General features: G+C 31.2%; 53 protein-coding genes and 2 tRNA genes (2 of these 55 cut by a window edge). 25 read left to right on the plus strand and 30 right to left on the minus strand.

Annotation, left to right across the window (positions count from 1 at the left end):
- The 3 genes in view from glyS to BGS40_RS01205 are tightly spaced (each overlapping or abutting the next) and all read left to right on the plus strand, a layout consistent with a single transcriptional unit that may run on beyond the window.
- Positions 1-512 carry the 3' portion of a glycine--tRNA ligase subunit beta gene (gene glyS, locus BGS40_RS01195; RefSeq protein ID WP_087704734.1) on the plus strand. It extends 1483 nt beyond the left edge of the window, so only the last 512 of its 1995 coding nucleotides appear in the window; its start codon lies beyond the left edge, outside the window; it ends in the stop codon at positions 510-512.
- Positions 509-1330: a M23 family metallopeptidase gene (locus BGS40_RS01200; RefSeq protein ID WP_087691880.1), complete on the plus strand. Its 822-nt coding sequence runs from the start codon at positions 509-511 to the stop codon at positions 1328-1330. Before glyS ends, BGS40_RS01200 begins: the two co-directional genes overlap by 4 nt.
- Positions 1327-2277, plus strand: a complete 951-nt coding sequence (locus BGS40_RS01205; protein WP_096738246.1) for an SAM-dependent methyltransferase — start codon at positions 1327-1329, stop codon at positions 2275-2277. Before BGS40_RS01200 ends, BGS40_RS01205 begins: the two co-directional genes overlap by 4 nt.
- On the opposite strand, the gene BGS40_RS01210 is transcribed toward BGS40_RS01205, so the two are convergent.
- Positions 2274-3248: a Ppx/GppA phosphatase family protein gene (locus BGS40_RS01210; protein WP_087704732.1), complete on the minus strand. Its 975-nt coding sequence runs from the start codon at positions 3246-3248 to the stop codon at positions 2274-2276. The two genes, BGS40_RS01205 and BGS40_RS01210, sit on opposite strands and share 4 nt — an antisense overlap.
- Before the next feature lie 55 nt (positions 3249-3303).
- Between BGS40_RS01210 and BGS40_RS01215 the strand changes: the two genes are divergently transcribed.
- Together BGS40_RS01215 and pdxA are read left to right on the plus strand one after the other, a co-directional pair.
- Positions 3304-4077, plus strand: coding sequence for a pyridoxine 5'-phosphate synthase (locus BGS40_RS01215; protein ID WP_057095931.1), 774 nt, complete (start codon positions 3304-3306; stop codon positions 4075-4077).
- The gene (gene pdxA, locus BGS40_RS01220; protein ID WP_087704731.1) at positions 4074-5168 is read left to right on the plus strand and encodes a 4-hydroxythreonine-4-phosphate dehydrogenase; all 1095 of its coding nucleotides are present in this window, start codon (positions 4074-4076) and stop codon (positions 5166-5168) included. The genes BGS40_RS01215 and pdxA overlap by 4 nt, the downstream gene beginning before the upstream one ends.
- On the opposite strand, the gene BGS40_RS01225 is transcribed toward pdxA, so the two are convergent.
- Complete coding sequence (locus BGS40_RS01225) at positions 5158-5760, minus strand: hypothetical protein (RefSeq protein WP_052794870.1); 603 nt, start codon at positions 5758-5760, stop codon at positions 5158-5160. The genes pdxA and BGS40_RS01225 overlap by 11 nt on opposite strands.
- 112 nt (positions 5761-5872) lie before the next feature.
- Here BGS40_RS01225 and BGS40_RS01230 point away from each other — a divergent pair, with 112 nt between their 5' ends.
- The 4 genes from BGS40_RS01230 to BGS40_RS01245 all read left to right on the plus strand — a co-directional run bounded on the left by BGS40_RS01230 (position 5873) and on the right by BGS40_RS01245 (position 9553).
- Positions 5873-7072, plus strand: a complete 1200-nt coding sequence (locus BGS40_RS01230) for an MFS transporter (RefSeq protein WP_096738247.1) — start codon at positions 5873-5875, stop codon at positions 7070-7072.
- Positions 7073-7127: 55 nt separating this feature from the next.
- Entirely contained in the window at positions 7128-7448 is a 321-nt protein-coding gene (ciaC, locus tag BGS40_RS01235) for an invasion antigen CiaC (protein ID WP_002860457.1), read from the plus strand.
- A 183-nt stretch (positions 7449-7631) separates the two neighbouring features.
- A complete protein-coding gene (gene hemE / locus BGS40_RS01240; protein ID WP_087704730.1) occupies positions 7632-8654 on the plus strand; it encodes a uroporphyrinogen decarboxylase in 1023 nt (340 codons plus the stop codon).
- Complete coding sequence (locus BGS40_RS01245; protein ID WP_044779044.1) at positions 8651-9553, plus strand: radical SAM protein; 903 nt, start codon at positions 8651-8653, stop codon at positions 9551-9553. Before hemE ends, BGS40_RS01245 begins: the two co-directional genes overlap by 4 nt.
- Here the strand turns inward: BGS40_RS01245 and BGS40_RS01250 are convergent.
- Genes BGS40_RS01250 through BGS40_RS01260 form a run of 3 tightly spaced genes read right to left on the minus strand, consistent with a single transcriptional unit; the run spans position 9550 to position 13037 of the window.
- Positions 9550-10746 (minus strand): hypothetical protein, encoded by a 1197-nt coding sequence (locus tag BGS40_RS01250; RefSeq protein WP_087704729.1) that lies wholly within the window; start codon positions 10744-10746, stop codon positions 9550-9552. The two genes, BGS40_RS01245 and BGS40_RS01250, sit on opposite strands and share 4 nt — an antisense overlap.
- 1 nt (position 10747) lies before the next feature.
- Complete coding sequence (gene uvrC / locus BGS40_RS01255) at positions 10748-12550, minus strand: excinuclease ABC subunit UvrC (protein ID WP_096738248.1); 1803 nt, start codon at positions 12548-12550, stop codon at positions 10748-10750.
- The gene (locus tag BGS40_RS01260) at positions 12543-13037 is read right to left on the minus strand and encodes a hypothetical protein (protein ID WP_002859309.1); all 495 of its coding nucleotides are present in this window, start codon (positions 13035-13037) and stop codon (positions 12543-12545) included. The genes uvrC and BGS40_RS01260 overlap by 8 nt, the downstream gene beginning before the upstream one ends.
- 138 nt (positions 13038-13175) lie before the next feature.
- On the opposite strand from BGS40_RS01260, the gene guaA reads away from it, so the two are divergent.
- The 7 genes from guaA (at position 13176) to BGS40_RS01295 (ending at position 22942) form a co-directional block, all read left to right on the plus strand.
- Positions 13176-14711 (plus strand): glutamine-hydrolyzing GMP synthase, encoded by a 1536-nt coding sequence (gene guaA, locus BGS40_RS01265; RefSeq protein ID WP_002859310.1) that lies wholly within the window; start codon positions 13176-13178, stop codon positions 14709-14711.
- A gap of 85 nt (positions 14712-14796) precedes the next feature.
- The gene (locus BGS40_RS01270) at positions 14797-16257 is read left to right on the plus strand and encodes a hypothetical protein (RefSeq protein ID WP_052794874.1); all 1461 of its coding nucleotides are present in this window, start codon (positions 14797-14799) and stop codon (positions 16255-16257) included.
- Positions 16258-16496: 239 nt separating this feature from the next.
- On the plus strand, positions 16497-17747 hold the full coding sequence (gene purD / locus BGS40_RS01275) for a phosphoribosylamine--glycine ligase (protein WP_002853212.1): 1251 nt from the start codon (positions 16497-16499) through the stop codon (positions 17745-17747).
- Positions 17744-18196 (plus strand): RDD family protein, encoded by a 453-nt coding sequence (locus BGS40_RS01280; RefSeq protein ID WP_052781669.1) that lies wholly within the window; start codon positions 17744-17746, stop codon positions 18194-18196. Before purD ends, BGS40_RS01280 begins: the two co-directional genes overlap by 4 nt.
- Positions 18186-20234, plus strand: coding sequence for an LPS-assembly protein LptD (locus tag BGS40_RS01285; RefSeq protein ID WP_087699454.1), 2049 nt, complete (start codon positions 18186-18188; stop codon positions 20232-20234). Before BGS40_RS01280 ends, BGS40_RS01285 begins: the two co-directional genes overlap by 11 nt.
- 69 nt (positions 20235-20303) lie before the next feature.
- Positions 20304-22463: a polyribonucleotide nucleotidyltransferase gene (locus BGS40_RS01290; protein WP_096738262.1), complete on the plus strand. Its 2160-nt coding sequence runs from the start codon at positions 20304-20306 to the stop codon at positions 22461-22463.
- Positions 22460-22942 (plus strand): DNA-deoxyinosine glycosylase, encoded by a 483-nt coding sequence (locus tag BGS40_RS01295; RefSeq protein ID WP_002924178.1) that lies wholly within the window; start codon positions 22460-22462, stop codon positions 22940-22942. Before BGS40_RS01290 ends, BGS40_RS01295 begins: the two co-directional genes overlap by 4 nt.
- A gap of 42 nt (positions 22943-22984) precedes the next feature.
- Here BGS40_RS01295 and BGS40_RS01300 read toward each other — a convergent pair whose 3' ends face one another.
- Positions 22985-23647: a DUF4230 domain-containing protein gene (locus tag BGS40_RS01300; RefSeq protein ID WP_002859315.1), complete on the minus strand. Its 663-nt coding sequence runs from the start codon at positions 23645-23647 to the stop codon at positions 22985-22987.
- Positions 23648-23664: 17 nt separating this feature from the next.
- Positions 23665-24849, minus strand: coding sequence for an MFS transporter (locus tag BGS40_RS01305; RefSeq protein ID WP_052782837.1), 1185 nt, complete (start codon positions 24847-24849; stop codon positions 23665-23667).
- A 53-nt stretch (positions 24850-24902) separates the two neighbouring features.
- Between BGS40_RS01305 and BGS40_RS01310 the strand changes: the two genes are divergently transcribed.
- Both BGS40_RS01310 and BGS40_RS01315 read left to right on the plus strand, forming a co-directional pair.
- On the plus strand, positions 24903-25358 hold the full coding sequence (locus BGS40_RS01310; protein WP_002853170.1) for a low molecular weight protein-tyrosine-phosphatase: 456 nt from the start codon (positions 24903-24905) through the stop codon (positions 25356-25358).
- Positions 25359-25609: 251 nt separating this feature from the next.
- Positions 25610-26863 carry a major outer membrane protein gene (locus BGS40_RS01315; RefSeq protein ID WP_096738249.1) on the plus strand — a complete coding sequence of 418 codons (1254 nt, stop codon included), beginning with the start codon at positions 25610-25612 and terminating at the stop codon, positions 26861-26863.
- Positions 26864-26977: 114 nt separating this feature from the next.
- Here BGS40_RS01315 and dnaJ read toward each other — a convergent pair whose 3' ends face one another.
- Positions 26978-28099: a molecular chaperone DnaJ gene (gene dnaJ / locus BGS40_RS01320; RefSeq protein WP_096738250.1), complete on the minus strand. Its 1122-nt coding sequence runs from the start codon at positions 28097-28099 to the stop codon at positions 26978-26980.
- 156 nt (positions 28100-28255) lie between these two features.
- On the opposite strand from dnaJ, the gene BGS40_RS01325 reads away from it, so the two are divergent.
- From BGS40_RS01325 to recR, 3 genes are read left to right on the plus strand one after another with little or no spacing between them, the layout of a single operon-like run.
- Positions 28256-28927 carry a response regulator transcription factor gene (locus BGS40_RS01325; RefSeq protein ID WP_002853168.1) on the plus strand — a complete coding sequence of 224 codons (672 nt, stop codon included), beginning with the start codon at positions 28256-28258 and terminating at the stop codon, positions 28925-28927.
- Positions 28924-30159: an ArsS family sensor histidine kinase gene (locus BGS40_RS01330; protein ID WP_052781663.1), complete on the plus strand. Its 1236-nt coding sequence runs from the start codon at positions 28924-28926 to the stop codon at positions 30157-30159. The genes BGS40_RS01325 and BGS40_RS01330 overlap by 4 nt, the downstream gene beginning before the upstream one ends.
- Positions 30159-30731 (plus strand): recombination mediator RecR, encoded by a 573-nt coding sequence (gene recR, locus BGS40_RS01335; RefSeq protein ID WP_096738251.1) that lies wholly within the window; start codon positions 30159-30161, stop codon positions 30729-30731. The genes BGS40_RS01330 and recR overlap by 1 nt, the downstream gene beginning before the upstream one ends.
- Here recR and BGS40_RS01340 read toward each other — a convergent pair.
- From BGS40_RS01340 to BGS40_RS01420, 17 genes are all read right to left on the minus strand, one after another.
- Positions 30728-31264 (minus strand): HyaD/HybD family hydrogenase maturation endopeptidase, encoded by a 537-nt coding sequence (locus tag BGS40_RS01340; RefSeq protein WP_002869666.1) that lies wholly within the window; start codon positions 31262-31264, stop codon positions 30728-30730. The genes recR and BGS40_RS01340 overlap by 4 nt on opposite strands.
- A complete protein-coding gene (gene cybH, locus BGS40_RS01345; RefSeq protein WP_002855770.1) occupies positions 31261-31953 on the minus strand; it encodes a Ni/Fe-hydrogenase, b-type cytochrome subunit in 693 nt (230 codons plus the stop codon). Before cybH ends, BGS40_RS01340 begins: the two co-directional genes overlap by 4 nt.
- A gap of 10 nt (positions 31954-31963) precedes the next feature.
- A complete protein-coding gene (locus BGS40_RS01350) occupies positions 31964-33679 on the minus strand; it encodes a nickel-dependent hydrogenase large subunit (protein WP_004305674.1) in 1716 nt (571 codons plus the stop codon).
- Positions 33680-33681: 2 nt separating this feature from the next.
- On the minus strand, positions 33682-34821 hold the full coding sequence (locus BGS40_RS01355) for a hydrogenase small subunit (protein ID WP_052781660.1): 1140 nt from the start codon (positions 34819-34821) through the stop codon (positions 33682-33684).
- A 119-nt stretch (positions 34822-34940) separates the two neighbouring features.
- Positions 34941-36782 carry a bifunctional tRNA (5-methylaminomethyl-2-thiouridine)(34)-methyltransferase MnmD/FAD-dependent 5-carboxymethylaminomethyl-2-thiouridine(34) oxidoreductase MnmC gene (gene mnmC, locus BGS40_RS01360; protein WP_070306291.1) on the minus strand — a complete coding sequence of 614 codons (1842 nt, stop codon included), beginning with the start codon at positions 36780-36782 and terminating at the stop codon, positions 34941-34943.
- Positions 36779-38758: an N-acetylmuramoyl-L-alanine amidase gene (locus BGS40_RS01365; RefSeq protein ID WP_096738252.1), complete on the minus strand. Its 1980-nt coding sequence runs from the start codon at positions 38756-38758 to the stop codon at positions 36779-36781. The genes mnmC and BGS40_RS01365 overlap by 4 nt, the downstream gene beginning before the upstream one ends.
- Positions 38758-39849 (minus strand): nitronate monooxygenase, encoded by a 1092-nt coding sequence (locus BGS40_RS01370; RefSeq protein WP_096738253.1) that lies wholly within the window; start codon positions 39847-39849, stop codon positions 38758-38760. The genes BGS40_RS01365 and BGS40_RS01370 overlap by 1 nt, the downstream gene beginning before the upstream one ends.
- The gene (gene tyrS / locus BGS40_RS01375; protein WP_002859323.1) at positions 39846-41051 is read right to left on the minus strand and encodes a tyrosine--tRNA ligase; all 1206 of its coding nucleotides are present in this window, start codon (positions 41049-41051) and stop codon (positions 39846-39848) included. The genes BGS40_RS01370 and tyrS overlap by 4 nt, the downstream gene beginning before the upstream one ends.
- A gap of 11 nt (positions 41052-41062) precedes the next feature.
- Entirely contained in the window at positions 41063-43258 is a 2196-nt protein-coding gene (locus BGS40_RS01380; RefSeq protein WP_052793711.1) for a RelA/SpoT family protein, read from the minus strand.
- The gene (locus tag BGS40_RS01385; RefSeq protein WP_002853464.1) at positions 43242-43466 is read right to left on the minus strand and encodes a DNA-directed RNA polymerase subunit omega; all 225 of its coding nucleotides are present in this window, start codon (positions 43464-43466) and stop codon (positions 43242-43244) included. Before BGS40_RS01385 ends, BGS40_RS01380 begins: the two co-directional genes overlap by 17 nt.
- A 10-nt stretch (positions 43467-43476) precedes the next feature.
- A complete protein-coding gene (pyrH, locus tag BGS40_RS01390; RefSeq protein ID WP_002854049.1) occupies positions 43477-44196 on the minus strand; it encodes a UMP kinase in 720 nt (239 codons plus the stop codon).
- Between the two features lie 51 nt (positions 44197-44247).
- Positions 44248-45441, minus strand: coding sequence for a murein hydrolase activator EnvC family protein (locus BGS40_RS01395; RefSeq protein WP_096738254.1), 1194 nt, complete (start codon positions 45439-45441; stop codon positions 44248-44250).
- Entirely contained in the window at positions 45438-46244 is an 807-nt protein-coding gene (locus BGS40_RS01400; RefSeq protein ID WP_087704720.1) for an FtsX-like permease family protein, read from the minus strand. Before BGS40_RS01400 ends, BGS40_RS01395 begins: the two co-directional genes overlap by 4 nt.
- A complete protein-coding gene (locus BGS40_RS01405; RefSeq protein WP_002856386.1) occupies positions 46231-46896 on the minus strand; it encodes a cell division ATP-binding protein FtsE in 666 nt (221 codons plus the stop codon). Before BGS40_RS01405 ends, BGS40_RS01400 begins: the two co-directional genes overlap by 14 nt.
- A gap of 69 nt (positions 46897-46965) precedes the next feature.
- On the minus strand, positions 46966-48144 hold the full coding sequence (gene trmB, locus BGS40_RS01410) for a tRNA (guanosine(46)-N7)-methyltransferase TrmB (RefSeq protein WP_002858203.1): 1179 nt from the start codon (positions 48142-48144) through the stop codon (positions 46966-46968).
- Positions 48144-49379 (minus strand): fibronectin type III domain-containing protein, encoded by a 1236-nt coding sequence (locus BGS40_RS01415; RefSeq protein WP_087691866.1) that lies wholly within the window; start codon positions 49377-49379, stop codon positions 48144-48146. Before BGS40_RS01415 ends, trmB begins: the two co-directional genes overlap by 1 nt.
- Positions 49324-50292, minus strand: a complete 969-nt coding sequence (locus tag BGS40_RS01420; RefSeq protein ID WP_053870113.1) for an RluA family pseudouridine synthase — start codon at positions 50290-50292, stop codon at positions 49324-49326. The genes BGS40_RS01415 and BGS40_RS01420 overlap by 56 nt, the downstream gene beginning before the upstream one ends.
- Positions 50293-50369: 77 nt before the next feature.
- On the opposite strand from BGS40_RS01420, the gene BGS40_RS01425 reads away from it, so the two are divergent.
- Positions 50370-51470 (plus strand): FtsW/RodA/SpoVE family cell cycle protein, encoded by a 1101-nt coding sequence (locus BGS40_RS01425; protein ID WP_032586745.1) that lies wholly within the window; start codon positions 50370-50372, stop codon positions 51468-51470.
- A gap of 53 nt (positions 51471-51523) precedes the next feature.
- A tRNA-Ile gene (locus BGS40_RS01430) sits at positions 51524-51600 on the plus strand.
- 114 nt (positions 51601-51714) lie between these two features.
- On the opposite strand, the gene BGS40_RS01435 is transcribed toward BGS40_RS01430, so the two are convergent.
- A tRNA-Phe gene (locus BGS40_RS01435) sits at positions 51715-51790 on the minus strand.
- A gap of 139 nt (positions 51791-51929) precedes the next feature.
- Between BGS40_RS01435 and BGS40_RS01440 the strand changes: the two genes are divergently transcribed.
- Together BGS40_RS01440 and BGS40_RS01445 are read left to right on the plus strand one after the other, a co-directional pair.
- Positions 51930-53273 carry a TrkH family potassium uptake protein gene (locus tag BGS40_RS01440; protein WP_057095947.1) on the plus strand — a complete coding sequence of 448 codons (1344 nt, stop codon included), beginning with the start codon at positions 51930-51932 and terminating at the stop codon, positions 53271-53273.
- Positions 53274-53283: 10 nt separating this feature from the next.
- Positions 53284-53934 carry a potassium channel family protein gene (locus tag BGS40_RS01445; RefSeq protein WP_002853664.1) on the plus strand — a complete coding sequence of 217 codons (651 nt, stop codon included), beginning with the start codon at positions 53284-53286 and terminating at the stop codon, positions 53932-53934.
- Here the strand turns inward: BGS40_RS01445 and BGS40_RS01450 are convergent.
- The 4 genes in view from BGS40_RS01450 to gltX are tightly spaced (at most 5 nt apart) and all read right to left on the minus strand, a layout consistent with a single transcriptional unit that may run on beyond the window.
- Entirely contained in the window at positions 53931-54602 is a 672-nt protein-coding gene (locus BGS40_RS01450) for an MqnA/MqnD/SBP family protein (RefSeq protein WP_087704719.1), read from the minus strand. The genes BGS40_RS01445 and BGS40_RS01450 overlap by 4 nt on opposite strands.
- A gap of 5 nt (positions 54603-54607) precedes the next feature.
- On the minus strand, positions 54608-55234 hold the full coding sequence (upp, locus tag BGS40_RS01455; protein WP_096738255.1) for a uracil phosphoribosyltransferase: 627 nt from the start codon (positions 55232-55234) through the stop codon (positions 54608-54610).
- Positions 55231-56466, minus strand: a complete 1236-nt coding sequence (locus BGS40_RS01460) for a malic enzyme-like NAD(P)-binding protein (protein WP_002868535.1) — start codon at positions 56464-56466, stop codon at positions 55231-55233. Before BGS40_RS01460 ends, upp begins: the two co-directional genes overlap by 4 nt.
- A 1-nt stretch (position 56467) precedes the next feature.
- On the minus strand, positions 56468-57671 hold the 3' portion of the coding sequence (gene gltX, locus BGS40_RS01465; protein ID WP_096738256.1) for a glutamate--tRNA ligase. 188 nt of this gene lie beyond the right edge of the window; the window shows 1204 of its 1392 coding nt (coding positions 189-1392); the start codon falls outside the window, past its right edge; it ends in the stop codon at positions 56468-56470.

Consider the following 57671-nt stretch of genomic DNA (forward strand, 5'->3'; position numbering starts at 1 on the left):
TTTTATTAGAAAAACTTTCAAATCATTATAAAAGCTTTGATATGCAAATTTTAAAAGATTTTATTTTTGAAAGACTTTATACTTTTTATACAGTCAATGCTTCTTTTGTAAAAGCGGTTTTAAGCTCACAAAATACAGATCTTATCCATATCAATCAAAGCGTAAATGCTCTTATAAAACTTAGCAAAAAAGATAATTTTAATGAAAATTTTGCAACCTTTAAAAGACTAGCCAATATCGCCACTAAAAATCCTCATAAAGTTGATGAAAGTCTTTTTGTTCAAGAAGCAGAAAGTAAACTTTACAAAGCTTTTCAAGAAAAAACTAAAGCCAACTCTTTACAAGAAAAACTTGAAAATCTTTTTACACTTAAGCCTTTTATTGATGAGTTTTTTAATCAAGTGATGATTAATGCTGAAGATGAAAAACTTAAAAATAATCGCCAAGCTTTGGTTTATGAAATTTATGCGGAGTTTTTAAAAATCGCCGATCTTAAAGAGTTAAGCCTATGAAAGCCTTATGGCTTTTTTTAAGCCTTACTCTTTGGCTTTTTGGAGCTCAAAATTTAGAACTCATCAAAGGTCAAGCTTTATTTTTGGAGCTAGATAAGAAAGATTTTTTATCTTTAAAAAATAATGGTAAAAATATTCCCACTTTTACACATCCTAAAAATCAAGAAAAAGTTCTAGCTATTTTTTCCTTACCTTACAAAAATCCCCCGCAAAATACAAAACTTATCGTATTTTATAAAGATAAAAAAGAAGAAATTTTCATAAAAACTTTAGAAGGTAATTATAAAAGTGAAAAATTGCAAGTTGAAAACAAAAAGATTTTTCCACCAAAAACCATACAAGAACGCATCACTAAAGAATTAAAAGAAGCCAATGCGATTTATAGTTCTTATACTCCAAAAGCTTTATTTAACGGTGCTTTTAATATACCTTTAAATTCTTTTATCACAAGTGATTTTGGCAAAGCAAGAACTTTTAATGAAAAAGTAGCAAGTTATCATAGCGGAACGGACTTTAGAGCTGCCACAGGAACACCTATTTATGCAGCCAATTCAGGTGTAGTAAAAATTGCAAAAGATCGTTATTTCGCAGGAAATTCAGTAGTCATTGATCATGGTTTTGGAATTTATTCACAATACTATCATCTTTCTAAAATCGATGTTAAAGTAGGACAAAAGATAAAAAAAGGTGAACTTATAGGACTTAGTGGGGCTACAGGTAGGGTAAGTGGGCCGCATTTGCATTTTGGAATTTTAGCTGGAGGCAAACAAGTTGATCCTTTGGATTTTGTATCCAAATTTAATGCTATTTTTCAATGAAATTTAGTGACTTTTTCCATGCTTGGCTCCATGAAAGCTATTATAAAAATGCTGTAAGTATAGGAAAAAACGGAGATTTTTTTACTGCTGTAAGCGTAGGAAATCTTTTTGGCACACTTTTAGCCAAGCATTTTTTAAATTTAATAGATAAAAAAATTTTACAACTCCCTTTAGAACTTGTAGAAATAGGCGCTAATGAAGGATATTTAAGTCGTGATTTTTTAACCACTTTGCTTGAATTAAGACCTGAAATTTTTTCTCAAATTTCTTTTTTCGTCATAGAACCGCATGAAAAATTAAGAACTTTACAAAAAAAGACTTTAGAAGGAGTGGAATTTACTCACAAAAATAGTCTTAAAGAATGCCATTTTAAGAACGCTTTTTTCTTTTGCAATGAACTTTTTGATAGTTTTGCTTGCGAACTTATAGATCATGATAAAATGGCATTTGTAGAAAATTTTAAACTTATTTTTAAAAATATGGATGAAAATTTAATCACAAAATGCAAAGCTTTAAATCTTAAAAAAGGTGAACTCAGTTTAGAGCTTGAAAATTTTTTTAAAGATTTAAACCAAACTTGTGAGAGATTTATATTTGCGGGATTTGACTATGGAACTTTAAATCCACAAAGTTTTAGCTTAAGAATCTATCAAAAGCACGAAGTTTTTAGCCCTTTTGAAGTATCTTTAAAAGATTTTTTCGGCAAAAGCGATCTAACTTATAATGTCAATTTTACTCATCTTCAAAAACTCATCAAAGAATATGATTTTAAACCTTTAGCTTTTAAAAAACAAAGTCTTGCTTTAATGAATTTTGGTTTTGAAGATTTATTGGAATACACAAAAAATAAAAACATTAAAACTTACGAAAGTTTTTTATCTCAAGCTAAAATTTTATTTTTTAATTTTGATGAAAAATTTCATTTTTTCGAATTTCAAAAAAACTAAAATTTTATATTTTTCATACTCGCTAAACAAACCCCCTCCCTTAAACCCTCATCAATGACTAGAAGTTTATGTTTATCAAACAAAGCATAAAACAGCAAACAACCTGCACTCAAATAATTTTTTCTCATCGCGCCTACTTCTTTTATAGCCTTTTTTTCTTCCATATGAAAAAGTTTAATAGCATAATTTAAAAAATCCTTATGGTAAAGTTTTTTACCATTTACTCTACTTGCTTCATACTTTTCATAGCTTATATTTTGTTTTAATGCGCTAAGTGTAGTAGGAACTCCGGAATTTAAAACCACCTTTTTAACTCCTAAAGAACGAAGTTCCTTTTTAATCATAGCCACCTCATCAAAAGCCCTAAAAGCTAAATGCTTTAAATAGGGATTTGCAATTAAAAAATGAATTTTAAGTTTTTTATCTTTAATATTTATGATAAATTTAGGATATTTTTTTATTAATTTTTTATAAGAAATACAAGATTTATAATAAGAATGGTAATTTTTTTCATAAAAACTAATAATACCAAAATCAAAACTTTTAAAACTTTTTCCAAAAGAAAGCTCACAAGAAGCCCCTCCTAAATCACAATATGCAAACTCTCCCCAAATTTTAAGCCTTCTTAAACCTGATTGCATACCTAAAACACTGATCTTAGCTTCACTTTTAGCATCTATAAGCTTAAAATCAATCCCAAATTCTTCTTTTAAATGGGCAAAAATTTCATTTGTATTGCTTGCCTTTCTAAAAGCTGCAGTCGCTACAGCTCTCGCTTTGCTTAAATCTTGCTCTTTAGCTAAAATACTCAAAGTATTTTTTAATCTTTGTATGGCTTCTTTAGAAATTTCTCCACTTTGATTTAGATTTTTCGCTGCCCCAATAACAAATTCATATTCTTTTAATTTATTTAATTTTTCATCCATTTGTACTGCTCTTAAAGTATTTGAACCAAGATCTATACCTAACATGACTTTCCTTATTTGATTTTATAGTATAATAGCAAAAAAGTTCTAAAGGAAAAATATGCTTTTAGGTGTAAATATCGATCATATTGCAGTGTTAAGACAAGCTAGAATGGTAAATGATCCTGATCTTTTAGAAGCTGCTTTTATAGTAGCTAGACACGGAGATCAAATCACTTTGCATGTAAGAGAAGATCGCCGTCATGCTCAGGATTTTGACTTGGAAAATATTATAAAATTTTGCAAAAGTCCTGTCAATTTAGAATGTGCTTTAAATGATGAAATTTTAAATTTAGCTCTTAAACTCAAACCCCACCGCGTTACTTTAGTGCCTGAAAAAAGAGAAGAGCTTACTACAGAAGGGGGGCTTTGTTTAAATCATGCTAAATTAAAACAAAGCATAGAAAAACTTCAAAATGCAAACATTGAAGTTTCACTTTTTATTAATCCTAGTTTAGAAGATATAGAAAAATCAAAAATTTTAAAAGCCCAATTCATAGAGCTTCATACAGGACATTATGCGAATTTGCACAACGCACTTTTTAGTAATATCTCTCATACTGCTTTTGCCTTAAAAGAACTCAATCAAGATAAAAAAACCTTGCAAGCTCAATTTGAAAAAGAATTACAAAATTTAGAACTCTGTGCCAAAAAAGGCCTAGAACTTGGCTTAAAAGTAGCCGCGGGACATGGTTTAAATTACAAAAATGTAAAACCCGTAGTAAAAATTAAAGAAATTTGCGAGCTAAATATAGGACAAAGCATTGTAGCAAGATCTGTATTTACAGGACTTCAAAACGCTATTTTGGAAATGAAAGAACTTATTAAAAGATGAAAAAACTAGCCATTAGTATAGGCGATATAAACGGCATAGGACTTGAAATTTTAGTGCGTTCTCATGAAGAACTAAGCAAAATCTGCACACCTTTTTATTTTATCCACGAAAGCTTGCTTGATAAAGCTTCAAAACTTTTAAATTTAAAACTTTTTAATGCAAAAATCGTAGCCTTTAAAGATGGAAAAGACTATGAGTTTAATTTTGTAAAAAAAGAAAATTCTCTTGAAATTTACTCTTTCTACCTTCCTTTAGACTTTAAAGTGGATGAAAATTTTGAAATCAAAGCCGGAGAAATAGATACAAAAAGTGGGCTTTATAGTTTTTTAAGTTTTAAGGCGGCAAGTTATTTTGTCTATGAAAAACACGCCCATGCCTTGCTTACCCTACCTATACACAAAAAAGCTTGGGAAGATGCAGGACTTAAATACAAAGGACACACCGATGCTTTAAGGGATTTTTTTAAAAAAAATGCCATTATGATGTTAGGTTGCAAAGAACTTTTTGTAGGGCTTTTTAGCGAACATATACCTTTAGCTAAAGTGAGTAAAAAAATCACTTTTAAAAATTTAAGTATCTTTTTAAAAGATTTTTACAAAGAAACGCATTTTAAAAAAATGGGGCTTTTAGGTTTTAATCCTCACGCTGGAGATTATGGAGTTATAGGTGGAGAAGAAGAAAAGATCATGGAAAAAGCTATAGCCTTTGTTAATGCCTTTTTATACTCTAAAAAAGATGAAAAATTTTTCAAAAAAGCCTTAAAAGATGGAAATTTACAAAAAGAATTGCTTTTAAATTTTAAAGGCAATGGCGTTTATCTACCCTATCCTTTAGTAGCTGATACAGCTTTTACTAAGGCTGGTTTAAAAAACTGCAATCGTTTAGTGGCTATGTATCACGATCTTGCCCTTGCTCCTTTAAAGGCCTTGTATTTTGATAAAAGCATCAATGTAAGTTTAAATTTACCTATCATACGCGTTAGCGTTGATCATGGCACGGCCTTTGATAAGGCCTATAAAAATGCTAAAATCAACACTAAAAGTTATTTTGAAGCGGCTAAATTTGCAATCAATTTAAATTCTAAAGCTTAAATTTAGCCCTAGAATCAATCAAATCTTCTTTAGCTAAGCTGTCTATCAAATCTTGCAAATCTTTATTGGTATTTAAACTTTGAGTGAGTAAATTTTCATATTTGTCAACTTTATTTTTAAAAATTTGCTCTAAAACTTCTTTAGTCTTTGTATCTTTTTTTGCTCTTTGCATAAGTTCTAATAAAGCCTTAATATAAGCTTCTTGCATGCAATCACTTGCATTGAGTAAAGATAAAATAGGATTTTCCCCTGCTTTTGTATTTTGCATATTTTTTATACAAATTTTTCTTTCTTTAAGCATCTTTTTTGAAATGGCTTTAAAATCTTTTTTCATCTTTTTATCTGCTTTTTTTGAAATATTTTGATATAAACTACTATAGATGTTATCTACTAAAGCAAGTTTTTTATTTTCAAATTCATTACGCACACCAATTTTATTGCATATCATAAGCTCATCATCACTTTTGCCATCATATTTGATTTTAGAGCAATCAAAACTAGGTTTTACTTCATCTTTATAAATAAGCTCATCAAAACTCAAAGCCCCTAAACTCGCCAAACTTAAACCAAGCAATAAAATAATTTTTTTCATTATTTACCTTTAAAATTTTTATTTTATTTTAACAAAAATATTTTGAATTTTTTAAGGAAATTAAGCCTTTATTTTATTATAATGCGTTTTTATTTTTTACAAGGAACTTAAAATGCAAAATTACAAAAAAGCTCTTTTTGCACTAGCTCTTAGTGCTTTTTGTATGGGCGTAACTGAATTTGTTATGGCAGGAGTTTTGGTTGATGTTGAAGCGTATTTTAGCGTAGATGCAAAAACCGCGGGCTATCTTACAACCTTATATGCTATAGGTGTTGTTATAGGTGCTCCTCTTATCACCATACCTTTAAGTCGTTTTCATAGACATACACAACTTTTAATCAATCTTGGAATTTTTGCTTTAGCAAATTTCATCATCTTTTTTAGCCAAAATTTCTATCTTACTGCCTTTGCACGCTTTATAGCAGGAACACAACATGGGGTATTTTTTGTCATTGCCACCTTAGCTGTAAGTACTATAACTCCAGATGATAAAAAATCAAGTGCTCTAGCTATAATGGTCACAGGGCTTACTGTAGCCTTAGTTACTGGAGTGCCGCTTGGAACTTTTATAGGGCATTATTTTGGCTTTAAATTTATCTTTTTACTCATTTTTATCATTACAAGCCTAGCATTTTTTGGAGTATGGCATATGATGCCCAAAAATTTACATCCTAGCCCAACCAGTCTTAAAAATCTAATCCCTGCTTTTTCTCATCAAAATTTGTTAAAAACTTATACTATAACCATTTGTAGTTGTGGGGCTCAATTTGTTCTTTATACTTATTTGCAAAAAATACTTGTAGAAATAAGCGGTTTTAAAGTCCAAGATACAGCTTATATCTTGCTTTTATATGGAATTTGTGCAATTTGTGGGAATTTATGGGGCGGAAAAATAGTAGATAAAAAAGGTGCTATTTTTTCTTTGCGTCTTATTTTAAGCATACAAGTTCTAGTATTTTTAAGTGTATTTCTCACCATGCATTCTAAAATTTTAATCATTTTTAGCGTAGCTTTGATAGGATTTTTTGCCTTTTCAACCATACCTGCACTAAAAATGCTTAGCATTACCAAAGCTAAACGCCATACTTATAAAGTCATAGACAGTACAGTAAGTGTGAATGAAGCAGCTTTTAATGTAGGCATAGCTTTAGCAAGTTTTTTAGGTGGGATTGTTTTAGCAAGATTGGGTATAGAATTTAATGCTTTATTTTCAGCACTTTTTGTAAGCCCTGCTTTGATTTTTGCCTTGCTTTTTGCCAAAGATAAATTAAATTATAAAAAATTTCAAAGAAAAAGTTTTACAAAGGTATAAATTGGAATAGAAATTGCTTGCTTATTTAATGTAAAGTTAAATAAAGGAGGAGAAAATGGTAGTAGATAATACTCAAAAAACATCAAATGCTATCTTTAGCACCACAACTAAAGTTAAAGAAAAAAATACTTCGGCAGATGAATTTCAAGCCACATTAAATGAAGTAAAAAACAAAGAAGAAAAGGAAGATAAAAAAACAAACTCAAGCAAATTTACTAACGAAGATATTGATCTTGGTGCTGTTAGAGAAGATTTTAGATCTTATGCTTGGCAAAAAATGAGAGAAGATCAATACAAAAAAAATGAGGAGACTTTGCTAAATAAGCTTTTTGCTACAATTGACGCAGGAAATGCCACAAACAATACAAAGGCTTAATATACAAATCAATCAAAACTCAAACTACATAAACGAGAATTCCAATAATTCTCGTAAAATTTCTAATAACTCTGGATAAAATGAAAAAATTTATTATTTCCTCTATATGAAGAAAATATAGAAAAATTGACCAATTTAATTTATCAAATTCTGTTATAATTTTGCTAAAAACAAAGGAAAATAATGATTTTTATCGATGCTTGCTTTAAAAAACCTACACCCTACACCCCTATTTGGATGATGCGTCAAGCAGGAAGATATTTGCCAGAATATATGGAAGTAAGAAAACAAGCGGGTGATTTTCTCTCTTTATGCAAAGACTATAAAAAAGCTTCTGAAGTTTCTTTACAGCCTATTGATATTTTAGATGTAGATGCAGCAATCATTTTTTCAGATATTTTAGTTGTTCCTCTCGAAATGGGTATGAATTTACGTTTTGAAAAAGGAGAAGGGCCTGTTTTTGATAATCCTATTTCAACCCTAGAAGACTTAGAAAAACTTGACGATCAAAATGCGCATAAAAAATTAAATTATGTCTATGATGCCTTAAAGCTTACTAGAGAAAAATTATCTCAAAATAAGGCTTTAATAGGATTTTGCGGAAGCCCTTGGACTATAGCTACCTATATGGTAGAAGGAAGTGGAAGTAAAAATTATGCAAAGTGTAAAAAAATGCTTTATCAAAACCCAGAACTTTTACATAAAATTCTAAATAAACTAACTCAAGTTTTAAAACTTTATTTAGAAGAGCAAATTAAAGCAGGTGCCAATGCTATACAAATTTTTGATAGCTGGGCAAGTGCTTTAGAATATGATAAGTTTTTTAAATTCTCTTTTAATTATATGCTTGAAATTTCAAATTTTATTAAAAGCAAATACCCAAATATACCTGTAATTTTATTCCCTAAAGGCATTAGCGGTTATTTGGATAGAATCGATGGTAATTTTGATGTTTTTGGAGTTGATTGGAGCACTCCGCTTGATTTAGCACGTGATAAACTATCGCACAAATACACTCTTCAAGGCAACATGGAACCTTGTAGACTTTATGATAAAAATGCCATCAAAGAAGGAGTCGGAAAAATACTAAAAACCATGCAAAATAAAGCTCATATTTTCAACTTAGGACATGGAATCTTGCCTGATATTCCTGTTGAAAATGCAAAATATTTTATCAAGCTTGTACAAGAAAGTTCAGCTAAATGAAAATACTCTTTGGTCCTGTTAGCTCAAGGCGTTTTGGAAGATCTTTGGGTATAGATTTAAGCCCTAGCAAGAAACAATGCAATTTTGATTGTGTTTATTGCGAGCTTGATCCAAAAAAAGCCCAAGAAAAACAAGATGAAATTATCAGCATAGACAAAATTATCTCTGAAGTTAAAGCTATGCTTGAAAAAAATGTTGAATTTGATTTTCTTACCCTTACTGCCAACGGAGAGCCTAGTCTTTATCCTTATTTAAATGAGCTTATTTTATCTTTACGTAGCATTGCTAAAGATAAAAAATTGCTTATTTTAAGCAATGGTACAGCTGTATTAGATGAAGACAAATTTAATGCTTTGCTAAAACTAGATGTGGTCAAATTTAGCCTAGATAGTGCAGTTGCTAAAACTTTTTATCGTATTGATAGAGCTTTAAAAAACATTGATTTAGAAAAAATGATAGAAAAAATGGCAGATTTTAGGGCTAGGTTTAATGGAGATTTGATTATGGAAATTCTAGTTGTTAAAGATCTTAACGATAACGAAGAAGAATTTAAAGCGCTCAATCAAGCTTTAAAAAAAATCATGCCCTTAAGAGTTGATCTAAGCACCATAGATAGACCTCCTGCTTATGCTGTTAAAAAAGTAAGCGAAGAAAAACTTTTAGAACTTTCTAAACTTATAGATTCTACTCCCGTACTCTTAGCCAAAAGGCATTATGAAGGTGAAAAACTAAGCTTCAATGAAGAAGAATTATTAAAAATGCTTCATTTACGCTCACAAAGCGAAATAGACATTGAAGTGAAATTTGATGAACAATCCAAAACTCTCTTAAATCAACTTATCAAAGAAAAAAAGGTAAAAATTCTCGATTTAGCTGGAGTTAAATTTTATAAAGTTTAAGCCTTTGGCAAATACTTTCTAAGTAAAATTATAAGATCATTTCTACTTACATCACTTAAAACTTCACTCACACAATCAAAATCCCTAACTTTTTCCTTTGAAAAAAAGATGATATGGCTTTGCGGATGCTGTTTTTTATAAGCACTTAGCAAATTTCTCATTTGCTCAAGATCAAATTTAATTAATTCATAATCAAGTAAAATCAAACGATAAGTCTCCTTGCTTAATTCTTGTTTTAATTGACTAAAAGAATTTATACATATATTTTTATCACATTGTTTTTCTATTATATTAAAAAACAAGGTTGCATCAAAATCATTTTGTTTAAAAAGCAATACATTATTTTGATAAGGGGTTTTAAATTTTAAAGCGCAAACCTTATCAAGCTTGTTTTGCAAAATATTTTCAAGATCTTTTTTTTCAAAAGGTAAAGTTAAAAAATACTCATAATGTGTATTTTTATGCCGACCCATCACTATAAAATCATAGTTTTTCTTTACATTTTCATTGAAAATTTTATCCTTGATAAAAATCAAATGAAAGTCATTAACATCAAAACTTAAATTTTTAAAACAAGTGCTTTCTATGCCAAAATACGAAAGTAAATTTGCAAGTAAAAAATTCTCAAGCTCATCATTATTAACTATGGCCACACTTGCTTCAAATTGTAAAACCTTTCCATGAGATGTTCCTATAATGCTTTTATGATGCTCTAAAGCCTCATTTAATTCTAATCTAATTTGATCTTTTTGAGAATTTAAGGCATTTAAAATTAAAGAATTAATTTCTTTATTATACCCTTCATTTAAGCAACGCATTGCATTGGATATATTTCCAAGCTGATATAAATTTTCTTCCAATAAATGCAAATATCTATCTTTTTCATGGGATATTTTAGTTAAATTTTGGCTCGTAGTTTCAAATTTTTCCTTTAACAAATCAAGTGCACTATCAACATCAATCTTTTTTTGAAAATTTAAAAAATCATTTTGCATGCAAAAAATTTTTTGATATATTTTGTTTATATTTCTATTTTGCCTAAAAGCAAAAATAAAAAGTGTTAAAGATAAAACAAAAATGCTAGAAAACATACCTATTTTCAGTTGTTCAGTAACACTATCAAGCTTTGAGATATCAACACTTAAATACGCTAAAATTAGATTAAAAATAAAAATTATCCCTGCTAATATCAAATCAATTTTCCTTTATCTTTTGCGCCGCTTTCCTGCCTACAAGCATTGTAAGATCTTTAAAATCAGCCTTATATATAGATTCAAAATTTCCATAATACGCTAAAAGTTTTTGTATAACCCCTGAATTAAGTCCTAAATTTACAAGCTTAGAACTTTTCAAGTCCTGTTTTTTCTTAGTATTTTGATGAAAACTGATAGCAAAACGGTGTGCTTCATCTCTTAATTTCTGTAAGAATTGTAGTTTTTTATCGTTAATACTTAGACTAAATTCTCCTTTTAAAGAATGAATTTTATCCTTAGCACCCCCTTTAGCTCTATGTGCTTTTGCATCGATTTTTTCTTTTGAAATAGCTAAAATATCGACATTTGCCCCACTACTTACAATGATTTCTTTAGCCAAATCAAGCAAAGCCTTTCCCCCATCTATAAGCCATAAATCAGGAGGAGGTATTTTATCAAAGTCCAAAGCCCTACGCGTTAAAACTTCACGCATTTGATCATAGTCATTTTTATGTTTTAAATGAAATTTTCTATATTTTGACTTATCCCAAGAATTTATTCTATAAGTTACCATAGCTCCAACATTTGCCACGCCTTGCAAATGAGAATTGTCAAAAATTTCTATATCATTTGGTAAATTTTCAAGCTCAAAATAAAACTTTAATTCTTTTTGTATAGTAAAATCATGATTTTTTTGCTCTTTTTCTATATTTAAAAGGGCATTTTGAAAAGCCAAATCACAAATTCTTCTTTTTTCTCCTATTTTAGGGATTTTAATACTGATTTTTTTATCAAACCTTTGGCTTAAAATTTCTTCTAAAAACACTCTATCTTCAAATTCTTCATAAACATAAATAACATTTGAAAGCAAAGGAATATCCATGCTAAAATTTTCTAAAATCAGTTGCTTATAAATTTCATTTTTATCCCATTGTATATCATTTTTTATAGGAGTAATCTTAGAATTTGCACTGATAATTTTTCCATTTTGCACCACAAAACGCAAGGTTGAAAGCATGGAATTTTTAAAAGCTAAAGCAAATACTTCAAAATCTTCTAATTTTGCAATATCTATTTCAACCTTAACTTCCAAATCTTTAATCATTGCAATCTGATCTCTTGCTTTAGCTGCTTCTTCGTAATTTTCATTTTGTGCTAAAACAAGCATTTGTTTTTCTAAGTTTTTAAGCAAAACACTAGGATTTAAAAGTGCGTGTATAGCCTCATCTAAAATTTCAAGGTATTTTTCCCTGCTGATGAGTTTATCACAAGGCGCAAGACAACGAGAAATTTGATAAAAAATACAAGGGGATTTACAACTTGCTTTTTGCTTTAAAGGATAGTATAAATAAAGCGCATCTAAAAGCTCTCTAGCGCCTTTAAAAAAAGGGCCAAAATATTTAATTTTGCTTTTTTTTACTAATTTTCTAGTGATCTCAAAGCGTGGAAATTCTTCTTCAAAATCTACATAAATATAAGGATAAGTTTTATCATCTCTTAGCAAAATATTATATTTTGGATGCAGTTGTTTGATAAAAGAATTTTCTAAAATCAAAGCATCAGCCTCTGAATTAGTAGCAATAAATTCCAAATGCACTGTTTCTTCAATCATTTTTTGAATTCTTAAAGAATTTCTTGGATTTGCATGTAAATTTGGAGTAAAGGCAAAATAAGATTTGACACGATTTTTAAGATTTTTAGCCTTGCCTACATATAAAAGCTTTCCTTCTTGATTGAAGTATTGATAAACGCCAGTACTATTAGGAAGAGTTTTTAACTCATTTTCTAAATTCTCTTTAGTCAAGATTAGAACCTTTTTTTATAAGCTCTCTTAAATCTTCAAATTTTTTAAATAATTTTTTATCTTTAAAGCAATTTTTAAATTCACCCTTAGAAAGCTCCAAATAAGAATTTTTAGAGAGTTTTTCATCATTTTTGTTTTTATTTGCCGCATAAGTGTATTTTTGAGAAAAGATTTTTATATCTTTTATATCAACAAATCCACTTAAAGGATATTTCTGTCCATATGCTTTTATGAGAAATTTAATATAAATTTTGCTATCATCATGATTTAATTCTTGATAAGCTGCTGGATGTAAGGTTATTATATTTAAAATATGATTTTTTACATAAATTTTAGCAATCAAACGTTGCTTAGCAAGCGGAAAAGAACTTAAAAAATCTTTGCAAAAAAATAAGGTTTTTAAAGGCTTATAATGAGGTTTATCCATCAATTCATTAATAACAGCACTAGCATTTTTAGTCATCTTAATATTATTTCTTTTTCCCATAAGATGATTTTAGCATTTCTTTTCTTAATTTTCTTCTGTGCTTGCGGATATAAAGGCAACCCTCAATACACAAGCTATGAACAAAATGGTTCAGTAAAAACCATTAAAAAATACGAACAATTACATAGGTGGTAAATAATGAAAAAAGCAGATATTTTAGTTTTAGACTTTGGCTCTCAATACACTCAGCTTATAGCAAGACGCTTAAGGGAACAAGGAGTTTATGCAGAAATTTTACCTTTTAATGTAAGCTTAGCTGATATTAAGGCGAAAGAACCAAAAGGTATTATTTTAAGTGGAGGTCCAGCAAGTGTATATGCAACTGATGCGTATTTTTGCGATAAAGGTATATTTGACTTAAATCTACCTGTTCTTGGAATTTGTTATGGTATGCAGCTTATGGCACATCATTACAAAGCTACAGTAGCACCTGCAGGACATAAAGAATACGGCAAAGCAAACATAGAAATTAAAAAAGATAACGCTTTGTTTAAAAATCTTCCAAAAAAACAAACCGTTTGGATGAGTCATTCTGATAAAGTAGAAAATTTACCTCAAGGTTTTGAAGTTTTAGCCACAAGTGAAAATAGCCCTTTTTGTGTTTTTGGAAACGAAGATAAGAAATTCTTTGCTCTACAATTTCACCCAGAAGTACAACACAGCGAATTTGGCAAAAATATCTTAAAAAATTTTGCTAAATATGCTTGCAATTGTGAAAGTGTTTGGAATATGGGTTCTTTTGCAAAAACTCAAGCAGAAAAAATCCGCGAAGAAGTAGGCAATGATAAAGTGCTTTGTGCTGTAAGTGGCGGAGTAGATAGTAGCGTAGTTGCTGCACTTTTAGCTAGTGCTATAAAAGAGCAAGTTATAGTAGTTTTTGTAGATAATGGACTTTTAAGAAGTGGAGAAAAAGAACAAGTTGAATTTATGTTTAAAAACACTTTAGGCATCGATCTCATCAGCATTGATGCAAGTGAAATTTTCTTAAGTCGCTTAGCTAATGTCACAGATCCTGAACAAAAAAGAAAAATCATAGGAAATACCTTTATAGAAGTTTTTGAAGAAGAAGCAAAAAAACATAAAGATGTAAAATATCTTGCTCAAGGCACACTTTATACTGATATCATAGAAAGTTCTGTTGTAGGTGCAAGCAAAACCATTAAAAGTCATCATAATGTAGGGGGCTTACCTGAAAAAATGAATCTTAAACTCATAGAGCCTTTAAAAGAAATTTTTAAAGATGAAGTGCGTGCCTTAGGACTTGAGCTTGGACTTAGCAAAGAAGTAGTTTATCGTCATCCTTTCCCTGGGCCAGGTCTTGCTATACGCATTATGGGAGAAGTAAATCGCGCTAGCTTAGAACTATTACGCAAGGCTGATGTAATTTTACTTGAGGAACTTAAAAGTACAGGTTGGTATGATAAAACTTGGCAAGCATTTTGCGTACTTTTAAATGTTAAAAGCGTTGGAGTTATGGGGGATAACCGCACTTATGATAATGCAGTTTGTATACGCGTTGTAGATGCAAGTGATGGTATGACAGCTACCTTCTCGCATTTACCTTACGAAATTTTAGAAAACATAAGTCGCCGTATCATCAATGAAGTAGAAGGTATAAATCGCGTTGTTTATGATATCTCAAGCAAACCACCTGCAACTATAGAATGGGAATAATCCATTTTTTCTAGCTCTTATTTTTAATATAAAATTTTTATAAAAATAAGGCTAGAATTTATTTAAGAAATTTCAAGGAAGAAATATGCATGGAAAAATAGCTATTTATATGGATTCTACAGGACGTGGAACCGTTACAAACTCAGCAAATACCTTTTTTGACTTTAATCGCCAAATTTGGAATGATAAAAAAAGTATGCCAAGTGTTGGTATGCTTGTGGAATTTAGAACTCTTTCTAGCGAAAAAAAAGCAGAAGACGGCAAACTCGTTCAAACAAGTAAAACCATAACAGGTATAAAACCTTCAAAATTTCAAGAATTCAAAGAAGGGGATTTTATCACTGAGCATGATTTTTGGAAAACTGATAATGATGATGAATTAGAAGACTTGCAAAACTCAAGAAGAAGTGCTTATATAACAGAACTCTATAGAACAACAGACTTTGACACTATAGAAAAAATTCCTCTTTCTTTTACTATACCTCAAGCTATACAAAAATATTTTGCCCATGAAATTTTATCCGTAGAAACGCTTCAAGCCAATCTACAAGATGAAAAGGAAATTCCTTGTATACTTGATTATCTTATACTTAAAAGATTTTTATTTAAAGCTTATGATACTTTAATTTTTATGGATAATAGCATAGACCAAACCCAATTTAGCGCATTAAAAAGCATCATGATGCATTTAGAGAATTCGTATAAGCAAATGATAGCTGATCAAAAACCAAATATCACTAAAATTTTTAACGAAACTTTTTTATCTTTGCAGTGTCATTACCAAGCTTTAGTAGCCACCATAGATACAAGAAAAAATCGTCTAGCCTCACTTGAAGCACAAATGAAAACTTTACAATCTGAAATAAATCTTAAAAGCAATGCGACCAATGCAGACCCTGAAAAACTTAAAGCACGACAAGAAAGATTGGCTAAACTACAAAAAGAAGCAGAATACTACAGAACAACACTAAAAAGACTTGATGCTATAAGGGAAGATTTTTATAAGAAAAATTACAATATTTTCGAAAATGCTTTTAAACTTTCACGAGAAAAGCTCTTTAAAAAAATTGTCACAGGTTTAAATCTATGTGCAACCATAATGGATGTCAAAATTTGGCACTTATCTTTAAAATCATCAGGGGTTAAAAATTCTTATTTTACTATGAGTAATATAGAAAATTCTTTCTGTTCTCTTTCTTTTGCAGAACATTACTTAAGTCGCTTAAATAAATCCGCTCTAAATCCTTTTGATCAAAAACTTTTAGTGTATATTCAAAAAATCACAAAAGAACAAAGAAAAAAATTTTTAGTTGTCACATCGGATTTAGATTTATTATGCAAATTAAAAATTGAAAACTTTTCACAAAATCCGTATTATTTAGTAAAATACGCACCTAAAAAAGTAAATTATCAATCTTTAATGCGTGATAACACCTTTGATATAGTCTATATTGATGAAAAACATGTTTGGGAAAATGTTGCCGATATTATTTTACAAGGAAAGCATTTTGACAAATCAGGAAAAACCAAATTTAAACTGATTTAAGACATAGAAATTTAAGCTAAATTAAGTTATAATTTCCTTGCCTAAACAGTTTGTAGTATTTAAAGTGATCCAACACATTTTTATTAACTGCGATTGTGTGATTTACCGTGTTCTGTGGCATCGTTTGAGCTTTGAAAAAAGCGAGAAGTTGCAGCCTTTAAAAATTACCTAGCGGTTTTCTTTGACTTTTTGGGGTCAATCTTTGTTAAACGGCTGTTTGGGTTTAAAAGGAGATATAAATGAAAATAATGATTTTGGGTAGTGGTGCAAGAGAATATTCTATTGCTTTAGCCTTAAGAAGAGTAGACAAAAATTTAGAGTTTTATTTTGCTCCTGGAAATGGCGCTACCGAAAGTCTTGGAACAAATTTAAACCTAAAAGATCCAGTAGTTTTAGCAACCTATGCAAAAGAAAAAGGTTTTGATCTTTGTATAGTAGGAAGTGAAAGTTTTTTAGCTGAAGGGGTTGTAGATATTTTTAAACAACAAGGACTTGCTATTTTTGGGCCAAGTAAAGCTGCTGCAATGCTTGAAACCTCAAAATCTTTTATGAAAAGCTTTCTTAAAAAATACCGTATCAAAACAGCCAAATTTTTAAATACAAATGACATTGAAAAAGCAAAAAATTTTATATATAGTTTAACCCCTCCTATAGTAGTAAAAGCCGATGGACTTTGCGCAGGAAAAGGTGTTATCATAGCTAAAACTCATGAAGAAGCCATAGAAGAAACGGCTAAAATGCTGAGCGGAGAAAGCTTTGGAGATGCTGGAAAACTCGTTGTAATTGAAGAATTTTTAGATGGTTATGAATTAAGCATTTTTGCAGTATGTGATGGCAATGATTTTGTTTTACTTCCTGCAGCACAAGATCACAAAAAATTACTCGATAATGATCAAGGGCCAAATACTGGTGGAATGGGTGCTTACGCTCCTAGCTCTTTGGCAAATGAAAGCTTGCTTAGAAAAGTTCAAAAAGATATTATTTTACCAACTTTAGCAGGTATGAAAAAAGAAGGAGCGGAATTTTGTGGTGTTTTATTTATAGGTGCTATGATCGTTGGAAATAAACCTTACGTATTAGAATTTAACGTTCGCTTTGGCGATCCTGAATGTGAAGTTTTAATGCCTTTAATCGAAGATCCTTTAGAACTTATTTTAGCTGCTACTCAAAGACGCTTAAGACACTCAAAAATCAAAATCAAAAAAGAATTTGCAGTAGGGGTTGTATGCGCAAGTGAAAACTATCCTTACAAAAGTTCACCAAAAAGTGAAATTACTGTAAATAACATTCCTGAAAACTCTCATATTTCTTATGCTGGAGTCAGCCTAGAAGATGGCAAATTAATGGCTGATGGTGGAAGAGTTTTAGTTTGCGTTGGCACAGGAAAAAGTATAGAAGAAGCGCAAAAAAATGCTTATAAACTTTGTGATAATGTAAATTTCAAAGGAAAACAATACAGAAAAGACATCGCTCATCAGGTTCTTAAATGAAAGAAAATTTACAAGACCGCTTAGAGCGTGAAAATCTAAAAATAGCAAGTTTTGGAAAAAGAGTTCTAGCTTTTTTAATCGATGATATGGTTATTTCTTTGATTGTGTTTATCATTTTTTATGATCGTCTAATCCAAGCAAAAGATTTATTTGAAACAACTCAAATTATAGGAAATTTTTACCTTGGCTTCATCTTGCTTCATTTTAGCTATCAAACAATTTTTACTTATCTTTATGGAGCAAGTTTAGGAAAAATATTGTGTAAGATTATCATCTTGGATGAAAATCTTCTTGATAAACCCAATCTCATTCAAAGCTGTATCAGATCTGCCATAAGACAAGTTAGTGCTATGGCTTTTATGCTCGGATTTGCTTGGGCTTTAAGCAATGATTTGCGCAAAACTTGGGAAGATTATTTAGCAAGGACAATAGTAGTTGATGTGGCGTAAATTTTCTCTATTATTAGGAACTAGCATAGCTTTAAATGCAGCACAAGTTGATATTTATGCTCTTGATGCAAAAAAAGAAGGTGATATTCTTACTGCGAACAATGATGTTATTATTTTTTCTGATTTTTATTTCATCACTGCCAATAAAGCAATTTACAATGAAAAAACCGGAGATGTTGAGCTTTTTGGCGATGTTAACATCCTAAGAGGACAAAACGAAAGATCGCATTCTGATTATGCTAAAATCAACCTAAATTCCAATCAAGCCGATTTTAGTAATTTTTTCTTTTCCAATAACAATCTTGAAGTATGGTTTCAAAGCAAAACAAGTCATTTAAACGACAAAGTCTTTGAAAGTAAAATTTCAGCAGTTTCAAGCTGCAATGTTGAAGATCCTGATTGGGAAATTCGTTTTTCAAAAGGCTGGCTTAACCGTGAAACCAACTTTGTTCATCTTTACAATGCAAGATTATATGTTAAAAATACCCCAGTTTTTTACCTACCTTATTTTGGGTTTAGCGCTGATACTCATAGACAAAGCGGGCTTTTAATCCCAAAAATCGTTTTAAAAAGCAGCGAGGGCTTATACTATGAACAACCTATTTATATAGCCACTCAAGAAAATTGGGATTTAGAACTTGATCCACAAATTCGAACAAACCGTGGTTTTGGACTTTATTCGACTTTAAGATTTGTCGATTCTCCAAATTCTATAGGAGAAATGAATTTTGGCGCCTTTCGAGAAAACTCTTCTTATTACCACGATGAAAATTTAAAAAATCAAACCCACTATGGGGTAGAACTAAAATACTCAAGAGATGATTTAATTAAATCTTTACTCAGTGATAATTTTCAAGAAGGCCTATGGATAGATGCAACCTATCTCAACGATGTGGATTATTTAAATTTAGGAAGTAGGGATTATCGAGATCTTAACTCGCTTGTAACCTCAAAAATCAATTATTTTTTAGCCGATGAAAACAATTTTTACGGAGCTTATGCAAGATATTATATCGACACATCTAAACTTAGCAACAATACAACCTTACAAGAATATCCAAGCTTTCAATATCATAGATTTTTAAATAACCTTTTTGATGAACGCCTGCGTTATTCATTTGATGCTTCATTTCATAATTTTTACCGACCTGCTGGTTCTTATGCAAATGAGCTAAATTTAGACTTGCCTATCTCGTATCACAATGCTTTTTTTGGAGACTTTTTACACTTTACTTTTACAGAAAGATTTTATGCTTCTTTTGTAAATTATAGCAACGATCCCGAAAGAAACCATGAGCATTATTTCAGAAACACTCATGATTTTAACCTCTATACCGATCTTTCAAAAGCTTATGAAAATTTCTTTCATACTTTAAATTTGGGTGTAAATTATGTTTTACCAGGAGCAAAATCAGGTGAAATCACGCAAGATTATCTTCAAGATTATGAAAAAGAAGATGAACATATAAGTCTTTATGCTGTACAATATTTCTATAACAACGAAGGACAAAAAAAGCTCAAACACAGAATTTCACTTGATTATCTTAATAAACAAAACGAATTCTATGAACTTGAAAATCTTTTAACTTATTATTTTAATGAAAATATCAATCTTAACAGCGAAGTGCTTTACTCTTATGAGCAAAGTCGCTTTACTAATGTCATCAGTCAAATAGAAGTCAATACAAATTCAAAATTTAACTGGATGTTTTCTCATGCTTATCAAAATGATGAGTATGGAAAATACAGCTTTATTGGCACAAGAGCAAACTATATTGCCACACCTAATTACAATCTATTTGGTGGGATTTGGTTTGATACTCAAAGAGCTCATGCAAACATGTGGGAACTTGGCTATACTTACCAAAGAAAATGTTGGAATTATTCTTTAATGTATAGAGAAAGAATCGATCCACAACTTACAAGCGGTGGTATCACAGCCAAAAATCAAAGCGGAGTTTATTTTATTTTCAACTTCTATCCTTTAGGAGGAGTAAAATATGACTTCTCATTAGCAGAAAGTGAAAACAAAATTTAAAAAGGATGAAATTTGCTAAATATTTTTAAAAATTTTACAAATTTATTGTCTGGCAAAAAAGGAAAAATAATGCAATACAGCATAGAAATTAACAAAAATACAGAAATATTTGATATAGATAAAGTCGCCAAACAAGCTGCTGGTGCTGTTTTAATGAGACAAGGTAGAAGCGTTGTTTTAGCTACGGTTGCAAGAGAAGAAAAACAAGTTGAAGAAGATTTTTTACCTCTAACCGTTCAATACATCGAAAAAGCTTATGCCGCAGGAAAAATCCCTGGTGGTTATGTCAAAAGAGAAACCAAGCCAAGCGATGCAGAAACCTTAACAGCACGCATTATTGATAGAAGCTTACGCCCTCTTTTTCCAAAAGGCTATGCTTATCCGACTCAAATCGTTGTGATGGTTCTCTCAGCTGATCCTAAAGTAGATTTACAAGTAATGAGCTTAAATGCCGCAAGCGTGGCACTTTATCTTAGTGATATACCTATGAAAGCTCCAGTATGTGGTGTGCGTATAGGAAAGATAGATGGAAATTTCATACTCAATCCAAACAATGAAGAGCTTCAAAATAGCACCCTAGATCTCTATGTAGCAGGTGTAAAAGATGAGCTTTTGATGATAGAAATGAGAGCCTTACCTGATCAAAAAGAAAATGAAATCTTTATCGAAGCTCCTTATGCTGATGTTTTAACTCAAACCACTTCACAAAATATGAATGAACTTAGCGAAGATGAAATTTTAGAAGCTCTAAATTTAGCTCAAAAAGCTATATTAAATGGTTCAAATGCTTATGAAGAAGCCTTTAGCAAACACAGAAAAAATTCTCAAATCGAACTAAAAAATGAGATTGAACATCCTGAAATTTTAGCTTTTATAGAAAATAATTTCCAAAAACAAATCAAAGAAGCCATCAACCAAATGGCAAAAAGCGAAAGAGCAAGCGAACTAAATAAAATCGCTAAAGAAATTTCAAATCTTGAAATCGCTAAAGACTGGAGTGAAGAAAGTGTCTTAAATACCTTAGCTAAAGTCAAACGCAAACTTATTCGTGAGCAAATTTTAAATGAAGGCAAAAGAGCTGATGGTAGAAGTTTAAACGAAGTTCGTCCTATTAGTATAGAAACCAACATCTTACCAAACGCTCATGGTTCTTGTCTTTTCACTCGTGGACAAACTCAAGCCCTAGTGGTTGCAACCTTAGGCGGAGAAAACGATGCTCAAATGATAGACTTGCTTACAGAAAAAAATCCTATAAGCGAACGCTTTATGGTAAATTATAATTTTCCAGGTTTTTCAGTAGGCGAAGCAAGTCCTATCAAAGCTCCAGGAAGAAGAGAACTAGGACATGGAAATTTAGCCAAAAGAGCACTTTATCCAAGTGTGGATGAAAACTATCCTTATGTAATCCGCTTAGTCAGTGAAATTTTAGAAAGCAATGGCTCAAGTTCTATGGCAACGGTTTGTGGCGGATCTTTAGCCTTAAAAGCAGCAGGAGTGCCAAGCTTAAAACTTGTTGCAGGAGTAGCCATGGGGCTTATCTTTGAAGATAACAAGTATGCTGTTTTAACAGATATCATGGGACTTGAAGATCATGATGGGGATATGGACTTTAAAGTAGCAGGAAGCAAAGACGGCGTTACTGCTCTTCAAATGGATATAAAACTAGGTGGAATCGATCAAGAAACACTAAAACAAGCTTTATACCAAGCCAAAGAAGGAAGAATTCACATTCTAAATATCATGGAAGAAGCCGCCAAAGAAATCATAGTCAATGAAGAAGTTTTACCTAAACTTGAGCTTTTTAGCGTTGATCCTTCAAAAATCGTTGATATCATAGGACAAGCCGGAAAAACCATCAAAGAAATCGTAGAAAAATTTGGCGTTTCTATAGACTTAGATCGCGAAAAAGGTGAAGTAAAAATAGCAGGTAATCAAAACGAGCAAATCAAAGCCGCAAAAGACTACATCATAAACATCACAAGCTCTCAAAAAGGAACTAAAAAAGGCTCTAAAGACAAAGATATATCAGGCTTTGAACTTGGGCAAGAATTTCAAGGTATTGTTAAAAAAATCGCTCCTTTTGGAGCCTTTGTGGAACTTAAAAATGGTGTTGATGGTTTATTGCATAGTTCAAAAAGCAAGCATCTTAATTTAAGCGAAAACCAAAGCTTAAAAGTTAAAATCAGCGAAATTAAAAACGGAAAAATTTCTGTGGATTTGTGTGAGTGAGTGAATTTCTAACTCATCCTTTTGAGCCTTTTTTTGACAAAGATTCTAAAATCTTAATTTTAGGATCTTTTCCTTCGGTAAAATCAAGACAAGATGGCTTTTATTATCAACACCCAAGAAATCGTTTTTGGCCTATACTAGAAACACTTTTTGATGTAAGATTAGAAAATATCACAGAACAACAAGCCTTTTTAAGAAAAAAACATATCGCTCTTTGGGATGTACTTCAAAGTTGCAAGATAAAAAATTCAGATGATAAAACTATAAGTTATGCAAAAGCCAATGATTTAAGCCCGATCCTTTCTCAAACCAAAATCCAAGCCATTTTTACTACTGGACAAAGTGCTTATAAATTTTTTATTAAATTCCACCCTCGCTTAGAAGCCATAGCCCTACCCTCAACTTCTCCTGCAAATTTAAATTTTTCTTTTGAACAGCTTTTACAAAACTATGAAATAATCAAAAAATTTACAAAATAACAAACTAAGCATTACCCCCCCCCAAGTAAAACAAGAAAAAAGCTAGTTAATATCTAGCTTTTGTGTGTTATCCTTAAATTCAAATTCCACTCTCTTAGCTCCAAAACCTTTAGCAATAGCTTCTAAAGTATCCTTAGCGCTTTTATGAATTTTGCTTTCTAAATTTTGGATAAGATTTAAAGACAAGTCTTTAACCTCATCTTTGGCTTCTTTTATGAGTTTGTTTTTATCACTTTCGCTAAAACTAATCCCCGTACTATTGATAGAATCAGGCAGTAAAAAAGGTAAAAATTTAGCATTTTTTTCATCATAAAATTTCATATCTATGATGCTGTGTTTGTATCTACACTCTGGCATGATGATCTTATAAGCATCGTCCCCTAAAGGCAAAATATCAAAGTTTTTATCCCTTAAATCATACAAGAAAGTGATCTCAAATTCAAAAATCAAAGCAATCTGTCTTTCACTCAAAGACCATCCTAAAAGATTTTTCCAAATTCCATTAAAAGCGCTATCTTTTTTAGTGACAATCTCTTTACTAAAAACTTGAAAAACACTTAATTCTCCTATGGATTTAAGCTGCATGATATCGCTAAAACTTTGCGTGCTTTTTTCTTCTATTTTAGGGCTTTTATACTGCCTAAAAAGCACTACAAACAAAAGTACAAGTAAAATCATCACTAAAACAAATAAAATCATTTCCATTTTAAACCTTTCTAAATTTATAAACCTTGATTTGAAAAGATATATTTTTTCTCAAACGCTAAGAAAATAAAAGCATTAATGATAAAAATCAAACACACAAAAGTAAAAACAAATTCCACACTAAAATGTGAAGCCATAAGCCCTCCGCCAAAAGCTCCACAAAAATTTCCCAAAAATTGACAAGTTTGATTAAAACCAAAAATCACACTTAAATTTTTAGCACTCACACTTTTTTTAAGCAAGGCATTCACACAAGGCAAAAGCCCTCCAAGTCCTACACCTATAAGTAAACGCACGAAAATAAGCGTATAAACATTACTTACTACAGCCTGCAAATAAAAGCAAATTCCACAAAATATCAAAGCTCCAAAAATAATCTTACTAGGCCCTATCTTATCGGCGATTTTTCCAAGTTTTGGTGCGAAAAAAAGATTGCTAATCCCACTTGCAGCCACTACTATACCCGCCCAAAGAGCCAAATTTCCACCTTGATGAATTTGCTCAACATAGATACTTAAAATCGGCATCACTCCAAAAGTACCAAATTGTATCACAAAAGTAGTGATAAAAAGAACGATAATAAGGGTTTTGTTTTCTTTCACTTTTTGAGTATTTTTCTTCGCCTCTTTTTGAATTTTTCTCTCATGGATGAAAAAATAAATCGTCACAAAAGAACAAGCGATCAAAAAAGCCACCATATCAAAAACCGCACTAATACTAAAAAATTCAGCCACAAAGCCACCAAACAAAGGCCCAAGCAAACTTCCACTTATAGAAGCCGTAGAAAGAGTTCCTAAAGCATAAGCGACTTTTTCTTTAGGTGCTATCACAGCGATAAACACAACAGCAGCAGAAGTAAAACCCGAAATTATCCCTGTTAAACCCCGCACAAAAACTACTTCTAAAGCACTATGAGCAAAGCTAAGCCATAAGGTTAAAACCGACATTCCAAAACTTGCACGAAGAAGCATATTTTTATAACCATACTTTGCACCCAAAAAAGCCCACAAAGGTGAAAAAACAGCCATAAAAAGCGGAGTGATCCCAAAAGCAAGCCCTGAGTAAAACGCTATTTCACTCGTATCAACATGTCCTAGTTCTTTGATATAAAAAGGCAAAATCGGAGCGATTTGACTAAGCCCCATACTTGTGGTAAAAACACCAAACCAACACACAAGCAAAGTTCTATTGAAATTTTCCATGGATTTATTGTATGATATTTTTTATAATTTTTAATTAAAACTCAAGGATAGAAATGAAAAAAATACTCTTTATATGCTTAGGCAATATATGCCGTTCGCCTATGGCAGAATTTATCATGAAAGATCTTGTCAAAAAAGCAAATTTAGAAAAAGAATTTTTTATAAGCAGTGCTGGAACTTCAGGAGAACACGATGGAGAAGGTATGCACTATGGCACCAAAAACAAACTTGCTCAACTTAACATAGAACACAAAAACTTCACAAGCAAAAAACTCACTCAAAAGCTTTGCGATGAAAGCGATTTTTTAATCACCATGGACAATTCTAACTTCAAAAATGTTTTAAAAAACTTCACCAACACCCAAAACAAAGTTTTAAAAATCACTGATTTTAGTCCTAGTCTAAACTACGATGAAGTCCCTGATCCTTGGTATAGCGGGAATTTTGATGAAACTTATAAAATTTTATCCCTAGCTTGTAAAAATTTACTTGTTTTTTTATCAAAATAATTTAAAACAACTATATATTACTTCTCGTTTACTTTTTAGGCTTATACTTCTAAACGAACCGAAAAACATTCATAAGAAAAACTCCTTAAAATTACACGCCTAGCTTAAATCCCTTTAGCTAGGCTTTTCTTTAGATGTTTTTATCCTTCGGATTTAAAATTTTTACTATTTTAAGTGCTTCTTAAGAAAAAACTCCAAATTTATGTGCTACAATTACAATGTTTTATTAATTTTTGACAAGGAGAATTCTCATGAAACTAGTTAAACTTAGTTTAGTTGCAGCTCTTGCTGCAGGTGCTTTTTCAGCAGCTAACGCTACTCCACTTGAAGAAGCGATCAAAGATGTTGATGTATCAGGTGTATTAAGATACAGATACGATACAGGTAATTTTGATAAAAATTTCGTTAACAACTCAAATTTAAACAACAACAAACAAGATCACAAATATAGAGCACAAGTTAACTTCAGTGCTGCTATAGCTGATAACTTCAAAGCTTTCATTCAGTTTGACTACAACGCTGTTGATGGTGGCACTGGTGTTGATAACGCAACAAATGCCGAAAAAGGACTTTTTGTTCGTCAATTATACTTAACTTATACAAATGAAGATGTTGCTACAAGTGTAATCGCTGGTAAACAACAATTAAACCTTATCTGGACGGATAACGCTATTGATGGTTTAGTTGGAACAGGTGTTAAAGTAGTAAATAACAGCATCGATGGTTTAACTCTAGCTGCTTTTGCTGTAGATAGCTTCATGACTGCAGAGCAAGGTGCAGATTTATTAGGGCATAATGGAAGCCAATTTAACCCTGATTCAATCGGAAATCTTTACGGTGCTGCTGCTGTAGGTTCTTATGATCTTGCTGGCGGACAATTCAACCCACAATTATGGTTAGCTTATTGGGATCAAGTAGCATTCTTCTATGCTTTAGATGCATCTTATAGCACAACTATCTTTGATGGAATCAACTGGACACTTGAAGGTGCTTACTTAGGAAATAGCGTTGATAGTGATCTTGATAGTACTAGATATGCCAATGGTAATTTCTTTGCATTAAAAGGTGGTATTGAAGTAAATGGTTGGGATGCTAGCCTTGGTGGTTTATATTATGGTGACAAAGAAAAAGCTTCTACTGTTATAATTGATGATCAAGGTAATCTTAGCTCTTTACTTGCAGGTGAGGAAATTTTCTATACTACTGGTTCAAGACTAAATGGTGATACTGGTAGAAATATCTTCGGTTATGTGACTGGTGGATATACTTTCAACGAAACAGTTCGCGTTGGTGCTGACTTCGTATACGGTGGAACAAAAACAGAAGCTGCTAATCATTTAGGTGGTGGTAAAAAACTTGAAGCTGTTGCAAGAGTAGATTACAAATACTCTCCAAAACTTAACTTCTCAGCATTCTATTCTTATGTGAACCTAGATCAAGGTGTAAACACTAATGAAAGTGCTGATCATAGCACTGTAAGACTTCAAGCTCTTTACAAATTCTAAGAAGCTTTCAGGTCTAACTTCAAGGCGGGGTTTTGCTCCGCTTTTTTTTATGCCTGATTTTTAAAACTTAAATTTATATAAAAAATTTTCCCAAGCTAAAAAGCTTTAGGAAAATTAAGACTTAAACCAATTAGCGATTTTTTCAAAAAGTCCTTTTTGCTCTTGATGCATACCATCTTTGATACCAAAACTTTCACTTAGTTTTTCTAAAAGTTCTTTTTGTTCATCGTTTAAAGAAGTTGGAAATTTGATAGAAATTTGAACAATTTGATTTCCTATGCGAGAACTATGAACATCTTTTACCCCTTCTTTTTCAAGAACAAATCTTTGTCCATCTTTAGCACCCTTTGGTAAATTTAAAGTCGCTTCACCGCGTATGGTAGGGACTTTTATACTTTGTCCTAAGATAGCCTGGGTAAAAAACACTGGAAATTCTATATATATATCATCATCATCTCTGATAAAAGTATCGTCTTCAGCAGCGATGACCTTAACATACATATCCCCTCTAGTGCCATTTTTTAAGATATTGCCTTTAGCATTGACACGAAGTTTCATACCTGTATCCACACCTTCTGGGATATTAAGCTCGACACTATCTTTGCTTTCATTATAACCCAAACCTTTACAATCGCTACATTTTTCACTAGCCTTTTCTCCAATTCCTTGACAATCAGGGCAAGTTTGTGCAAAAGTGATAAAACCTTGAGAAACCCCAACCTGTCCTCTACCTTGACACTTTGGACAAGTTTGAAGCTTTCCATCTTTAGCCCCTGTTCCATTACAAGTTTTACAAGAGCATTTATAAGTAAAGTCTATATTTTTCTTACAACCAAAAACCGCTTCTTTAAAACTTAATTTTAAATTAACGATAAAATCTGAAGGGATTTTCTCATCATTTGAACTTTTTCTACGACGCGATGAGCCAAAGCCTTCTCCAAAAAAACTAGAAAATATATCTCCTAAATCCTCAAAACCACCAAAACCTGAGCTACTAGAACCAAATCCACCGCCTTTTAAAGCATCTTTTCCGTATCTATCATAAATAGCTCGCTTTTCATCATTGCTTAAAACCTCATAGGCTTCATTAACAAGCTTGAATTTATCTTCTGCTTCTTTATCACCTTGATTTCTATCAGGATGATATTTTAAAGCCATTTTTCTATAGGCTTTTTTTATGGTTTCTTTATCAGCATTTTGCGTGATTTCAAGAATTTCATAATAACTTATTTCCACATTATTCCTTTAAAAAATTTAAAATTTTACTAGAATTTTAATTTTAAAAATTCAAAAATATAATTTTAGCAAAAATAAAATCAATAATTTATCAAATTTTAAATAAAATTATGTAAAGATTTTAAAGACTACATAAAAATTTACAAGGACACTAGAATGATTAATGTGTTGATGATAGAAGATGATCCTGACTTTGCACAATTATTATCTGAATATTTAGCGCAATTTAATATTAAAATCACAAATTTTGAAAATCCTAAAAGTGCTTTAAATGTGGGTATTCAAGGCTATGATTGTCTGATTTTAGATTTAACTTTACCTGGAATTGATGGTCTTGAAGTTTGTAGAGAAATCCGACAAAAAAGCAATATTCCTATTATCATCTCATCGGCTAGAGGTGACTTAAGCGATAAAGTTGTGGGGCTTCAAATCGGTGCTGATGATTATCTACCAAAGCCTTACGATCCAAAAGAAATGTATGCAAGGATTATGAGTCTTATTCGTCGCACAAAAAGAGTTGAACACACTAATAATGAAAATATTAACTCTGCTTTCAAAATTGATGAAAGAAGACATGAGATCACCTATGAAGATAAGGTTTTAACACTTACTCCTGCTGAATTTGAAATTTTAGAATACCTTATCCAACAACACGGATATAGTGTTTCAAGAGAACAGCTTGTAAGTCGCTGTAAAAATCTAAAAGATAAAGATTCTAAAAGCCTTGATGTTATCATCGGTCGCTTAAGGGTAAAAATAGGAGATAGTTCAAAATCTCCAAAACATATTTTTTCTGTTAGAGGTATAGGATATAAACTGATAGGATGACAAAAAATTATTCTATTCATACCAAACTGATTATTTTATTTGTTGTTACTTTTTTCTTGGTTTGTGTGCTTTTTATCGTTCTTTTAAAAATAGAAGGGAATGCCTATAATGAAGAAGAAAGTTTAAAACAAGAAAATCTTATAAAAAATTTACTCATCTCCTATGAAAACACTTCAGGTGTTGAAATAGGAGCTTATCTTGGAAACAGCGGTTTTAACGCTATACAAAATCCCAATCTTGTAAAAGCTATAAGAAATAATGGACAATCACTTTTTAAAGCAGGCGGAGAGCTTTGTACTCTTTCTTCTTTAAAATATCATAGCAATCTTTATTTTGATGTTCAATGTAAAGATTTTGATGGCTTGTATGAAGAAAATACTAGTGATAGGGTTTATAATCTTTTATTGATAGGATTTTTCTCTTTTTCTTTGTTGGTTGTTTTTATGTATTTTTCTGTATTAAAATCCTTAGAACCTTTAAAAAAATTAAGAAGACAAGTTGCCGAAGTTGCAAATGGGGAACAACCTGATTTTCTAGACTATCAAGAAGATGAAGTAGGCAAGATCGCCTTTGAATTTCAAAAAGCTTTTAAGAAAAACCAAGAATTAATCCAATCAAGACAACTTTTCCTAAGAACAATCATGCATGAGTTAAAAACCCCTATAGGAAAAGGGAGAATCATTTCTGAAATGATCAAAGAAGACAGACAAAAAGAAAGACTTATCGCTATATTTTTACGCATGGATTCTTTGATCAATGAATTTGCCAAAATCGAAAATTTATTTTCAAAAAACTACAACTTACACTTTAAACCTAGTCGTTTTAGCGCTATACTTGAAGAAGCTAAAGAACACCTTATGATAGATGATTTTAATAAAGTTGTAAAAGTCGATATAAGATATGACGCTTTAATCAATGTTGATATGGAAATTTTCTCTGTAATTTTAAAAAATCTTATCGATAATGCCTTAAAATACTCAAACAATGGCACTTGTGAGCTTTTTTGTTGTAAAGAATGTTTTACCATTAAAAATCCAGGCAAACCTTTAGCAGAGCCTATAGAGCATTATCTTGAAGCTTTTACAAGAGAAAAACACAATCAAGTCAAAGGTATGGGACTAGGACTTTATATAGTTTCAGAGGTATGCAAACTGCATAATTTTGATTTGATTTATTTTTATGATGATGGAAAACATTGCTTTAAAATTTTCTTTGGAGATAAAGAAAAATAATGGTAAAAGGCCTAGAAAAATTCAATGAACTTGTTGAAAGTTTTGCAAATTTACCTACCATAGGAAAAAAAACCGCCATAAGGCTTGCTTATCACCTTTGCATAAATAATCAAATCGATGGTATGAAACTCGCACACAATATAGAAAATGCTATCCGCTTTATAAAACCTTGTGATCAATGCGGTGCTTTAAGCGAAAATGAGCTTTGCGAAATTTGTAGCGATGAAGAAAGAAATAAAAACATTTTATGTATAGTTGAAAGCCCAAAAGATATACTAACACTCGAAGAGAGTCAAAGTTACAATGGGGTATATTTTGTTTTAGATGAGTTAAATGAAGAAAAACTCGAAAAACTAAAGCAAATCATACTTAAGCTAAATATCTCTGAGCTCATTTTTGCATTGACACATAGCATTAATTCTGATGCAACCATCTTTTTTATAGAGGATAAATTTAAAGGCTTAAACCTAACTTTTAGTAAAATCGCTCAAGGAATTCCAAGTGGTGTAAATTTAGAAAATGTGGATTTAATCTCTTTAAATAAAGCTATGAATTTTAGAACAAAAATTTAGTAATTTTTATAAGAAATATCGGCTAATTCTTGCAAAGAAAAATCCGCAATCTTTTCATAAGTAAAACCTTCCTTGCTTAAAAAGTCAAGTAAAGTTTTTTCCATGATTTTAGCTCCTTGTATAAGCTCATCTGAGAGCTTAAAACTCATCGCTTCAATACGCTTTGGCACACAAGCTAAGATATGTGTTTTAGGCAAATCTCCTGCAAGTTCCATGTATTGTAAGGTTTGAAGCATTTCTATTTCATGGGCACTTCCACTCCAGCTAATTTTATTAGGCATAGCATCATAAGGAAAGAAAAATACATCTCCTATACTCGCACCTTGCGCTTCTATACAATCTAAAACGATAAGTCTATCGTATCGAGCGATGATATAGCTAAGCTGCAAAGCCAAAGTTCCACCATCAACAAAATCTAAAGTAAATTCAGAATGAGTGAATTTGTAGTTTTTTTCAAGTTGTTTGCAAAGATGAACGCCTAAGCCTTCATCCGCAAACATGATATTGCCTATTCCAAGGACTAAGAATTTCAATGCTTTTCTTCTTTTACAAATTTATATCCACTAATAATAGCATCCATAGCACCATCTTTACCTTTTACTGCGTTAAAAATCGCCATGTAAATATGTACTGGCACAAAAATCATAATCACCCACATCAAAATTCTATGATAAGTTCTTACATCGGCCAAACCGCCCATTGCAGCTTCAAGCGGTCTTAAAATATGATATAAAAGCCCACCTAAGCCCTCATGGTAAGTATGAGTATAAAGAATAAGCCCTGTAAGAATGATACCTAACATCACAAGATAAAAGAAAAAATAAGTTACAAATTGCAAAGGATTATAAACCCCTTTTAAATGCGGATGTTTTCCTAAGAAAATGTAAAATTTTACTTGTTCTATCCATAATTTGATATTAAAAATATCCCATACACTTCTGCGTTCTTTTGCGCTTACCTTATCGCAGAAAAACAAATATACTTTAAAAATAATACAAGCGATTAAAACAAAACCCACCGCTTGATGTACTAAGCGGTATTTTGCTTGCATAAAATTTACGGGTTCACCGTTACTAATAGGGCTTTGGAACACATAGGAAAGATAATACCCTGTGCCAATAAGAATCACTATAGCAATAGCTCTTACCCAGTGCGTTAAACGCAAACCTATGCTAAATTCATATTCAGCTTTTCTTTGCAATTTTTCTTCTTTGTTTTGCATGAAAGCCTCCTTATAAATTGACATTCACTTTATATTCACTTAGATTATTGCCCTTAGTATCCATTACATGCACCGCACAAGCAATACAAGGATCATAAGAGTGAATTTTTCTAATGATTTCAAGTGGTTGTTTTACATCAGCGATTTTAAGTCCTATCAAACATTGCTCATAACTTCCACCTACGCCATTTGCGTCTTTTGGACTTGCATTCCAAGTAGAAGGCACCACAGCTTGCCAATTTTCAATAACACCATTTTTAATTCTACACCAATGGCTTAATGTTCCGCGTGGCACATGCCCCATATAGCGTCCTTTGTATTCTTTAGAATTATCGATCACATAAGGAGCACAAGTACTCTGGTCTACTTTTAAATTTTCAACTAAATTATTAAACGCTTTTAAAGCATTATTTGCAACGATTTTTGCTTCAATACAACGAGCAGCTGTTCTTCCAAGTGTGCTAAATACAGCATTTAAAGGAAGTCCTGTTTCTTTTAAGAACTCATCTACCACAGGAACAACATTTTGATTACCTTTAGCATAATTTACAACGATATTTGCTAAAGGTCCTACTTGCATAGGATTTCCTTCATAGCGTGGAGCTTTAATCCAGCTATATTTACCCTTAGTATCAAACACTTTAGAATGGACATTATTTCCATGATGATCTACGCTTTCTCCATCTACAAGTCCTGTATAATTTGGATTTGTTTTGCCATCATAAGGATGTAAAGGTTCATTGTCTGCATACCAAGAATGAGTTGCCTCTTCAGTAATCTTATCTTCTTCTACTTCATAAACCTTGCTTAAATCTCCATTTTTAATAATACCACTTTCAAAAAGCCATTCATCTCTTCCGATTTGGAATTCTTTAAAGGTATAAAGATTATTTACCCCTATATCATTTAAAACACTTGCTTCATGTGCATAAGCTTTTCCTGCCATCACAAGATCAGGATAATACGCACGATTAACAAAGTCTTGCACTTCTTGGAATTTAACCATATATTCACCCATTCTTGCAGGATCGAGTAAATCCATAACGCAAGTTACACCACCAACGGTTAAGCTTTGTGGATGTGGATTTTTAGCTCCAAAAATCGCCATACATTGAGCAATGATTCTTTGAATTCTTAAACATTCTAGATAGTGAGAAAGAACGATTAAATTTTGCTCAGGACTTAAACGATAAGTTGGATGACCATAGTACGCATTAGCAAAAGGTCCTAAATTTCCTTTATCTACAAAAGTTTTCAGTCTTTGTTGCACTTCAAGAAGTTTATCTGCACCTGTTGCATAAGGATTTGGAGTGTATTTAAAAGCTTCATCACTTGCTTTTTTAACATCAGCACTTAAAGCACTTACCACATCAGCCCAATCAAGCCCATGAAGTTGATAAAAATGCACAATATGATCGTGTAAAAATAAAGCCGCATTCATTAAAGTTCTTGTTAAAAGCGCATTTAAAGGCGGAGTAATACCTAAAGCATTTTCAACAGCAACTATACCTGCTTTATAATGTGAAAAAGTACAAACTCCGCAAATTCTTTGCGTCATAAAACCCGCATCTCTTGGATCACGACCTTTTACTATGGTTTCAATACCACGCCACAAAGTAGAGCCTGCATAAGCTTCTTTTACCACATTGTTATCATCAACAACAACTTCAACTCTTAAATGCCCTTCAATTCTTGTAATAGGATCTACGATTATTTTTTGACTCATTTTTATTCCTTATCTTTTTGCATGGAAGATATAACTGCGTGTGCTGCTATAGCAACGCCTGTGAGTGTAAGCACACCTATACCAATTTTATCTGAAACACTATCCGCACCCAAACCAAAAACAGTATCAAATTTACGACTAGCCATAGGCTCTTCAAAAGGTCCCATAGTATCCCAAAAATTAGGCTCAGAACAACCTATACAACCATGCCCTGCTTGAATAGGCCAAGAAGTGTGCTGGTTAAATCTCTCTCTTGAGCAGTTATTAAAAGTATAAGGTCCTTTGCAACCTACTTTATAAAGACAAAAACCTTGTTTTGCTCCTTCATCTCCAAAAGCATGTACAAATTCACCCGCATCAAAATGTCCGCGTCTTTCACAAAGATCATGAATTCTTAAACCATAAGCCCATTTTGGTCTATTATACACATCAAGTGCTGGTAACTCACCAAATAATAAATAATGAAGTACATTACCCACTATATTTTTTTCACTTGGAGGACAGCCTGGAACATTGATCACAGTTTTACTTGTTACTTTGCTTAAAGGCTGCGCGTTGCTAGGATTTGGTCTTGCGGCTTGGATTCCTCCAAAGCTAGAACAGGTTCCTATAGCAAAAATCGCCAAAGCATTTTCACTTGCCATTTTTGAAAGCTCATAGCCTGTTTTTCCATGTGCACCTATGGTTAAAAAATGCTCCGTATCACCCATAGGGATACCGCCTTCAACCATTAAAATATATTTATTTTTATGTTTTTGAATAGCACTTTCTAAATTTTCTTCAGCTTGCCAACCTGCTGCAGCCATCACTGTTTCGTGATATTCTAAAGAAATATAATCAAAAATCAAACTATCAATCGTTGGAGTATCACTTCTTAACAAACTCTCACTACAGCCTGTACACTCAGCCATATGAAGCCACACAACAGGAAGCCTATCAGCAAGCTCAGCAGCTTTTGCCACCATAGGAGTAAAACTCGCTGGCAAAGCCAAAAATGCCGTCATAGCACCTGCCCATTTCATAAAATCCCTTCTAGAAAAACCTGACTTTTCTAATGCCTTTGCAATGCTATCATTATCTTTCAAAGAAGGAAGCTTTTCAAGAGTCGATAAACGCGACTCTATTTGATGATAATCAATCATTATATTTCCTTTGTAACATGAAATTTATTCTCTATAATAATAAAATAAAGGAAGTTAAAATAAAGTTAAAAACTTACTATCATAAGCAAATATTAGCATCACTCTTAATTAAAGCTTAATCATAAGCCTTTTTTAAGTTTGCGAATCAAAAATCTTGCAGGGTGAATAGCGTGGATGTATTTTTTTTCTAAACACAAGGGTTCATTATTTATCAATGCACACAAATACCTTGCCGCTAAAACACTTGTACTAAAACCCCTTGACCCATGAGCAAAATTAAAATACAAATTACAAGACATTTTAGCTGGTTTTTGCTCCTTATTTTTTGTCCATAATAAAGCTTTATATTCTTCTTTATAAAACGCTTCATCATAAGCATTTCCAACTATCATAAAGCGATCACTCGAATAAGATCTAAAACCTACTTTAGAACCTATGATTTCTAATTTTGTATTTTTATCCATAAAATCGGCTATATTTTCTATATTTTGTTTATCATCTTCTTCTTTTGATTCTAAACTTGCATTAAGCCTATCATAACTTGCACCAATTACTTGCAAATCATCTTTTACAGGGCAAATATAAGCCTTAGAAGATAAAGGAAATGGGGTATCTAAAAAAGGTTTTAGATGTGTAACTTGACCTCTTACTTTGCTTAATTTCATCTCATCATAAAAAACAAAGTCTTTTGCATCTGCACCCATGGCATAAATCAAAACCGCATAATCACTTTTAACAACATCATTTTTAAATTTTAAACTGAAACACCCATTTTCAAATTTATAAGCTTGAAATTCATGATTAAAATATATACAAGCTTTGCTTTTTTCAAAAAGATTTTTAACCAATTTTTTTGGAAAAATCACTCCACCCTCTTCTAAAAAAGCTTGATTTTTTGAAATTTTAAACAAAACATTTTCTCTTTGCGTGTCAAATCTTTCTTGCATTAAATCATTATGTGCAAACTCCACCACACCCTTAAATTCTAAATCTAAAATTTGTCTATAAAAACGACTTGCCTCTATAAAAGAAAGCTCTGAAAACTCCCCTAAATTTACCTTAGGCTTTAAGATTAAAGAGCTTAAAATTCCACTTTCATTTCCACTTGCACCCTTGCCTAATTCTAAATGTTTTTCAAAAATATCTATTTCAAAACCTCTTAAACTAAGCTCATAAGCTAAAACAGCGCTTGATATACCTGCACCAATAATAGCTACTTTTTTATTTTTTAAAGATGAAAATGTTCTTGAAAAATACGCTTCTTTGTCTTTAAACTCAAGCTCATTTTCCAAATAAGCTTTAATCATTTCTCTTTTTCTAAAACCTTTGGTTTTTTCTACTCTAAAGCCATATTTTTTTAAATTTTTTTGCAAAAAACTTGCCGAAGAAAAGGTGCAAATTTGTGTATTTTTTTTAGAAAGCCTTGCCACCTCAAAGATTAAATTTTCATCAAACATTTGCGAGTTTTTATTTGGAGAAAATCCATCTAAATACCAAACATCAGCTTTAAAATCCAATTCTTTTAAAACAGCTATATCTTCAAAAACAAGATCTAAAAAACAATCTTCAAAATAAAAACGATAAATTCCCTCTTTAGCCTTAGGATAAAATTTTAAAAATTGTTCTAAAAGCTCTTTAAACTCTTCATAAAATCCTAGTTTTTGATAAATTTCTCTTAATTGTTCTTTTTCGATATAAAAAGCTTCTATACTGATATAAAAAAGTTTTTTAGGACGCTTAGAAGGAGTGGTTTCTAAAAAGCGTTTCAAAGTAAGAAAAAAATTTAAACCTATACCAAAACCACTCTCTGCGATAATGAAATTTTCTTGATTTTTCCATTCAAAAGAATGAGTGTAAACAAATTTGCTTTCATTTAAGCCATCTTTGGAATTAAAATAAAAATCATCAAAATCCAAAGAAAAAGGAGTATTATCCTTAAAAATTAGCTTAGCTTTTTTCATCGGTTATTATAAAAATAACTCTCAACTCCATCGGCAATACCCTTAACCAATAAATCTTGAAAAGCTTTATTGGCGATTCTTTTGCCTTCATTTGGATGTGTAATATAGCCAATTTCAATCAAAATTGCAGGCATTTGCGCACCTACTAAAACCCAAAAAGGCGCTTCTCTTACACCGCCATCTACAATTTTATACTTTTTGCGTGTTTGAGTGAGTATATTTTTTTGTACATCAATGGCTAGTTTATTTGAAGCAACGATTTTTTCACGATTTAAGAAATTTAAAATACTTTGTTTTGAGAAATAATTAATCTCTTCAAAATCCCCTTGATTTTCTTTTTCTGCTGCCTTTTTACTTCTTTCACTTCTTGCAGGACTTAAAAAGAAAGTTTCCACGCCTTCGCTACTTTTGGCTTTTGTGGCATTTGGTGCTGCGTTAGCATGTATAGAAATAAACAAATCCGCTCTTTTATCATTGGCATATTTGGTTCTATCACGAAGATTGATAAATTTATCCGAACTTCTAGTATAAAGCACTTTATAACCGCGTTTTTTAAGTTCATTTCCAAGTTTTAAAGCCGTACTTAAAACTATATCTTTTTCTTTTAAACTTCCTTTTTTATCACTTAAAGCACCGCTATCTTTTCCACCATGCCCCGCATCGATAACCACAAGCTTTCCTGATTTGTAATTTGTATTTAAAGTTTTACTAGAACTTTGAGTTGCTTTTTTGTTTGCATTTTGATTTGTAGTTTGTATATAAAAACCTAAAGTGAGATTATTATTATCCAACTCCTTGAAAAGTTTAAATTCTTTAGGAGCACTCAAAACCACACGAACGGTTTTTGGATTGTATTGAGTAACTGTAATCACATTTTGTCCAAAAGTAAAGCTTTTTCTATTACCTTCTAACACACCCTTAAAACTTACAACATATCGGAATTTTTGATCTTTGGTATCAAATACTGCTATTTCTTTTTCATCTAAATCATCGCTTAAATTTAACACCACAGCATTAGAAATTTTATCCACATCTAAAACATATAAAGGTTCTTGATTTTCTTTTTCATTATTGGTTTTTTTATCTTGTTTTTTTGTTTCTAAAACTTTGGTTTTAATTTCTGTTTTTTGATCTTGCTTTTTCTCTGAAATTTTACTAACTTGCTCAGTCTTTTTTTGGCTAGTAGTTTCTTTTGAAAAAATTATTTTTTCTTCTTTAAAAGATATATCAATAGGAATTTTTTCTTTAGCATAAACCACTATGCGTATGGTTTTGGGATTAAATTGTGAAATCACTAAACGATAGTCATCAAATTTAAACTCTTTTTTACCCCCTTCTAAAACCCCATCAAAATCACTAATAAAACGATAGTTTCCTTTTTCGTCTAAAACAAAACTTTTTAATTGATCCTTATCCAAATCTGCATTTAGTTCAAACTCTACACCTTGGTTTGTTTTACTTGACTTTAAAACATAAATTTTATCATCGCTTTTTGCTTTAGAAACGATACTGCTCTTTGGTGCTTGCGAAGTTTTAGAATTTGTTTTTTCTGTATTTTTTATTTGTTCGTTAGATGATTTTTTTTCATTTTTTTGAACTGTTTTTATAGGTTCAAAAGTTGATTTTTCAGTGTCTTGAGAAATATTTTGAACCTTAATATCTTTAATAACAGCCTTTCTTAAAGCATTAATACTTGCTTCACTTATACCACTTTCTTTTAACTCATTAGCATATGACTTGTCATCTAAATTTAAAGTATTTGAACTGATGATCAATCTTTTTAAAATTTCAATTTTAGTTTTTTCATCTTCATTAATAACACTTTGTATATAAAGGCTTTTGAGCTGATGGTGAAATTTTACTTGCACTTCACTTTTAGAACCGATAAAATTTTTATCAAAATTTGCAAGTTCATTTTCATAAGCTCCAAAAAGAGTTGTGAAAGCAAATACTAAAAATACAAAAATTTTAGCCATTATTCACCATTAACCAATTTTTCCATAAGTTGTTTAACACTGATAAGCTTATCTAAACGATATCCATTTGCACCTGTAAAGAAAAGTCCTGTTTCTTTTTTGCCTGACCACGCATCAAAAAGCCTATCTGCTATACAATACCCTACTTTAGTCGCCTCTTTTCCACGTCCACAAGGCGCTACACAATTGCTTATACAATTAATCTTTGGACCCATTCTTTTATCTACCAAATTTAAAAGATTGGTTCTAACTCCACGAGCAGGATAGCCCACAGGAGATTTAATAAGCTCTATATCTTCTTCTTTAGAAGCTAGCAAAACGCTTTTAAACTCTTCACTCGCATCACATTCAAAAGTTCCTATGAAACGCGTTCCCATTTGAACACCACTAGCCCCTAAAGAAATAGCATTTTCTATATCTTTTTTATCCCAAATTCCACCTGCAGCAATCACGGGAAAAGACCCCCAATTTTTAGCCTCTTCTACCACAGGAGCAATTAATTTTTCTAGCTGATAATTCGGATCTAAGCACTGCTCATAAGTAAAACCTTGATGACCTCCACTTTTTGGCCCTTCTAAAACCACTGCATCAGGCAAGCGATTGTAACGGCTTTGCCATCTTTTGCAAATAATTTTTAAAGCCTTTGCAGATGAAATGATAGGCACTAAAGCCACATCAGGAAAATCTGCAGTAAATTCAGGTAAATTTGTAGGAAGTCCAGCACCTGAAACAATCACATTAAAACCAACCTCACAAGCATCGCGTGCTATTCTTGCATAATCATTACTTGCACATAAGATATTACACCCCAAAGGTGCATCGCCACAAACTTTTCTTGCATTATTAATCAAAGCTTGCAAACCCTTGCGTGAGTAAAAATTTTCACTTCCATAAGGCTTAGCGTTTAATTCTTTACTTGCATACTTTCTTTCTTCATAATATCCTGTTCCCACAGAAGAAATAATCCCAAGACCACCATTTAAAGAAACTGAAGAAGCTAATCTATCCCAGCTTATGCCTAGTCCCATTCCCCCTTGAAAAATGGGATATTTTATAGTATGTTTTCCTATTTGTAAGGGTTGTAAATTCATTCTTTTACCTTTAATTTTGCAAATTTTCTTTTACCTATTTGTAAGATGTATTCTCCTTGTTCTAAATACATTTGCTCGTCGCTAACTTTTTGAGAATTTACACTTACTGCATTAGCACTGATGCTTCTTCTTGCCGCAGAAGTAGAACTTTCCAAACCACATTCAACCAAAGCCTTAGCAAGCCAAATTTTTCCTTGTATTTCAAACTCAGCCATATCACTTGGCAAAGCATTTTGAGAATGAATTCTATCAAATTCAGACTTAGCATTATTAGCCTCTTCTTTGGAGTGAAAACGCTCTGTAATCTCTAAAGCTAAATTTTCTTTAGCTTTTTTAGGATGTAAATTGCTTTGTTCTATATCTTTTTTTATTTGCGCAATTTCTTCTAGACTTTTTTGACTTAAAAGTTCATAATATCTAAACATCAATTCATCACTAATACTTAAAATTTTAGCATACATATCATTAGCTTTTTCTGTAACACCAATGTAATTATTTAAACTCTTACTCATTTTGTTTACACCGTCTAAACCTTCGAGTAAAGGCATCATAATCACAGCTTGTTCTTTTCCTATGTTATAAACTCTTTGAAGCTGTCTTCCCATCAAAAGATTAAATTTTTGATCCGTTCCACCCATTTCAATATCGCTTTTTAAAGCCACACTATCATATCCTTGAAGTAAAGGATACAAAAACTCGCAAATCGAAATAGGACTTTGCTCTTTAAATCTCTTGGTAAAATCGTCACGCTCAAGCATTCTAGCTACACTAAAAGTTGAAGTAAGCTCTACTATACCCGCGGCTCCAAGTTCATTAAGCCAAGTAGAATTAAACTTAATCTGTGTTTTTTCTTTATCCAAAACCTTAAAAACCTGCGTTTCATAAGTTTTAGCATTGATTAAAACTTGCTCTTTATCCAGCTTTTTACGCGTTGCACTTTTTCCACTTGGATCGCCAATTTGTCCTGTAAAATCTCCAATCAAAAACTGCACAATAGCTCCATGTTTTTGCAAAAAAGCCATTTTTGTTAAAACCACGCTATGACCTAAATGTAAATCAGGCGCTGTAGGATCAAACCCCGCCTTTATAAAGAAATTTTCACCCTTTTCATAATAATTTTTAATTAATTTTTCTATTCTTTCTTCATCAATAAGCTCTGCACAACCACGCTTAACTTCTGCTAATATTTTTTTTATATCCATAATAAACCTTTTTAACCTTCTTTATAAGCATCATTTAAAGATGTAAAATCTAAAATCTTGCAACGAGATTTTAACCTATCCTTGACACTATCTGGATTAATATTATCAGGAATTTCCATTGTAATCTCAAAATAATCTACCGCCGAATTTAAATCACTTGATAAATTAATTGTTAATAGATTTATCTGCATTTTAGCTAAAAATGCCAAAAATTCCGCTAAAACACCTTTTTTATTTTCCAAAGAAAAAATCAATTTATAAGATTTAGGGATGTTAGAATCCCATTTTATAAATACCATATCTTGATTATTATCTATCATTTTATCAGCTCTATCGCAAAGCTTATGATGGACAATAGCGTTACCACTTTTAACAAAAGCTAAAACAGCATCACCTCTTTTTGGATGGCAGCAAAAATCAAAATCCACATTAGCAATTTTATGGTTACAATATAGAGTAAAATTTCCTATTTTTTGTTCTTTAATCTCATATTTATCAAACCAATATGACTTCTTGGCGTATTTTTTAAGACCATTAACTATATCTTTCAAATAAGCACTATCTGTTGCTACTTGTCTAATACGTCTGGCTAAATTTTCTTTTTCTATCCAAATTTCAATTCTGTTTTTATCAACTCCAAAAATAAAACTTAACATATTAATAGAGCTTGCTAAATTAATCTCTCTGATTTTTTGCTTGCAAAATTCCCTTATACTTGCTTTTGCTTTTCCTGTTTTAACACTATCTATCCAAGAACAGCGATAAAATTTATCATTGCTAGTAACCACTCGCACAATATCGCCATTTTTAAGCTCGGTTAACAAAGGTACTTTAATACGATTTACATAAGCACTTTTTGCATGAAGTCCTACTTTGGTATGCACTTCATAAGCAAAATCAAGAACCGTTGCACCACGAGGCAAAGTGAAAATTTCTCCCTTAGGAGAATAAACTGCGACATCTTCAACATAAAGACTATCTTTAGCATATTCATAAAGCTCAATAGCATTATAATCTTCTGCATTTTCAAGATTGTTTATACTTTGCATTGAAATATCTGTAAGCCAATCAAGACGAGGCGCAACCACGCTGCCATCTTCTTTATATTTCCAATGAGCTGCTATACCAAATTCCGCAATTTTATGCATATCAAAAGTTCGAATTTGTGCCTCTATAATACTTTTAGCATCAAAAAGTGTGGTATGTATAGTTTGATAACCATTTTGTTTAGGCAAGGCTATATAATCCTTAAAACGCGAAACCAAGGGATTAAAATGTGTATGTAAAATTCCCAAAGCTAAGTAACAATCACTTACTTTTTCAACCAAAATTCTTACCCCAAGTAAATCAAGAACTTCTTCAATACCAATACCTTTTCTTTGCATTTTAAGATAAATAGAATAGCTATGTTTAATGCGTTTTTGAATTTCAAAACTACCTTGTCTAAAACCATTGCTCAAAAATAAAAGTTCGATTTTGGAAATAAATTCATTTAAACCTAGTTGCATTTCTTGATTATTAGAGTTGATATAATTGTCAATAAGCTTATACTCATCTGGCATAAGATATTTAAAACTAAGATCTTCCAAATAATTTTTTATGCTTGAAATACCAAGTCTATGGGCTATTGGAGCATATACAACTAAAGTTTCTTCGCTGATTCTTTTTTGCTTATCCTCTCTTAGAATATCAAGAGTAAGCATATTATGCAGCCTATCACATAACTTCACAATCAAAACCCCAACATCTTCAATGCTTGCTAAAAGCATATTTCTGAAAGTCAAGGCTGATTTAGTTAAACTTTTTTTAGATTTTGATGAAATGAGATTATCTTCTCTAATTTCTATAATTTTAGTAAGCCCTAAAACAAGTTTTAAAACCTCGGAACCAAACTGCTCTCTAAGTTCTTCTTCGGTGCAGTTTGTATCTTCGATCACATCATGCAATAAAGCAGCTAAAATATTGCTTTTATTTTCACTTAAAAATCCAACTAATGTTGCTACTAAAATAGGATGTACTGCATAAGGCTCTCCACTTTTTCTAAACTGCCCTTCATGGCAAAATATACAGTAATCTACCGCTTTTTCAAGAATGGCATCATGACCACAAATTTCGAAAAGCAAAGCCTTAGCAGCTTCTAAATCTTTACAATTTTTTACATTATCGATTAATTGTTCGAGCAATAATTCTTCATCGATTGGTTTCAACTAAACCCTCTAAAGTGATTTTATTTTCTGCAATTTCATATAAGGCTATATCTGCAAGTTTATTTTTATTTTTATCAAAGTCTACCAAAGGGGTTGCTCCATTCGCCAATTGTTCCGCTCTTTTTGCTACCACTAAAGAAAGGCGATATCTATCATTACCCATTTTTTCTAAAGCTTTTGCCGCTACTTCTTCTATTCTTTTATCCATAATTTTCTCCTTAATTATTTTTAACGATTGAACAAAGGCTAGTATCACCTTGTATGATTTTAAGTAAATTACCCTCTTCAAACATATTACAAACCACAATAGGAAGTTTGTTATCTTTAGCTAAAGCTATAGCTGTATCATCCATCACTTTAATATTATCTTGCATAGCCTCATCATAACTCAAAGTATTTAAAAATACTGCATCATCAAATTGTTTTGGATCTTTATCATAAACTCCATTAACTTTTGTAGCTTTTATTACCATATCTGCATCAATTTCCACAGCTCTTAAAATAGCTGTTGTATCTGTAGTAAAATAAGGGTTTCCAGTACCTGCAGCAAAAACCACAACACGACCCTTTTCCAAGTGTCTTTGCGCTCTTCTCATAATATAAGTTTCACAAAATGCTTCCATCTGAATGGCGCTTTGAACCCTAACTTCAAGTCCAGAGCTTTCCAAAGCTTCTTGTATAGCAATAGCATTGATAACCGTAGCAAGCATCCCCATATGATCTCCACTTGTCCTTTTAATCAATCCACCCTTAGCAGCACTTACTCCGCGAATAATATTACCACCGCCTATAACTATGCCTACTTCTATTTGATTTTTTATAAGTTCTTTAATCTCTGAAGCTATGAATTTTAAAATAGAATTTTCTATACCAAAGCCATTTTCACCCGCTAAAGCCTCTCCTGAAAATTTTACTAAAACTCTTTTTCTCTCTTGCATTATTTCTCCTTATTTAACTTGAAATTATATTTTAAATTCCATTAAATTTAGCTAATTTAAGCTAATGAGTTCCAAAGGATTGATATGAAAATTTTTTTGAGTTACTTCAAAAGTAAGATCATTTTTTATTCTACCCACTACAGCACCTTTTTTAATATTCTTACCAACTTTAATATTAGGAGCAATCTTATCTAAATGTGCGTATATTGTATGTATGCCATTATCATGTTCAACAATAACAACTCGAGCTAGCATACTAGTATCTTTGGCAAAAACTATTTTTCCATCTAGCACATTTTTAACAACTGCATCGCTTTTATTGCTTCTTAAAACTACATTCTCGTTAAAAATTTTAAGATTGTAAACAGGATCAACATAATTTCCAAATTTTTGCTTCACAGTAAAAGAATCCAATGGAGCTATGGTTTTTTTTCCTGTGTAACGCTTGACTGAACTTCCTTGATAGCTTGAACCTAATTGCCTTATTTGTTGATTATTTTTTACTATTTTAGTATCATTTTTATTTAAATTTGCACCTTCTTTATTATTAATAATTTTTAATTGATTTAATGTTTTTCTAAGCTCTTCTTGCTGAGCTTGTAAGTCATCGAGTTTTTTTGCATATATGGTTCGATCTGTTTTTTGTTTATTAATTTCACTAATTTGTTTTTGTTTTAAACTTTGAAGCTTGACTAATTGAGCGTTGTAATCCTTAAGACTATCATTGATTTTCTTAATCTGAGCTTGTTTATCATCAATAAGTCTGCTTACTCCCTCATAATCTTTAGAAATTTTAAAAATTTCTTCATTTAAAACTTTGTTTAAACTCCCTAAAATTTCAAAAGCCACAAAACTTTCTTCACTTTCGATATAGCCTTGAGGAATAGGTAAATCATAGGCAAAATCTTTAGCCATCAAAGATATAAGCTTACTTTCCATATTTGATTTACTTTTAAGCAAATCTTCATTTTGGCTTGCAAGGGTGTTTAACTCTTGATTTTGAGCCTTAGCACTTGCTTCAAGCTTAGAAGTTTGTAAATTTAAGCTTTCAATTTGCAAACTTAAATCTTTCAAACTTTTTTCACCATTTAAAATATCACTAGCCAAATCTTCAAGTTTTTTATTTAGCTGTTCTTGTATGCGTTTATTTTCTTCTAAACTTTTTGTTTTTTCATTTATAGCGTTTGCTAAACTTATATCAACAAACAAAAAAAAACAAAAAAAGATAAGAATATTTTTTCTCATCTTTTAACCTTGAACATAACCGTATTTACACACAACAAGCAAATAAACAAAGTAGCTAAAAAAATTAAAGTCAAATGCAAAATAAAATTAATAGGTGGAAAAATAATATCTACAGCCTTTAAGCTTTCTTGGATAATAGAAAGATCAAAAATTTGGGTAAAAAAGGCAAGTAAAATAACAAAAGCGATAAAACAATCAACCACAACCACCTTATAAAGCATAAAAGATCTAAACCAAAACGGAGCTCCAAATAAACACATAATTTCAATACGATCGGTATGTTCATAAAGCCAAATTCTCATCTGCTTTAAAAACAAAACAAAGGCAAGTAAAATAATGATAAACAAAAATAACCAAAAAACAAATTTCATCAAAATAAGCAAAGAGTATATCTTATCATGGGTTTTGGAAAAAGTTTCAACCTTACTAACACCTACAATATTTAAAAGTTGATTTTTAATCGAATTTAGTTCATTTTGATCGGGCAAAGAATTTAATTTTAAAGTATAAAATTTTGGTAGAGAATCTTTTAAGACTTTCAAATTCTTTTCAGAAACATCATTTTTCAAACGATCAATTAAATCCTTAGGATCTAAAGATTCAAGTCTAGCAAAAAATGGTACTTTTGTTTTTACTACATTCTGATCAAGTTCAGTTTTGCTGACAACTATAATATTATAATCTTTATTAACAAGTTCTTCATAATGCTTTAAAGTTGCATTTGTAACCAAAATAAATTCAAAAGCAAACATCATAAAAAGTAAAGGTAAAATTAAAGATAAATGTGTTTTAAAAAATTTCATTCATTTTTCCATTTTCTATATTAAAACGACGATAATCCACTCTTAAATTACTAGGAATTCTATGTGTTACCACTATAACACAAGTTCCTAAAAGCTCTCTAGCAGATTTTAAAAGAGTCCATATAATATCAGAAGAATACTCGTCCAAATTTCCCGTTGGCTCATCGCAAAGCAAAAGCTTTGGATTATGAGCTAAAGCCCTAGCCATAGCGACGCGTTGTTGCTCACCACCGCTAAGTTGATTAGGCAATTTATCTGCTTTAAAAGTTAAATTTACATGCTTTAAAAGCTTAGCAGCTTGATCATGACATACTTTTTTGCTATAACCTTTAATCATTAAAGGCAACATAACATTTTTTTCAACACTATATTCTTGTACAAGTTTATAATCTTGAAAAATAATCCCTATTCTTTGACGTAATTTTAAAAGTTCTAAATTTCCAATTTTATTCATCAAAGATCCACATACTTCAAGTTTACCAGAAATAGGTTCTAAATCTCCATAAAAAGACTTTAAAAGCGTACTCTTACCACTCCCACTTTTACCCGTAATAAAAACAAAATCATCATCCTTAAAAGCAAAGCTCGCTTCTTTAATAACTAGTTCATCATAACCTAAAGTAAGTTTATTTGCTTGGATTAAATTAGGCATCCTTTTTCCTTAATTTCCCTTTTTAAATTTTTAAATTATGCTTTATTTTTGCTTAATTTTCAAGAAAAATTATATTTTAAACTGAACTTTTAAAATTTCTTTTAATTCATTTATCGCTTTAATATTTTCTTGAATTTTAAATGGCTCTTTAAAAGCAAAATCAATCGTTTTATCAAGATGCAAATAACAGTGTTCAGGCTTATTAAAAGCTCCAAAAGCAACCTTTAAAAGCAAATTCTCATCTTGTTTATAGATGCTTTCAAAATGCAAGAAAAAATCATCTTTTTTTATAGTAATATTTTTAAAGTTCTGCTCTATTTTTTTCAAATCCTCTTTAGAAAATTCAACCGATGAGAGATTAAATTCATTTAACTCATAGTTTTTACACTCTTGGTTAAAATTCCACACCCAAAGATCATATATATTTTTTTCTTGCTTTTTCCATCTATCTTCATATTTGCTTGAAATTTCTAAATTTTCATTTTTTCTAAGGCTAAATTTTGGAGCAGGAAAAGTCAAAAATTGCTCTAAAGTAAAATTAAAATACTCAAAACTATCTGTTCTAAGCTCAAAACGACCATTTTGAACTAAAACCCTAGCACATTCTTTGCAAAAATCTTTCCCAATAACTCGCCTATGAGGCTTTTTGTCCCAAGGAACAGGGAAATGTAAAAAAATCTTTTCAACTGATTTTGATTTTAATACACTCAATAACAATCTCGCATCACTTTGGATTAGCAAAATATTATTTACATTTTGTGCTTTAGCAAGTTTAGCTACTTGAGTTAAAGCTGGATTGTAAATTTCCACCCCTAAAATTAAAACATTTGGATTTTCTTTTGCTTGATAAAGCAAATGTCTTCCTGATCCAAAGCCTATTTCTATATAAATTTTACCTTGAAGTCTAGATAAAAGCTCATCAAAATTATCAACAATAAATGGTGTTTTTTCAATTAAAGCATTGTTTTTAAGTCCAAAAGCTTCATTGATAATATCCTCACAAAAACCTTCTTTAAAGATTTTTAAAGCCTTTTGCAAATAACCTATTTTAGAAGGTTTTGTATGTTTATCGCCTTTAATCACAAAACCATTTTGTGCTTTTTTAATCTGCAGAAAAAAACTCTCTTCTTGAACCTTTGTATAAATAAGACTAACATTATCATTCTTAGCAAGCCAAAGAAATTCAACATCATCCTTACTATAAGGTAGATTTATTTCTTTGATCTTTTTACTTTTAAAATTTGGCACTACTGAGCCGCCTTAACTTTGCTTGAAGGCTCTGAACGAAGTCCAGCTGAATCAATAGCAATAACTTCATAACTATATTCCACCCCTGGTAAAGCTTTTACATCTTTTAATCGCTTTTCTTTAATGCCTTTAAAAACTGCATTTTGCTCCCCACCATAGCGTCTTACTTCATACTCAACAGCTCTAGTATCATTATCACTCCATTCTAAATTTATCCCTTCACTTGTGCTTTGGGCCAAAATAATACTAGGAGCCAAAGGGTTGCCTAAAGTTTTACCTTCTACACCATCTTTTGGCATAGGACTTTCAAGACCATCTTTATCGACCATTGTTACTTTATAATACTTGCTTTTACCTGCTCCTTCTACTATATCCTCATAAGAATTTTTATCAGTCTTTGCCAAAACACTAAAAGGAAGGAAACTTGAGCTCGTAGAATAAACTTTATAATAAGAAAAATCTTCATACGTAGGAGCATCCCAAGTTAAAATGATTTTATTAGAACCATCTGTACTAGCACTTAAATGCTCAACTTGAGGAGGTAAAGCCTTGCTTGTAGAACTTACAACTTGACTTGGCTCACTCTTTATCCCATTAAAACTCACAGCAATAATTCTATAACTTGAATTTTCATTAGGTTTTAAATCACCATCGATGTATTCAGCGTTTAAACGATTTTTTACTTCTGCAATTTTTTTAAATTCTTTATCATCACCTTTGGCTCTTTCAATAATATAAGAATCAACCCTAAAATCAGGATGTGGACGCCAAATAAGTTTAATACGATTAGGCAAATTAGTCACAGCTTGAACAAAAGGAACAGCTTCAAGTCTTGGAGCTGTGCTCACTTCTATAACCTTGCCATCTTCTGAAATTTGTCCTTGTTCATTAAAGCTTTTCATCATATAACGATACTTAGTACCAGGCTCTAATTTAGTATCTACATAATGAGTTTGAAACTTATCTTTAATAGTACCTACAAGTTTAAAATCAGGATTTTCATCGCTAGAACGATACAGATAAAATCCTTTGATATTTTCATTATATAAAGGCTCCCATTCAAAAGCAATGTTACTCATATCACTAAGATTTTTTAAACTTTCAACCTTTGGCAAGCTCTCATTTACAGTAGGCTCTTTGCTTGAAGCCAGCGAATTCATTTGCGAAACACTACAAGCACTAAGCAAAAGAGTTAAAAAACTCAAGCAAAAACTCAAGCGAAATCTTTTCATCATTCTCTCCTAAATTAATTTGTTCAAACATAATATTTTTAAAATCTTCCATCAAAGGTGCTTTAACAAAAATTTGCTCTTTGGTTTTTGGATGGATAAAATACAAAAAATAAGCATGTAGCATTATCCTGCAATCATACTTACCCTTATAACCATACAAACCATCACCCAAAATATGGCGATTTAAACTAGCCAAATGCGCTCTAATTTGATGAGTTCTTCCTGTGAAAAGCTTAGCAGCCATCAAAGTTAAGTTTTCAGTTTTTACTACATTTATAAAAGCTGATTTTGCGTTTTTGCTGAATTTATTTTCCTTATCTATGGCTATTTTTTTAATAGCATTAGAAGGCGAACGCATTAAAAATTTTTCTACTATAATTTTATCTTCTTTTAGTGGCAAATCAATTAACGCAAGATAAATTCTTCCCATGCTTTTATCTGCAAGCTGTTCGCTTAATTTTTGATGAGTGAAGTTATTTTTCGCTATTAGTATAGCTCCGCTTGTATCTTTATCTAATCTATGAACAAGACCAGCTCTTATCTCTCCTCCTAAATTTGATAAAGTATATTTTTTTTCTATTAACCAATCCACCAAAGTGGCATTTTTAACGCTATTTGCTCCATGAACGACTAAATTTGAAGGTTTATTTAAAACAAGCAAGTCTTCATCTTCGTATAACACATCAATATCAAAATCCACTTCAAACTGAGGTTTTATCTCATCGCAAAGCTTTAAACTTGCAATAGAAATAATATCACCATTTTTAAGCTTAAATGAATTTTTATCTTGAATTTTATCATTAACCTGTACGCAATCTTTTTCTATAAGTAAAGCAACTTGATTGCGACTTTGGTTTAATTTTTTAGCCAAAAACACATCAAGCCTTGAATTTTCATCTACTAAAAAAGTTTGCATTTTTTCCTTAGAGGTTTTGATAAATTTAAAATTTTAGTTTATAATTATAGCTTTTTATTACCAACTGAAGGCAAATTTTGTTTAGATTAGATAGAAGAATTTTAACTCATTTTGACTATATGCAACCCATTTTATTTTTACCCATAATTCTTATTTCATTTTTCTTGATCTTTGAAGCTAATCCTTTTTTAGCAGAAAAACAGTTTGTTTATGCCTGTGTGGGATTGTTTGCTTTTATAGTTTTTTTCTTCTTCCCCATAAGGAAATTTATTTGGATTATTCCTGTTGCTTATTGGATTAATATTTTTTTATTGCTAAGCGTAGATATTTTTGGGATTGAAAAATTAGGTGCTAAAAGATGGCTTGAAATTCCTTTCACTCACTTTACTATACAACCTTCTGAAATTTTTAAACCTAGTTTTATTTTAATGCTTGCTTATCTTATTTATCAAAATCCTCCTCCAAAAAATGGATACAAACTTAAACAATTCATCAAACTTAGTTTTTATATCATCTTACCTTTTTTGCTAATTGCAAAAGAACCTGATTTAGGAAGTGCTATGGTTTTACTACTTGTTGGTTTTGGAGTGCTTTTTATCATGGGAGTTCATTATAAAATTTGGTTAAGTATTGTTATAGCTATAAGCGTTAGCTCTCCTATTATTTATACACATCTTTTAAAGCCCTACCAAAAGCAAAGAATTCATGATTTTATTTCAGAAAAACCAAGTTATCAAGTAACCCAATCAATGATAGCTATTGGAAATGGTGGTTTAACTGGAAAATCTCAAGATGAAGCTACACAAACTCATTTTAAATTTTTACCTATTTCAACTAGTGATTTTATCTTCGCTTACATGATAGAAAGATTTGGATTTATTGGGGGATTGACATTAATTATATTTTATATTTTACTTATTTTTCATCTACTTAGTTTAAATTATAAACTTAAAGATGATTATTTTGCTAGAGTTGCTATTAATTGCGTTGCATTATTTATTTTTATTTACGCGGCAGTAAATATCTCAATGACTATAGGTTTTGCACCAGTAGTTGGAATCCCTTTGCCTTTTTTTAGTTATGGTGGAAGTTCTTTTACTATTTTTATGATTTTTTTTGGAATTTTACAGCATTTAATCACTTTTAGATATTTTTGGACGGATATAAAGGCTAAATAAAATATTTTTAAGCATTAATAAGATATAATTTTATCTTTTAATTCAACTTAGGCGGATTTATAGCTCAGTTGGTTAGAGCAACCGGCTCATAACCGGTTGGTCGCAGGTTCGAGTCCTGCTAAATCCACCATTCTTTGTATATGTATAAGCTATAGACTCTCTCTTTAAAAAATAATTTTTAAATTCTTTAGATATTTCAATCTTATATAAAAAAGTATGTGATGTGATTTTTTGAAAGATAAAGTGGTGGTTAGAGGCAGAATCGAACTGCCGACACGCAGATTTTCAGTCTGCTGCTCTACCGACTGAGCTATCCAACCACAATGTTTGATAAATTAAAAATGTAATTGTATCTTTTTTTCTTTAATTTGAGTTTAAATACAAAAATAAAATTTTATTTCCCTTAAAGTTTTAATAAGATAGAATACCCGCTTTAGATCATTATCAAATGGAATTTTTTTGAAACAATTTGGACTAGATAGACGAACTTTTAAAATTTTACTAGCTGGTTATATTATTATTGCATTGTTTGGGGCTTTATTGCTACATTCAAGTTGGGCACATACAACTCCTATTGATTTTTTAGATGCCTTTTTTACAAGCACATCTGCTGTTAGTATGACAGGATTAGTAGTTAAAAACACTGCGGTTGATTTTACTTTAGCAGGGCAAATTATTATCTTAGCTTTAGTACAAATTGGCGGTTTAGGATATATGGGTATAGGTTTATTTGTTTATATACTCATACGCAAAAAAGTTGGTTTTAGTGCAAGAAATTTACTAAAAGAGTCTTTATTTTATCCATCAATGGATGGTTTATTTAAATTTTTTAAAAAGGTTTTGCTGTTCATTTTTACTATAGAATTGATAGGTGCTATACTTCTTGCCATGCGTTTTGCCCTTGAAATGAATTTTAAGAAAGCTTTATGGTTTGGAATTTTTCATTCTATTAGCGCTTTTAATAATTCTGGGTTTACTATATTTGAACATGGGCTTATAGCTTATAAACATGATATAGCAATTAATCTTATTATCACTTCTTTGATTATTATTGGAGGGCTTGGATATTTTGTTTTGGTTGAATTATACTTTTTTCAAAGAAAAAAATTGCAAAATTTAAGCCTACATACAAAAATAGTTGTTGTTGCAAGTATTTTTCTTATACTCTCTTCAACACTTATTATTTTTGCTTTTGAATACTCAAATCCTCAAACTATAGGACATTTTTCATTTTTCGATAAAATTTTAAGCTCATATTTTATCGCTATTAACTACCGTACAGCAGGATTTAATACCTTAGATATGGGACATTTGCATGATGCAAGCTTATTTTTTGGATCATTGTTTATGGTTATTGGTGGTGCACCAGGTGGAACAGCTGGGGGTATGAAAGTAACAACTGTAATGGTTTTATTGCTCTATGCTTATTGGAGTATCCGCGATGGAAGAGTTAGAATTTTTGGACATGAAATTCCAAGAGAAACTATATCTAAAGCTTTTATCATAGCTGTAGGTTCAGCTGTTTATATAGTAATAGCTGTTATTTTGCTTTCCTTGCTAGAGTCAAAATTTGATTTTATAGCCTTGCTTTTTGAAACTTCTTCAGCTTTTGCAACTGTAGGAATTTCAGTAGGAAATGGTGGAACTTTATCTTTATGCGCTTTGTTTAGTGATCCTAGCAAGGTAATTATCATCATTATGATGCTAAGTGGTAGGATAGGTGTTTTTGCTTTTTTACTCTCGGTATTCAAACAAGACAAATCTATTCATTTAAAATTCCCTGAAGGAAAGGTTAATTTATAAAGGTAAAATCGTGAAAAATCTTAATTATGGAATTATAGGACTTGGAAAATTTGGCTCAGTTGTAGCAGATGAACTCATTGCTGGAGGTCATACTGTTATCGTTGCAGATAAAGATGAGGAAGCTTTAAAAAGCATACAAAATCCTCCAAGCTATGCTTATATTTTAGATTCTACAAATATTTCAGCCCTAAAAGAAGCAGGCTTTCATGATGTTGAAGTTGTTATTGTTAGTATAGGAGAAAATGTTGAAAAATCAATCCTTACTCTTATGGCGCTTAAAGATATAGGTGTTAAAAATATCATTGCTAAAGCAACCTCTAATATCCATGGTCAAATTCTTTCTAAGTTAGGCGCAACAAAGGTTATTTATCCTGAAAAAGAAAGTGCTAAAAGACTAGTAAAAGAATTTTTAACTAAAGATGCTGATTATGAAGTTTTTGATCTTTCAGCAAATACTATACGAGCTATTAAGATCAATATAGATGAAAAATTAGCAGGAAATTCTTTAAAACATGTAGCACAAAATATGAAAGTGATTTCTTATAAAAAATTAAATAGCGACTGGGAAATACTACCTGATTTAGAAACCACGACAGTTTATAGTGGAGATGTTGTAATACTCCTTGGAACAGTTAAAGAACTTAGAGAATTTGAACACTAAGCAAGATTTAAAGCCTTGCAAGCCTTTACAAAACACTTTAAGGCTGTTTTTTCTTTGGTAGAAATTTTATGATATATAACTTCATCTAAATAATATCTAACATCTTTTATATCTAAATCCCTTGTTTTGGCATATTTTTGAAGTATATAATAGGGAATTTTAATCTTTGTTTTTGGAAATTTTTTCAAAATTTGTTTATATAAAGCTTTTTTTTGCACACAAGAAAATCTAGCAAAAACAAAAGGCAATCCTGTTTTTTCGTGCCATTTTGCACATAAATCGATATATTTAGAAGGATCTTTTAAATAAAGCTTTAAAGCCTTATCGCCTATAATTACTTTTCCATCTTGTTTTAATACTTTAGCTAAAGCATTTGAAGTTGCTGAACTTGGATCTTTGGCATTTAATGTATTTTTTTCTACTAAAACACTTAAAACTCTTTTATTGGCACAAATACCCAAATCTAAATTTTTATATTTTTTTCTAGCGCTTTCTATGCTTGAAATGATAGCTGCATCAATTCTTCTATAAAATAAATCTTTATTTAGCTTACTTGGTACTCCTTTTTTATGCTCCATACTTGCTTTAAAACCATTAGGTAAGGGATATTTCTTAAGATATATATGCAAAGGTAAAAGATTAATATAATCAATTTTTCCAAAAATCATCTCTTTTAAAGAGTGTTAAACACTCTATCTCCTGCATCTCCAAGCCCTGGGATAATATAACCTTTTTCATTTAAACCTTCATCAATACAAGCCACAAAAACTTCTACATCATCATGCATTTGGCTAAATTTTTGCAAACCTTGTAAAGCAGCAAGTATGGATATAAATTTTATTTTTTTAACTCCTTGGCTTTTTAAAAAATTACAAGCCTCTATAGCAGTCCCACCTGTAGCAAACATAGGATCTATAACAACAGCGGTGTGTTTTTTTGCATCTTTGGGAGGTTTTTGAAAATAAAAATCCGCCTTTAAAGTCTCTTCATTTCTCACAAACTCCAAAAATCCAACACTTGCATCAGGAATCATCTTAAAAACACTTTCAAACATTCCTAATGCAGCTCTTAAAATAGGACAAATCATAATCTTTTCATCAAGTTTTTTTACTATAGTTTTTTGTATAGGTGTTGAAATTTCAATTTCTTTTAAAGAAAAATCTTTACTCACTTCAAAAAGCAAAAAAGATGAAATTTCATCGATTAACATACGAAATTGAAAGGGCTTTGTCTCTTTAGCCCTTAAAATTCCTAACTTATGTTCGATCAATGGATGATTGATACAATGAATATTTTTCATTTTAAGCTTTCAAAATAAGCTTTCTCGTTAAAATTTTTTACCTTAGCCACACCATCTTTTACCGCAGCTGCTGCTACAGCTGTACTTACTGCAGCTTTTACTCTTTCATCAAAAGGTTTTGGTATGACATAATCTCTTCCAAATTCTAAGGTACTTAAATTATAAGCCTTTTTAACTGCATCACTTACAGGAAGTTTTGCAAGATCTGCTAATGCTTTAGCAGCCGCTACTTTCATATTTTCAGTGATTTTACTTGCACGCACATCTAAAGCCCCACGGAAAATAAAAGGAAAACCTAAAACATTATTGATTTGATTTGGATAATCACTTCTTCCTGTTCCTACAATCGTATCTTTTCTAAGTCTAGCTACATCTTCAGGCATCACTTCAGGGATAGGATTTGCCAAAGCAAAAATCACAGGATCTTTTGCCATACTTAAAACCATTTCATCATCAAGAATTTTTGGCGCACTAAGTCCTAGGAAAACATCGGCTCCTTTTAAAACTTCTTTTAAAGTCTTTTCCTTAGAATCAACAGCAAATTCAAGCTTTTGAGGAGTTAAATCATTTCTATCTTTAGAAATCACTCCTTTGCTATCTACTAAAATAATATTTTCAACCCCTAAATTTCTATACATCTTAGCACTTGCTATACCTGCGGCACCTGCGCCACTTACAACCACCTTAATGTCTTTAAATTTTTTACCACTTATCTCCATTGCATTCATAAGTCCTGCAGTTGAAATAATAGCTGTTCCGTGCTGATCATCGTGCATTACAGGAATTCCTAAATCTTGCAAAGCCGCTTCGATTTCAAAACATTTTGGAGCAGCTATATCTTCTAAATTTATCCCGCCCACAGTTGGAGCCAAAGCTTTGCAAAAATTTACAATCTCTTCCACACTATGAACATCAATTTCTATATCATAAGCATTGACATTTGCAAATTTTTTAAACAAACAAGCCTTACCTTCCATAACAGGTTTTGAAGCCTGCGCTCCTATGTTTCCAAGTCCTAAAACAGCAGAACCATCACTAACTATAGCTACTAAATTAGCCTTATTTGTATAAGTATAAGCAAGCTCATTATCTTTAGCGATTTCAAGGCAAGGTTCTGCAACTCCTGGGCTATACGCCAAAGATAGATCATGGCTTGTAGCCATTGGCTTACTTGGTACAATATCAATTTTCCCACCTAAATGGTATTTTAAAGCTTCTTCTTTTAAATTCATTTTATTTTCCTCTAACTTTTAAAAAATTTTCTATTCTTTTTTTGCACTCATCAACCTCTAAAAATTCTAATACTTCAAAAATACTAGGACTTACCGCACTCCCTGTTAAAGCTATGCGTATAGGCTGAGCCAAATCTTTTAACTTTGCTTCTTTTTTTTCTAAAAAATCATTTGTAAAATCTTCAAAATCTTTACCTGTTTTTTGATCTTTAAGTGTATTAGCAAATGCTTGGAGCAATTCTAAATTATTTTTGTTAATAAATTTTTGTACTGCATTTTCATCATAATTTTGCGGCGCATTAACTATACTTTTTACACCATTGATAATATCATGCAAGGTTTTTGCACGCTCTCTTAATAAATCAAGTAAAAATCCTGCCTTTTCATAAACAGATAAATCAAAGCCAAGATCCTTAAGCTGACGGTTAATCTCTTCAAAAGGCAAAGTTTTAATATAATGAGCGTTAAGCCATTCAAGCTTTTTAGCATTATAACAAGATGCGCTTTTATTAATATGATAAGGATCAAAAAGTTTTTTCAAATCTTCTAATGAAAAAACCTCATCATCACCATGGCTCCAACCTAAACGCACAAGAAAATTAAGCAAAGCTTGAGGTAAAATTCCCATTTCTTTGTATTCCATAACATCAGTTGCCCCATGTCTTTTTGAAAGCTTTTTACCATCTTCTCCATGTATCATAGCCACATGAAAAAATTTAGGAATTTTAAAACCCAATGCCTCATAAAGCACAATTTGCTTAGGAGTATTTGAAAGATGATCATCCCCACGAATCACATCACTTACCCCCATTAAAGCATCATCAATAACAACAGTAAAATTATAAGTTGGAGTTCCATCACTTCTTGCAATGATAAAATCATCCATTATATCCTCTGCTTTAAATCTCACCTCGCCTTTAACCCCATCTTCAAAAACAATCTCACCGCTTTGAGGTGCTTTAATACGCACAACAGGCTCTATACCCTGAGGTGGCGTGCCTGTAAATTCTCTATATCTTCCATCATATCTTGGGCGCTCTTTGGCAGCTTCTTGCTTGGCGCGCAATTCTTCTAATTCTTCTTTACCCATATAACAATAATACGCTTTACCTTCATCTAAAAGCTTTTTAACATATTCTTTATAAAGATCAAAACGCTCTGATTGGTAAGTTACTTCTCCATCATGTTCTAAACCGCACCATTTA

It is taken from the genome of Campylobacter sp. 107, from assembly GCF_002383835.1.
Taxonomy (GTDB): Bacteria; Campylobacterota; Campylobacteria; order Campylobacterales; family Campylobacteraceae; genus Campylobacter_D; species Campylobacter_D jejuni.

Excerpts from the sequence above, each read along its gene's own strand:
- BGS40_RS01200 (WP_087691880.1), top strand. The coding sequence starts at position 509 with ATGAAAGCCTTATGGCTTTTTTTAAGCCTTACTCTTTGGCTTTTTGGA.
- BGS40_RS01205 (WP_096738246.1), top strand. The coding sequence starts at position 1,327 with ATGAAATTTAGTGACTTTTTCCATGCTTGGCTCCATGAAAGCTATTAT.
- BGS40_RS01210 (WP_087704732.1), bottom strand. The coding sequence starts at position 3,248 with ATGTTAGGTATAGATCTTGGTTCAAATACTTTAAGAGCAGTACAAATG.
- BGS40_RS01215 (WP_057095931.1), top strand. The coding sequence starts at position 3,304 with ATGCTTTTAGGTGTAAATATCGATCATATTGCAGTGTTAAGACAAGCT.
- pdxA (WP_087704731.1), top strand. The coding sequence starts at position 4,074 with ATGAAAAAACTAGCCATTAGTATAGGCGATATAAACGGCATAGGACTT.
- BGS40_RS01225 (WP_052794870.1), bottom strand. The coding sequence starts at position 5,760 with ATGAAAAAAATTATTTTATTGCTTGGTTTAAGTTTGGCGAGTTTAGGG.
- BGS40_RS01230 (WP_096738247.1), top strand. The coding sequence starts at position 5,873 with ATGCAAAATTACAAAAAAGCTCTTTTTGCACTAGCTCTTAGTGCTTTT.
- ciaC (WP_002860457.1), top strand. The coding sequence starts at position 7,128 with ATGGTAGTAGATAATACTCAAAAAACATCAAATGCTATCTTTAGCACC.
- hemE (WP_087704730.1), top strand. The coding sequence starts at position 7,632 with ATGATTTTTATCGATGCTTGCTTTAAAAAACCTACACCCTACACCCCT.
- BGS40_RS01245 (WP_044779044.1), top strand. The coding sequence starts at position 8,651 with ATGAAAATACTCTTTGGTCCTGTTAGCTCAAGGCGTTTTGGAAGATCT.
- BGS40_RS01260 (WP_002859309.1), bottom strand. The coding sequence starts at position 13,037 with ATGGGAAAAAGAAATAATATTAAGATGACTAAAAATGCTAGTGCTGTT.
- guaA (WP_002859310.1), top strand. The coding sequence starts at position 13,176 with ATGAAAAAAGCAGATATTTTAGTTTTAGACTTTGGCTCTCAATACACT.
- BGS40_RS01270 (WP_052794874.1), top strand. The coding sequence starts at position 14,797 with ATGCATGGAAAAATAGCTATTTATATGGATTCTACAGGACGTGGAACC.
- purD (WP_002853212.1), top strand. The coding sequence starts at position 16,497 with ATGAAAATAATGATTTTGGGTAGTGGTGCAAGAGAATATTCTATTGCT.
- BGS40_RS01280 (WP_052781669.1), top strand. The coding sequence starts at position 17,744 with ATGAAAGAAAATTTACAAGACCGCTTAGAGCGTGAAAATCTAAAAATA.
- BGS40_RS01285 (WP_087699454.1), top strand. The coding sequence starts at position 18,186 with ATGTGGCGTAAATTTTCTCTATTATTAGGAACTAGCATAGCTTTAAAT.
- BGS40_RS01290 (WP_096738262.1), top strand. The coding sequence starts at position 20,304 with ATGCAATACAGCATAGAAATTAACAAAAATACAGAAATATTTGATATA.
- BGS40_RS01300 (WP_002859315.1), bottom strand. The coding sequence starts at position 23,647 with ATGGAAATGATTTTATTTGTTTTAGTGATGATTTTACTTGTACTTTTG.
- BGS40_RS01305 (WP_052782837.1), bottom strand. The coding sequence starts at position 24,849 with ATGGAAAATTTCAATAGAACTTTGCTTGTGTGTTGGTTTGGTGTTTTT.
- BGS40_RS01310 (WP_002853170.1), top strand. The coding sequence starts at position 24,903 with ATGAAAAAAATACTCTTTATATGCTTAGGCAATATATGCCGTTCGCCT.
- BGS40_RS01315 (WP_096738249.1), top strand. The coding sequence starts at position 25,610 with ATGAAACTAGTTAAACTTAGTTTAGTTGCAGCTCTTGCTGCAGGTGCT.
- BGS40_RS01325 (WP_002853168.1), top strand. The coding sequence starts at position 28,256 with ATGATTAATGTGTTGATGATAGAAGATGATCCTGACTTTGCACAATTA.
- BGS40_RS01330 (WP_052781663.1), top strand. The coding sequence starts at position 28,924 with ATGACAAAAAATTATTCTATTCATACCAAACTGATTATTTTATTTGTT.
- recR (WP_096738251.1), top strand. The coding sequence starts at position 30,159 with ATGGTAAAAGGCCTAGAAAAATTCAATGAACTTGTTGAAAGTTTTGCA.
- cybH (WP_002855770.1), bottom strand. The coding sequence starts at position 31,953 with ATGCAAAACAAAGAAGAAAAATTGCAAAGAAAAGCTGAATATGAATTT.
- BGS40_RS01350 (WP_004305674.1), bottom strand. The coding sequence starts at position 33,679 with ATGAGTCAAAAAATAATCGTAGATCCTATTACAAGAATTGAAGGGCAT.
- BGS40_RS01355 (WP_052781660.1), bottom strand. The coding sequence starts at position 34,821 with ATGATTGATTATCATCAAATAGAGTCGCGTTTATCGACTCTTGAAAAG.
- mnmC (WP_070306291.1), bottom strand. The coding sequence starts at position 36,782 with ATGAAAAAAGCTAAGCTAATTTTTAAGGATAATACTCCTTTTTCTTTG.
- BGS40_RS01365 (WP_096738252.1), bottom strand. The coding sequence starts at position 38,758 with ATGGCTAAAATTTTTGTATTTTTAGTATTTGCTTTCACAACTCTTTTT.
- BGS40_RS01370 (WP_096738253.1), bottom strand. The coding sequence starts at position 39,849 with ATGAATTTACAACCCTTACAAATAGGAAAACATACTATAAAATATCCC.
- tyrS (WP_002859323.1), bottom strand. The coding sequence starts at position 41,051 with ATGGATATAAAAAAAATATTAGCAGAAGTTAAGCGTGGTTGTGCAGAG.
- BGS40_RS01385 (WP_002853464.1), bottom strand. The coding sequence starts at position 43,466 with ATGGATAAAAGAATAGAAGAAGTAGCGGCAAAAGCTTTAGAAAAAATG.
- pyrH (WP_002854049.1), bottom strand. The coding sequence starts at position 44,196 with ATGCAAGAGAGAAAAAGAGTTTTAGTAAAATTTTCAGGAGAGGCTTTA.
- BGS40_RS01395 (WP_096738254.1), bottom strand. The coding sequence starts at position 45,441 with ATGAGAAAAAATATTCTTATCTTTTTTTGTTTTTTTTTGTTTGTTGAT.
- BGS40_RS01400 (WP_087704720.1), bottom strand. The coding sequence starts at position 46,244 with ATGAAATTTTTTAAAACACATTTATCTTTAATTTTACCTTTACTTTTT.
- BGS40_RS01405 (WP_002856386.1), bottom strand. The coding sequence starts at position 46,896 with ATGCCTAATTTAATCCAAGCAAATAAACTTACTTTAGGTTATGATGAA.
- BGS40_RS01415 (WP_087691866.1), bottom strand. The coding sequence starts at position 49,379 with ATGATGAAAAGATTTCGCTTGAGTTTTTGCTTGAGTTTTTTAACTCTT.
- BGS40_RS01420 (WP_053870113.1), bottom strand. The coding sequence starts at position 50,292 with ATGCAAACTTTTTTAGTAGATGAAAATTCAAGGCTTGATGTGTTTTTG.
- BGS40_RS01450 (WP_087704719.1), bottom strand. The coding sequence starts at position 54,602 with ATGATTTTTGGAAAAATTGATTATATTAATCTTTTACCTTTGCATATA.
- upp (WP_096738255.1), bottom strand. The coding sequence starts at position 55,234 with ATGAAAAATATTCATTGTATCAATCATCCATTGATCGAACATAAGTTA.
- BGS40_RS01460 (WP_002868535.1), bottom strand. The coding sequence starts at position 56,466 with ATGAATTTAAAAGAAGAAGCTTTAAAATACCATTTAGGTGGGAAAATT.